This is a genomic window from Pseudomonas sp. CNPSo 3701, from assembly GCF_028674975.1.
Classification (GTDB): Bacteria; Pseudomonadota; Gammaproteobacteria; order Pseudomonadales; family Pseudomonadaceae; genus Aquipseudomonas; species Aquipseudomonas straminea.
Window position 1 is genome coordinate 110959 of sequence record NZ_JAQZSI010000004.1, and the last position, 57491, is coordinate 168449.

The window sequence follows — 57491 nt, forward strand, 5'->3', positions numbered from 1 at the left end:
GTCGTTATGGCGACCCGGATTGACGCGATTGCCGAGAACGCCTGAGAACGGCAGGTCAGGCTGGTAGTTGGCCAGGCCGACGGCCAGGGCGCCGAAGGTCTGGGCCATGGCCGAGCCATCGATCACCCCGAGCACCGGCACACCGAAACGGCGCGCCAGGTCAGCCGCCGACGGCGAGCCGTCGAACAGCCCCATCACGCCTTCGATCAGAATCAGATCGGCCTCGCCAGCGGCTTCCCAGAGCAGGCGGCGGCTCTCGGCTTCGCCGACCATCCACAAGTCCAGCTGATAGACCGGGTTGCCGCTGGCGCGGGAAAGAATCATCGGATCGAGAAAGTCCGGCCCACACTTGAACACCCGCACGCGCTTGCCTTGCCGGGTGTGCAGGCGCGCCAGGGCAGCGGTGACGGTGGTCTTGCCCTGCCCCGAAGCCGGCGCGGCGATCACCAGGGCCGGGCATTGCCGTGGCGCCCCAGGCTCGGCGGAAAGCGCATCTATCGTGCTCAAAACTCCACGCCCTTCTGCGCCTTCACACCGGCCTTGAAGGCATGTTTGACCAAGGTCATTTCGGTCACCGTGTCGGCCGCTTCGAGCAGCGCCGGCGGTGCGCCACGACCGGTCACCACGACGTGCTGCAACTCCGGGCGCGACTCGATATCGCGCAGCACCACGTCCACGTCCAGGTAGCCGTGCTTGAGGGCGATGTTCAGTTCGTCCAGCACCACCAGAGCGATCTGCGGATCGTTCAGCAGCTGCCTGGCTACATCCCAGGCCAGGCGTGCCTTCTCGATATCACGCTGGCGATCCTGGGTATCCCAGGTGTAGCCCTCGCCCATCACGTGGTAGCTGACTTCATCGGGAAAACGACGGAAGAAGTGCTCCTCGCCGGTGGCCATGCCGCCCTTGATGAACTGCACCACGCCCACCTTCAGGCCATGGCCGAGCGCGCGGGCAACCATGCCGAAGGCCGAACTGCTCTTGCCCTTGCCGTTGCCGCTGTGCACCAGCAGCAAGCCGTATTCGTCCTGGGCCTGGGCGATCTTTTCGTCCATCAGCGCTTTCTTGCGCGCCATGCGGGCGTTGTGGCGCGCGTCGCGCTCGGCCGATTCGCGGCTGGGGGATGGGGTCGATTCGCTCATGGGATCTCCTCGGCGCCAGCAAGCTCGCGCGGTTCGAGCACGTATCGGTGCCCGACGATAAAAACGATCACGCAGGAGCAGGCAGGGCTGGCCCTGGGGCCGCGCACCGGCCGCGCCCACCGCGCAACCTAAGGAAAAAGCGACAGGCCGGTCTCCGGGCTCACGAGTGCCGCGTTCAGAGAACACGACGAACCACGCCGCCTTCCCGCATCGAAGATGCAGTGGCCAGAAGCATGGTTGGGCTCGTTTACCGTTGCGGGGGCAGCGTCGGCATTGCTCGCTTGCAGGCAGCGCACCGACTTCCCAGTTTCACCCCTGACCGAGACCAGGGACACCTGAAGCAGGTCGCAAAGGGTAAGGACTGACGGCATAAGCGTCAATCGGAGAGTCGGCCATGGCGCGCTGCTCTGAGCGACGACGCCTCAGGGATGACTGGCGAGCTCCACCGGAAAAACGCGCTTGGCCTCGATATAGGTACGCTGCCAATAACTGTTGCCTAGACTGTCCAGGCGTACGGTGCCGCCCGAGGACGGCGCATGCACGAAGCGGCCCTCACCGACGTAGATACCGGCATGGCTGACCTGCCGGCCACCGTTGGTTGCGAAGAACACCAGATCACCACTGCGCAGAGAATCGCGGCCGATGGTCGGCGCACGCATGCTGATCAGCTCGCGGGTCGAGCGTGGCAGCTTGATGCCTGCTGCATCGCGGTACACATAGCCGATCAGGCCGCTGCAATCGAAACCGCCATCAGGCGTGTTGCCACCGTAGCGGTATGGGGTGCCCACAAGCCCCAGAGCGCGAAACAGCACATCGTCCGCGCCACCCTGGTAGGCACCAGGCGCAGGCATTACGACAACGGGTTGCGGGGTGGGTGCGGGTGCTCGACCGGAACAGGCACTGAGCAGTGCTGCAAGCAGGAGGAAGGCGATGCGGATGGTGGCAGTCATGGACGGACGATCCTGGAGCCTGAATGCGCCCTACTCTGCCGCGTTCGCAACTGCAGTGCAAGCTTTAGCTTTGCACTGCATTCGCTTGAAAACATTCAAATTGTTGCTCGACCGACCTGATCGGGCGACGATCGATCAATGCTGGGAGGCCAGATTCTCGGTCGGCGCCAGCGCCAGAACGCGCTTGGCTTCGATGAACGTACGCTTCCAGTAGCCGTCATCCAGGCTGTCGATGCGCACGCCACCGCTACGGCGGCTGGAGGAATGGATGAACTGATCATCACCCAGGTAGATGCCAGCATGGCTGACGCGGCCACGCCCGGCGGTACTGAAGAACACCAGATCACCCGGCTTGAGCGCCTTGCGGTCGACCAGTGGCGCATCGATTTTGATCATCTCGCGAGTCGAGCGCGGCAGCTCCATACCCAGCTCCTCGCGGAACAGGTAGCCGATGAAACCGCTGCAATCGAAACCGGTTTTCACCGACGTGCCGCCGAAACGGTAACGTGTGCCGATCAGGGATATGCCCTTTTCCAGAACACTGTCCGCCAGTTGCGGCAACTCGTAAGGCGCACCATTGGAGAAATCGGCAACGACATCGTCTTCGCCGGAGTCATTTTGTTCGACGGCCGGCGCAACTACCACTGGCCTGGCAGGCAATGAAGCCTGGGCCTGAGGCGTGTCGATTTGAGATTGCGTTGCATGGTTAGCGCAGGCGGCGAGAACCATTGTGAGTGCGAGAGGCACGAGGGGTGCGAAGCGTTTGCGCATGGGCACGACCGTGGCATGGAAATTGATCAGCCGCGACTATGCCCGCGAACGGGTTCATTTGCAAATTTTATGATCAGCAATGTGACCCAGTAGTTCCGGAAAAACATCTAAGGCCCGTTCTTCCAGCCTGAAGTCAACCAGTGCACTGACTTCCGTGTGCGACAAATTGACCTCGACCGTGACCTTGCCCGAACGGCGCGCCTGTCGCAACGGCTCGGCTATATAAGGAAAGCTGGCGCTGGTTCCGACACTGATCACCAGGTCGAAGCCCTCCTGCAATTGCCCATATAGACGCTCCACGGCCATCGGCGGCAGCCGCTCGCCAAACAGCACCACGGGTGGCCGCAACACCCCGCCGCAGGCCACGCACCGTGGCGGCAGGGGGTGCTGCAGATGCTCGCCCAACCGCTCGTCGGCTTCCCGGCAAACCTGGCAATACAAGGGCGCCAATTCACCGTGAATCTCGATCAGCCGATCCGCGGGGCTGCCGGCCAGGCGATGATAGCCGTCGATGTTCTGGGTCAGCACCCAGCAACCCGGCTTGAGCGTCTGCAGCTCGGCAATCGCCCGGTGGGCGGCATTGGGCTGGGCGCCCAGGCAGGCACTGCCAAGCTGCGCCAGGTACTTCCAGCACAGCGCCGGATCGCGGCGCAGCATGTCGCCAGACATCGCCACTTCGATCGGCACACCGTCATCGGTATGTTCGTTGTAAAGGCCGCCGATGCCGCGGTAGGTCGGCAAGCCGGAATCGGCCGATATTCCCGCCCCGGTGATGATCAGGATGCGCTGCGCGTCGATGAACGCCGTCACCAGGCGCTGCAATTGCGCCGCCATCAATGATTGACCGTGTGCGCCAGCATCACCGAAAGCTGGCACATCGGCCTGCCGCTTTCTGCATGCCACTGATTGAAGGCGGCCTGCACTGCCGCCCGGTCGCGCTGGCTATTGGGCGCCTTGTCGATGATCTTCTGGGCCTTGAGGGCGGCGACCATGTCATCGCTGGGGATGAAGGTATCCTTGCCGACCATGCGCAGGAAACGCGGTGCGGAAAGCCCGCCCAACTGGCTGCCCTGCTTGGCCAGCCAGTGCCAGAGACCGACGACATCGGTCACCGGCCAATCGGCGATAAACCCGCCAAAGGCGAAACCTGGCTGCGGCGTGCTGGCCTTCACGGCAGCAGCAGGCCCGCTCAGCGCACCACGTTCGACGTCGAGGATGAACTGCGCATTGCGCGGCACGCTCTTGAGCTTGCCCAGGTGGCGAATCAGCCGCGCATCCTGCATCAGCCGCTCCAGGCGCTCGCCACCCATCAGCACGACCTTTTCCGGATCGAAGCCGAAGAACACTTCCTCGAAGGCCGGCCATTTGGCGTCGACCAGGCTGTGCTTGAGGCCAGCGCGGAAGATGCGCAGGCTCATGATCGACAGGTAACGATCATTGCCCAGCGCACGCAGCTTTTTGTCCGAAACCGGCTGCGGCAGGCGCGCCTCGAGTGCCTCGAGCGAGCCGAAGCGGTTAACGCAGTACTCATGCATCCATCGGTAGTCTTGCATCGATTGGGGTCAGCTCTCGAAATTACAGGTTCATCACGTTCAGAAAGCGCGGCGTGGCCTGCTCGTCAATCTTCAAACTGGCGAAATCGAACAGGTTGCGGTCGGCCAGCTGCGAAGGCACCACGTTCTGCAAGGCGCGGAACATGATCTCGGTACGCCCCGGCGACTTGCGTTCCCACTCCTGCAACATGTCCTTGACCACCTGGCGCTGCAGGTTCTCCTGGGAGCCGCACAGGTTGCACGGGATGATCGGAAATTCCTTGAGCGTGCTGTAGGCCTCGATGTCGGCCTCGCTGCAGTATGCTAGCGGGCGAATCACCACGTTGCGGCCATCGTCGGCACGCAGCTTGGGTGGCATGGCCTTGAGCGTGCCGCCGTAGAACATGTTCAGAAAGAAGGTCTCGAGGATGTCGTCGCGGTGGTGCCCCAGGGCCATCTTGGTCGCACCGATCTCATCGGCGAAGGTATACAAGGTGCCACGGCGCAGACGCGAGCATAGAGAGCAGGTGGTCTTGCCTTCCGGAATCTTTTCCTTGACCACCGAATAGGTATCCTTCTCGACGATGTGGTACGCCACGCCGATGGATTCCAGGTACGCCGGCAGCACGTGCTCGGGGAAGCCCGGCTGCTTCTGGTCCATGTTCACGGCGACGATCTCGAAGTTGATCGGCGCGACCTTCTGCAGGTAAAGCAGGATGTCGAGCATGGTATAGCTGTCCTTGCCACCGGACAGACAGACCATGACCTTATCACCCTCCTCGATCATGTTGAAGTCGGCGATGGCCTCGCCGGCCTGACGACGCAGGCGTTTTTGCAGCTTGTTCTGATTGACCGAGAGGGTGCCCATGGCGCGCAAGAATCCGCTATAAGTACTGAAGCCGCACATTTTACCCAGAAAACGACGCGCACCCCAGCTACAAAACGGCTAACCGTCGGCCTGCCGGCGAAACCGGCCAGCAACGCACCTTCTCATCGACCAAGGAGAGCCGATGAACCAGGAAACCTTACCCGGCAGCCGGCTGCTCGATTTGCTGGAGGCCGCGCCCGACGGGCTCTCCGAGTACGAACTGATGCTACGCCTGAGCCGCTGGGAGGGTCGTGATGAGCGCCTGCCCAGCGACACCCTGGAACTGTTTCGCAGCCACTTCCTGCTCTTCCACACGCTGTACCGTCTGCGCGACGAACTACACGCCGAGGGCCGCGCGTCGTTGCAGATCAGCCCGCTATGCATCCGCCTGCTGCCTTATCAGGCCGCAGAGAGTGCCTTGAGCGAGCCGGAGCCGCTGCGCGAGTACTACCTCGACCTCACCCATTTGCGCGACACCGGCGCCGAGGATGTCGAGCAGATGCTCGGGGTCTTCTGGGTGCGCCTGCACGGCGCCGAAGATCGGCAGCAGGCCCTGGCGGCGCTGGAGTTCGACGAGCAGGCTGGCGAGCTCGATCTGGGCGTCATCCGCCAGCGCTACCGGCAGTTGGTGAGCCTTCATCACCCGGACCGAGGCGGTTGCACGCAGCGCCTGCAGCGCATCAACAGCGCCATGGAAACGCTGCAGCGCTACTACCGCTGAGCCTTACCGCTCGGCTCATGGCCCTGCAGCGGGCGCCGATCTGCGGCATAATCGGCTCCAGTTACCCGCCCCTGAAGCCGTCATGCCCGATCAGATCCACGCCCGCGTCGAAGCCTGCTACCAGCAGGCGGAAACCTTCTTCAAGCGGCGCTTCGCCCGCCCGCAGGTGAGCTTCAAGCTACGCGGGCAAAAAGCTGGCGTTGCCCATCTCACCGAAAACAAGCTGCGCTTCAACCCGCAGCTGTATCGCGAGAATCAGGAAGACTTCCTGCGCCAGACCGTCGCCCACGAAGTGGCTCACTTGATCGCCCACCAGCTGTTCGGCCTGAGCATCCAGCCCCACGGCGAGGAGTGGCAGTTGATCATGCGCGGCGTCTATGAACTGCCGCCGCACCGCTGCCACACCTATGAAGTGAAGCGCCGCCAGGTCAGCCGCTTCATCTACCGTTGCCAGTGCCCGCAAGGCGAATTTCCTTTCTCCGCCCAGCGCCACGCGCTGGTGTCCAAGGGGCGCCGCTACTTCTGCCGGCGCTGCAAGATCACCCTGCAGTTCACCGGTGAGCAGCGCGTCGAATAACGTCAGCCATTCAGGCGCTGAAAGGCGCGCAGCAGCGCCTGGCTGAGGTCGACACTGGAGAATTTGGTCAGTACGTCGTTGGCGCCTACCGAGCGGGCCTTCTCGGTGTTCATGGTGCTATCCAGTGAGGTGTGCAGTAACACGTAGGTATCGGCCAGCTGGCTGTCCTTACGGATTTGCTGAACCAGGGCGTAACCGTCCATTTCCGGCATTTCGATATCCGAGACCAGTACCTCGACAGGTCGCCCCTCCTCGCGGGCGCTCCTAAGCACGTCGAGGGCACTGGCCGCGCTGCGTACGGCCTCGCAATCGAGATCCAGCTTGCGTAGGGTCATCAGGGTCTGCTGAATGGCCACCTGAGAGTCATCGACGACCAGCACGCGGCGCCCCTGCAAAAGCTGTCGCTCGGCTGGGGTGAGCAATTCCTCACTAACCTCTTCCAGCGGCGCCGGGGCGATTTCATGTAGCACCTTCTCAATGTCGAGAATCTGCACGATTGAGCCGTCAATCTGCGTCACCCCAGTAATAAAGGCGCGAGAACCGGCCCCCGAGGGGGGCGGACGCACATCGCGCGTCGAACACTGCACGATGCGTTCGACGCTGTGCACGTGCAGGCCCTGCCGCGAGCGGCTCAACTCGGTGACGATCAGGCAACCATCACCATCATCGCTGCCACCGCGCTCGCCAATCGCACGAGCCAGGTCGATAACCGTCAGCGCCGAGCCACGCAGTGTAGCGACGCCGCGTACATGGGGATGACGGCTGGGCATCTTAGTCAATGCTGGACAGGGAATGATCTCGTTGACCTTGAGCAGGTTGATGCCCAACAGGCGGCCATTGTGCAGACGAAACAGCAGCAGCGACAGCGCGTCGCCGAGCACCATGTTCATACCCGTGATTCCCCATGCAAAAACTTTAAAAAGTGGCCTGACTCTAAAGCGCCGGGCTCGTTGCTCTAGATGGCAGTTGTCACTGCAGAAACGCGGCGACCTGCGACGCCTCGAACGGCCAATGGAGCTCGGCGCCCGTATCCATGCGGCGCAGAACAGGGATGATCAGCGCATAGCGCTCCATTAACCCAGGCTCGTCGGCGATATCCAGCAATTCGACCAACAGGCCGTTTTCCACGAACGGCATCAAGACCGCCTCTGCGTAATCACACAGATGACAGCCGAGAGTGCCGAGCAGCCGGCATTCGGGAAGCATGATTGAGGCAACCTGCGAAGGTAACTAGAGTCGCAGTTTAGCACTTTGCCATGCCGGATCAGGCTTTCTCGATACCCTCGCCCGATTGCGGTGTCAGCGTCGAACTCAACAAGCCCTGCAGGCCATCAAGCAGACGACCATTGACCTGCTCGGCCTTCTCGAGCCGGCCGGCATCGAAGCGATCGTCCAGCGAGAAGCCGCCCTTGAGCAGGTCCTGCAATAATCCCTTGCCATCACTGACCCAGGCATTGGCCGTACGCAATGCGTCGAGCAGGCCCTGGGCATAATCGGTCAGCGCACCGTTGGTTGCGCTGGCTGGCTGCCCACCTTGATTCGATACGGCGCCGTAAGTATCGGTGGCTTGGCGCACGCTGGTCTGGGTCAGCCGCAGCGACATGGAGGCCAGCTGCGAGCTGTCCATATCCAGCGCCATAGCGCGGTCGAAGGCTCCAGCCATGTCGCCAGAATAGAAAGAATTGGACAGATCCTGCACCTGGCTGAAAAGTTTGCCGAGCGCGGCTTTTTCCTCATCATCCAGCTCACCCTCAACCTCCACCTGCCACCCGCCGATCTGCAGGCTGCCGGATTGGCTGTTCGCGCCCTCGGTACGTGACCAGGCCGCAGATGCTTGAGCCACCGATACGCGTAAGCGGTCGCCATCGCGGGTGGTGATGTTGAGTTCGAAACTTTCCGCTACCGCGGCGAAGCGATCGCTGGAGGTGGGCGTCACGCCGTTGCCCTCGCCTGCACTCGGCACCGAGCCATAAAGCTTGTCGAGGCCGGCGAAGCCTTGCTGAATGCGCTTGAACGTGTCGTCGATATCGCTGGCGATCTTGTCCTTGAGCACACCCATGCCGTCGAGGATCTTGCGCGCCTCGTCGAAGCCTTTCTGCACACCGGAACGCGCCTGGTCGAGCAGCTGCTGCAATTTCTCGGGGCTGGCGCCAGACGCCGCCTCGCTCTTGAGCCGTTGCTCGACGAAGCCCATCACGCGATCGGCGACCTTCTCCGGCGAGAAATCGTCCTGTTTTGCCGTCAGCGAGCCCGGCGGCAGGCCGAGGCGTTCAGCCAGACGGTTCGACAGCGCTGCCTGGGCGTCGGCCGCATTGCGAATGGTGGTGGGCTGACCGCCGAGTTGTGGCGAGCGGCCTGTCGTGTTGGTCGACAGCGGGATTGAGATAGCCATGGCAAGTCACCGAAACGGGAGCATGTCCAAGGTTGACGGCAGCCCTTGGCAAAAGTTTAGGGCTAGCAGTCAACCAATCGACCGGGCGGCTCGCGCATCAATCCTGGCTTACCGAGCCAATCTTGTGAATCGACAGGTCGGCGCCGTAATACTCCTGCTCCTGGCTCAGGCGAATGCCTACCACCTGCTTGAGCAATCCATACACCGCAAAGCCGCCAAGCAGCGCCACGGCGACGCCAGCCAGGCTACCCACCAACTGGCTGGCGATGCTCACGCCGCCCAGACCGCCCCACAGCGGCTGGCCGAAGATGCCGCAGGCGATACCACCCCAGACGCCACACAGGCCGTGCAGCGGCCAGACGCCGAGTACGTCATCTATCTTCCATTTAACCTGTGTCGCGGTGAAGGCCCAGACAAACAGCGCACCGGCGATGGCGCCGGTGGCCAGGGCGCCCACCGGATGCATCAGGTCGGAGCCGGCGCAGATGGCGACCAGCCCGGCCAGCGGGCCGTTGTGTAGGAAGCCCGGGTCATTGCGGCCGACGATCAGCGCGGCCAGGGTGCCGCCCACCATCGCCATCAAGGTGTTGACGGCCACCAGGCCGCTGATGCTGCCCAGGGTCTGTGCGCTCATCACGTTGAAGCCGAACCAGCCGATGATCAGCACCCAGGAACCCAGTGCCAGGAAGGGAATGCTCGACGGCGCCATGGCCACCAGGCGGCCGTCGCGGTAGCGGCCATCGCGGCGCCCCAGCAGCACCACCGCGGCGAAGGCCAGCCAGCCGCCGACGCCATGAACGACCACTGAGCCGGCGAAGTCGTGGAACGGTGCACCGAAGGTCGTCTGCAGCCAGGCCTGGAAACCGAAGTTGCCGTTCCAGATCATGCCTTCGAAGAACGGGTAGACGAACGCAACGATCAGGGCGGTGGCGCACAACTGCGGGCCGAAACGCGCACGCTCGGCGATGCCCCCGGAAATGATCGCGGGAATCGCTGCCGCAAAGGTCAGCAGGAAGAAGAATTTCACCAACGCGTAGCCGTTACCCTCGACCAGAACGCTGGCCGGATGCAGGAAGCTGACCCCATAGGCTATCCAGTAGCCCACGAAGAAATAGGCGACGGCCGAGATCGCGAAATCCGAAAGAATCTTGGATAGCGCATTGACCTGATTCTTCTGCCGTACGGTGCCGACTTCCAGAAAGGCGAAGCCGGCATGCATGGCCAGGACCATGACGGCGCCGATCAGGATGAATAAGGTATTCGAGCCGTGAATCAGGGTTTGCACAGCACTGTCGAGGTTTTCCATCGAAGCACAGACTCCGCAGCGAAAAAGCACCAAAAAGGAACACCAGCCCAGCGAGAAGCACCATTTACAAGCACGCCATCTCGCGTCATTGCGCACCCGTTGGGAGCGGATCGGCATCACGGCGCTCCGTCGCCTCGCCTTTTCAAGACTTATTCTTGGTTTATCAAGTAGTTAACAAGGCACCAGAGAGATGCCAAGAAAGACGCCGAGCACCATAATCATGCATATCGGCCCGCCTCGCCGTTCGCCAATGCAATGCCTGTGCCCTCTGAGGCGGTCTCCGCGTCCATCCCGGCAGATAGAATGAACCTGCCAGGGGCGGGCCACTCGAACCCCTTACACCGCCCCATACCTACAGGAGATTGATCAATGGCCCGCCCACTCCCCTCGCGCCCCGTAGCTCCAGCCAACAAGGAAGAGCTGCTCGAAGAGTTCCAGGCACTGGTACGTGACACCGAAACCCTGCTGCAACATTCGGCCAGCCTGGTCGGCGATCAAGCCGAAGAGCTGCGCGCGCAGATCCGCGACAGCCTGGGCCGTGCTCGCACCACACTGAAGAACACCGAAGAAACCGTGGTTCAGCGCGGCCGCGCGGCCGTGGGTGCAACCGAAGACTATGTGCAGACCCATCCGTGGCAGACCATCGGCATTGCCGCTGGCATTGGTATACTGATCGGCATGCTCATTAGCCGACGTTGATCAGGACAGCACATGGATGACAGCCAGACAGCCGCACCTCCCAGCCGCGCCCCCTCGCCACGGCGCCTGGCCGGTGCACTGCTCGGGCTGGTTCATGGCCATGTCGCGCTGTTCAGCGAAGAGTTCCGGGAGCAGCAGGCGCGCACCGTCACCCTGCTGATCCTGACCGGCCTCTGCGTCCTGTTCGGCCTGCTGCTGATCATCGGTCTGTCGGCTGCGCTGCTGATTGGCTTCTGGGACACCCACCGCATTCTGGTCATCACCCTGCTCTGCCTGTTCTATGCAGCCGGCCTGCTGCTTTGCGGCTGGAGCCTGGTACAACGTATGCGTAATGCCCCGGCACCGTTCAGCGCCAGCCTCGAAGAACTGGCCCGCGACCGCGAGCAACTGCTGCCATGAGCGACAAGAATACGCAGGAACTGCGCAAGACCATGTTGCGGCTGCGCCTGGAAATGCATCGCCAGGAAATCCGCTATGAAACCCAGGTCATGCTGGAGCCGCTGCGCAAGGCCAAGGACCTGGGTAATCACTGGCGCCAGGAACTCAAGGGTAGCCACGCACCAATCTGGATCACCGGAGGCGTGTTCGCTCTGACCGTCTTGGGCATGCGCGGTGGCCAATGGCGACGCTGGCTACGCATGGCGCTCGCCGCGTTCCCTGACCTGCGCAAACGCTCGCCTGGTCATGAAAGCGAAAAGCCAGCAGAGAAATCCGATCAAGCCTGAAATTGGCCACCTTCTTGCTAGGAAAGAGCACAAAAAGCCTGGGTAACGCCTGGCTAACCTGCCCTTTCACTAAGGATGTGCCCGGTGCTCGACGGTCAACCCATCGCCGTCTTCCAACCCTTCATCGATACCGCTACCGGACAGATCGCCGGCATAGAGGCCCTGGCTCGATTGCGCGACGCCGTTGGCCGTCTGCATTCTGCAGGGCCGCTGTTCGCTGATCCGAAAACGCCCGCCGCGGCCTTGCGCAGGCTGGACCGAGCGATCCGTGAGCAGGCGTTCATGCGCTTTCGTCATGCGCCACCCGACTGGTTCCTGAGCGTGAACATTTCGCCACGCTGGATTGGTCGCCTGCGCCCACAGCAGGCGCTGCCGAGCCTCAAGCAGCTGGCGAGCAGTGGCGTCGATCCCACTCGCGTGGTGTTCGAGATCACCGAACTGGGCGGCGCCAGCCAGCGCCTGGCCGCAGTGGCCGCGCGCTACCGTGAGGCCGGCGTGCGTATCGCCATCGACGATTTCGGTGCCGGCTACTCGCAACTCGACCGTGTGCTGGCACTGCGCCCCGACATCCTCAAACTGGACATGCGCCTGTTTCAGGAAGCGGCCCGGGGCGGGCCCAGCGGCGAAGTGGTCAAGGCGCTGGCGATGATGGCGGAAAAGACCGGCTGCTGGATCATCGCCGAGGGCGTAGAGACCGAAGCCGAACTGCATTTCGCCCTGGAATGCGGCGCTCGCTACGTGCAGGGCTATCTGTTCGCCAGGCCGGAGCTGGAATTCTTCGACAGTGGCGCATTCGTCGAGTGCTTCGCCCGCCTGCGTGACGCCTATGTGCACAAGAAACTCGCCGACCGCATGCAGCTGATGACCCTGCGCCGCCAGCTCGCCGAGCTGTTCACCCAGCTCAAGCACAGCCCCGATGGGCTTGCACCGACGGTGACGCCGGGCGCCTACCCCTGGCTGATTCGCCTGTATCAGTGCGACCGCCACGGCACGCAGATCAGCCCCAACCTGGAATGGCGCGACGGCGCCTGGCAGGCCGACGATCGCTACTTGGGCCACAACTGGTCATGGCGCCCCTACTTCTATCAATTGCTTGCCGAAGGCTGGGAAGAGCGCCGCTTGATCCTCTCCAACACCTACCGCGACGCCACCACTAACCAGTACTGCCTGACTGCCGGGCAGTTCATCGACAACGGCAGCCGCCTGCTGCTGGTCGACATCGACGCCAGTGGACTTTAGTGGATGCGGCCTTGCAGTTGCGGGACCGAACAGGGAAGCTAACGGACATTCGCGCATGCGCCGCCTTTGCAAGGCCGCACGCGCCCGACTCGTCGTATCCGGTAAAGGAAGCACGCTTGGACTGGCAAACCCTGCTCACCCGTGAACGTCTTGGCAAACCGGCGCCCAGCGCCGATGAACTGGGCCGCAGCCCCTTCCACAAGGATCACGACCGGATCATCTTCTCCGGCGCCTTTCGCCGGCTGGGCCGCAAGACCCAGGTGCATCCGGTGTCCAGCAACGACCACATCCATACCCGCCTGACTCATTCGCTGGAAGTCAGCTGCGTGGGTCGCTCCCTGGGCATGCGTGTCGGCGAGATGCTGCGCAGCGAACTGCCGACCTGGTGCGAGCCCAGCGATTTGGGCATGGTGGTGCAGTCCTCCTGCCTGGCCCACGACATCGGCAACCCGCCGTTCGGCCACTCCGGCGAGGACGCCATCCGCCACTGGTTCCAGCAGGCCGCGGGGCGCGGCTGGCTGGATGCCATGAGCGATGCCGAGCGCGGCGACTTTCTTAGCTTCGAAGGCAATGCCCAGGGCTTTCGCGTTCTCACCCAGCTGGAGTATCACCAGTTCGATGGTGGCACACGGCTGACCTACGCGACCCTCGGCGCCTACCTCAAATACCCCTGGACGTCGCGGCACGCCGAGGCGCTGGGCTACAAAAAGCACAAGTTCGGCTGCTACCAAAGCGAGTTGCCGCTGCTCGAGCAGATCGCCGGCAAACTCGGCCTGCCGCAGCTCGAAGAGCAGCGCTGGGCGCGGCACCCACTGGTCTACCTGATGGAGGCCGCGGACGACATCTGCTACGGCCTGATCGACCTCGAAGACGGCCTGGAAATGGAGTTGCTCGACTACGCCGAGGTGGAATCGCTGCTGCTCGACCTGGTCGGCGACGACCTGCCGGAAACCTATCGCCAGCTCGGCCCCCAGGATTCGCGGCGGCGCAAGCTGGCGATCCTGCGCGGCAAGGCCATCGAGCACCTGACCAACTCGGCCGCCCAGGCCTTCGTCGAACAGCAGCCTAGCCTGCTTGCCGGCCGCTTGGAGGGCGATCTGGTCGAGCACATGCACGGCCCTGCCAAGCACTGCGTGCAGGCTGCGAAGGCCATGGCCCGCGAAAAGATCTTTCAGGACAAACGCAAGACGCTGCACGAGATCGGCGCCTACACCACGCTGGAAATTCTCCTCAATGCCTTCTGCGGCGCGGCGCTGGAACAGCACGGCGGACGCACGCCGTCGTTCAAGAATCGGCGCATTCTCGACCTGTTGGGCCATAACGCACCCGATCCTCACTGGCCGTTGTACCGCTCGTTCCTGCGCATGATCGATTTCATCGCCGGCATGACCGACAGCTACGCCACCGAGATGGCGCGGGAAATGACCGGTCGCTCGAGTCCGGTCTGAGCATGCGCCAGGTGTTCAGGCAGTTGTTCAGTTGGCACGCCGGGCCACCCGCCTGGGGGCCGGCGGTGGTCGCCGGTCTGGGCTGTGCACTACCTCTGCTGCTCGGTCTGTTCAGCGCCCATCCGGGCTTTCTGTGGGCGTCGGTGGGTGCTTTCCAGGCGGCCCAGGCCAACCCGCTGCACCGCTTCGGCATGCTACGCATGCTGCTGCTCACCGGCCTGGGCGCCTGCAGCGCCGGCCTGGGCTTCTGGTCGGCGACCCACCCGCTGATCAGCCTGTCGCTGTTCGCCGCCTTCGGCCTGTTGCTGGCCTGGCTGCAGCGGTACGGCACCGAGGCCGGCAAGCTGGGTATCGGCCTGACCGTCTGCCTGTGCCTGGGGCAAGGCCAGTACGGCAGCAGCATGCTCAACAACCCCAATGCCATCGCCATGCTGTTCATGCTGGGCGGGCTGTGGGTAATGCTGCTGGCTTTCGGTTTGCGCGGCCTGCATGGCCTGCGCATGTGGCCGCACATGCCGCGCCTGATCAGCCTGCTCAAGGTGCTGCGACGGCATGCACATCGGCAGTCTCGCCAACAATGGGGCCTGTACGCCCTGGGCTGTACGGTGGCGGTTTCCATGGCCGGCTTGATCGTCAATCTGGCCCACCTGCAGCGCGGCTACTGGCTGACCCTGGCAGTGGTCACCACCCTGCAACTGGAATTCAGGGGCAGCCTGGTGCGCGCGTTGCAGGCGAGCATGGCCAGCCTGACCGCCGCCGGACTGCTGATCCTGTTCGGTCATAGCCTGCAGAGCCCGCCGCTGATGGTCGCCATCATGCTGCCGCTGATCATGCTCAGCCGCGCCCTGCAGGCCAACCACTACGGTCTGTTCGTGCTGCAGACGACGGTCTGCTTCGTGCTGCTCGCCGAAAGCCTGGCCAAGGACTGGCACCTGCCGCAGGTGCGCCTGTTCAACGTCACCCTGGGTATCGTGCTGACCCTGTTCATCGCCCTGCTGATGCACGGCTTGCGCCAATGGCTGGATAACCGCAACGCCGCCAGGCTACGAACCGCGGCAGCAGGCGAGCGAGCGCCGGCGCAGCAATCGGAAACAAAGGCAACGAACGACGAGTGACCCAGGGCGGGCACAAAAGAAAAGGGCCTCGAACGAGGCCCTTTGTCGTGGATCAGGAAGCCGAGTTGATCTCTTTTTCCGGGTACCACACGTCCAGGAGCGGGCTGACGCTGAAATCGACCAGCTCGGAGCGGCCTTTCAGCCAGGCTTCCACAGCGGCGCGTTGCTCTTCGCTGACCGAACCACGCTTGGCCAGGCACACCAGGCCGTAGTCGTCGCCGCCAACATAGCCCAGGCCATTGGCGTTCATCGCGTCGCTCAGGAAGGCATCGAGGAAGGCGTCGACCGCTTCATCGCTCAGGTCTTCCTTGAAATTCAGGTTCAGTTCGAAACCCAGCTCCTGAAACTCGTCCACACAGAGTTTCTTGCGCAGACGACGGGAACGATTGGTAGCCATGGGTATAAATCCTTGCAGAGTGATAACGCGCGGCACTCTACCAGTTTCGTGACAGCGATGCCCGCCAACTGGCGAAAAATCGGCCGCTGCCGTCGCCGAAGTAGCCCACGGCCAGCTGCAGCTGATCATTGACCATAAAATCCCGCAATCACGGCCCTTGGCGGCATGGTGATGGGGCATAATGCGCGGCATTGTCCCAAACCGCTGTGGGAGCTCGTAATGCGATTTTCCGTTGTACCTGCCGTTCGGAGGCTGCGCATCCTCCGCCCTCTGGCCCTCGCCTGTCTCGTTCTGCCCACCGCCCTGCCCGCCTACGCGGCGACCAACGCCACACTCCCCGAGGGCGTGGCCAAGAGCCTGAAGGCCAACAAGATCGGCCAGCAGTCGTTATCGGTGGTGACGCTGCCACTCAACGGTCCGGGCAACGGCACCATTTTCAATGCCGATGTGTCGGTGAACCCGGCCTCGACCATGAAACTGGTCACCACCTTCGCCGCTCTGGAACTGCTCGGCCCGACCTACCAGTGGAAGACCGAGTTCTACACCGACGGCCAGCTCAAGAACGGCGTGCTCAACGGCAACCTGTACCTCAAGGGCGGCGGCGATCCCAAGCTGAACATGGAAAAGCTCTGGCTGATGCTACGTGACCTGCGCGCCAATGGCGTACGCCAGGTGACCGGCGATCTGGTGCTGGACCGTGGCTACTTCGTACAACCGGACCTGCCGGCTTTCAACGATGACGGCGGCGATGCCAACAAGCCCTACCTGGTCACCCCGGATTCGCTGCTGGTCAACCTCAAGGCCCTGCGCTTCATCGCCCGCGCCGAGGACGGCAAGGTCAGCGTGGCCGCCGAGCCGCCCCTGGCCGGCCTGAAGCTGGACAACCAGGTCAAGGTACTCAAGGCCGGCAAATGCCCGGCCTGGCCGGACGTGCGCTACAACCCGGTGAAAGAATTCGACGGCACCCGGGTGATCGTTACCGGCCAGCTGACCGATGGCTGCAGCGCCCAGACTTACCTGTCGTTGCTCGACCATCCGTCCTACGCCGCCGGCGCGGTACGGGCGATCTTCAGCGAGCTGGGCGGCAGCATCCTCGGCAAGGACCGTCAGGCCGAAGTGCCGAAGAGCGCCACCCTGCTGGCCCGCGCCTTCTCGCCGGACCTGGTGGAGATCATTCGCGACATCAACAAGTACAGTAACAACACCATGGCCCGGCAGCTGTTCCTCAGCATCGGCGCCCAAAACCGCAACGAGGCGGACATCGACGATGCCCACGCCGCGCAGCGGGTGATTCGCGCCTGGCTGGCACGCAAGGGCATCACCGCGCCGCAGCTGGTCATGGAAAATGGTTCCGGGCTGTCCAGAGCCGAGCGCATCAGCGCCCGGGAAATGGGACGGATTCTGGAAGCGGCCTGGAAGAGCCCTTACGCGCCCGAGTTCCTCAGCTCGATGCCGATCGTCGCGCTGGACGGTACCATGCGCAAACGCCTGCGCAACACGCCGCTGGCCGGCCAGGCGCACATCAAGACCGGCACCCTGAACAACGTGCGCGCCATCGCCGGCTTCAGCCGCGACAACAACGGCAATGCCTGGGCCGTGGTAGCGATCCTCAACGACCCCAAACCCTGGGGCGCGTCGGTGATTCTCGACCAGGTGCTGCTCGACCTTTACAAGCAGCCGAAAAGCGCTGCCCGATAAGCGCCTGAGGCAGCCCGGGTCGAGCTAGGCGAAGCCTGGGAAAGCCTCCTGGGTATCGCTACGCTCAACCCAGGCTAAGGCTGTAACAGACTTACTTCGCCATGATCTTCCAGGCACGGTGGATCTTGGCGTTGCGAGCGAAGTCCGGGTCGATGGTCTCGGCGCTGATTTCCTCGACCCGATAACGGGCCGGCAACTGCTCGTCGAGCAGGAACTTGCGGAAGTTGTTGGAGAAGTACAGCACGCCACCCGGCGCCAGGCGCGCCATGGCCATGTCCAACAACTGGACGTGGTCGCGCTGCACGTCGAACACCCCTTCCATGCGCTTGGAGTTGGAGAAGGTCGGCGGATCGATGAAGATCAGGTCGTACTCGCCACGGTCATCGCCCAGCCAGCTCATCACATCGCCCTGCTCCAGACGGTTCTTGTCCGAGAATCCGTTGAGCGACAGGTTGCGCCGTGCCCAGTCCAGGTAAGTCTTCGACAGGTCGACGCTGGTGGTACTGCGCGCGCCACCCTTGGCCGCATGCACACTGGCCGTGGCGGTGTAGCAGAACAGATTGAGGAAGCGCTTGCCGGCCGCCTCTTTCTGGATACGCAGGCGCAGCGGGCGGTGGTCGAGGAACAGGCCGGTGTCCAGGTAGTCGGTGAGGTTGACCAGCAGCTTGATGCCGCCCTCCTTCACCTCCATGAACTGTCCCTGGGCCGCCTGGCGCTCGTACTGCTTGGTGCCGCTCTGGCGCTCGCGACGTTTGATCACCACCTTGCTCTTGTCGATACCGAGCGCCTGGGGAATCGCCGCCAAGGCATCGAACAGGCGCGCCTGGGCTTTCTCCGGGTCGATCGAGCGCGGTGCGGCATATTCCTGCACATGCACCCAATCGTGGTACAGGTCGACGGCCAGGGCGTATTCGGGCATGTCGGCATCGTACAGGCGGTAGCAGTCGACGCCTTCGCGCCGCGCCCACTTGCCGAGCTGCTTGAGGTTCTTCTGCAGGCGATTGGCGAACATCTGCCCGCCCTCGCTCAGGCGTGCCTGCTCGACCGGCGCCGGCTTGATCGGGTTGCCGTTGCGATTGAGCTTCGGCGCCTCGGCCTGCAGCTCGTTCTGCTCACGTTCGCGCTCGCGCTGCTCGGGCGTGCGGCGCTCGCCGGTGACGAACTGCTCGGGCTGCACCTTGATCAATAGCAATTTGCACGGCAACGCGCCGTTCCAGAACGAATACTGTTTGTGGCTGCGAATGCCCATGCGCTTGCCCAGGTCGGGGGCACCGGTGAACACCGCCGCCTCCCAGCCCATGCACGCCTGGCGCAGGCGCTCGCCGAGGTTCTGGTAGAGATACAGCAAGCTCGCTTCGTCGCCCAGGCGCTCGCCATAGGGCGGGTTGCTGATCACCAGACCTTTCTGATTCTGATCCGGGCGCGGCTCGAAGGTCGCCACTTCGCCCTGATAGACCTTGATCCAGTCGCTGAGCCCTGCACGGTCGATATTGTTGCGCGCCGGCTGAATCAGCCGCGGGTCGGCCTCGTAACCGCGAATCCACAGCGGTGGCTTGGCCAATCCCGCTGCGGCACGCTCCTCGGCCTCGGCACGCAGACGATTCCAGGTGGCCGGCACATGACCGAGCCAGTTGCTGAAGCCCCACTGCTCGCGCGTCAGGTTCGGGGCGATATCGGCGGCGATCATCGCCGCTTCGACCAAAAAGGTGCCCACACCGCACATCGGGTCCGCCAGGGCACCGCCCCCGGCGGCGATACGCGGCCAGCCGGCGCGGATCAGCACGGCCGCGGCCAGGTTTTCCTTCAGCGGCGCTGCACCCTGCTGCAGGCGATAACCACGCTGGTGCAGGCTGTGGCCGGAGAGATCCAGCGACAGGATCGCTTCGCCGCGATCCAGGCGCAGGTGCACGCGTAAGTCCGGGTTGAGCTTGTCCACCGACGGACGCGTGCCATCGGCCTGGCGCAGCTTGTCGACGATGGCATCCTTGACCTTCAGGGCGCCGAAATGGGTGTTATCGATGCCTGAGCCGTGGCCACTGAACTCCACCGCGAGGCTGCCACTGGGTTCCAGGTGCTCGAACCAGTCGACATTGAGCACACCTTCATAAAGGGTCTCGGCATCGCGCACCGGGAAACGTGCCAGCACCAGCAGCACGCGGTTGGCCAGACGCGACCACAGACACAGCCGATAAGCGGTTTCCATACTGGCCGTGCCACGAATGGCCGAAGTGTGCTCGCGAGCCTCATCCAGGCCCAGCGCCTTGGCTTCCTCGAGCAGCAGGCCTTCGAGCCCCTTGGGACACGTGAGGAAGAGTTCGTGTTGGTCCGACATCATAGATCCAGTGCCCGAAGGCGGTAATGGGTTGGCCCAACGGTGGGCGCAACCAAAAATAAGTGACAAGAAGTCGCAATGCGACCCTTCGTCCGAATAAATTGCAGCTGCAATCGATAGCCATTCACGATGGCAAATCACCAGCAGATTTAACGAGACCCAGTAACTGCGCGGGTTTGCACGGCCACTTTGGCTGTCGCCAATTCACCTTATGGCCTCACCCTCAAAAGCGTTACGTCCTTATGACAAATCGATCATTCACAGCGCCCCGTGCATTCGATAGAAATCTACCCAGGCCGTCGTCGCAACGACGATGGCACATGGAGGCTCGCGACGCCGGCAGCGGACTCCAACGGCAGACCTTCTGCCTGACCTCCTGGAGGTCAACGGGACATAAAACAGTCAACAAGTGAGGGCAACACCCTATGAGAAGACTTAAGCGTGATCCGTTAGAAAAAGCATTTTTGCGCGGCTATCAGTACGGTATCAGTGGTAAATCCCGCGAGCTGTGTCCTTTCACTCTTCCGTCCGTGCGTCAAGCCTGGCTCAATGGCTGGCGTGAAGGCCGCGGTGACAACTGGGACGGTTTGACCGGCGCTGCCGGTATTCATCGACTCAACGAACTTCGCGCAGTCGGCTAACGCCAGGGACCTACCGACTTCACCAAGCACGCTCCATCCGAGCGGCGGGCGCAAGCCCAGGGGCTCCCCAAGGGAGCCCTTTTTATTACCTGCGATTCAACGCCGCGCCGCGGCGATGGCGTCCACCGCCTCGCGAATCAGCGCAGGTCCTTTATAGATGAAGCCCGAATAGATCTGCACCAGGCTCGCGCCTGCGGCGATCTTCTCCGCCGCATGCCGGCCCTCCGTGATGCCACCAGCGGCGATGATCGGCAACCGACCGCCCAGCTCGCCGGCCAGCACGCTGACCGTGTGGGTGCTTTTGTCGCGCACCGGCGCGCCGGACAGCCCACCGGCTTCGTTGGCGAATGCCAGGTTCTCGACGCCCTCACGGCTCAGCGTGGTGTTGGTGGCGATCACCGCATCCATACCGCTTTCCAGCAGCGCCGCAGCGACCTGCACGGTTTCTTCATCGGTCATGTCCGGGGCGATCTTGATCGCCAGCGGCACGCGGCGGCCATGGCTGAGGGCCAGTTCGTTCTGGCGCTTGTGCAGGGCATCGAGCAACTGCTTGAGCGAGTCGCCGAACTGCAGGCTGCGCAGGCCCGGGGTATTCGGCGAGCTGACGTTGACGGTCACGTAGCTGGCGTGGGCATAGACCTTGTCCAGGCAGATCAGGTAGTCGTCCACCGCGCGCTCGACCGGCGTGTCGAAATTCTTGCCGATATTGATGCCCAGCACGCCACGGTACTTGGCCGCCTGCACGCGGGCCAGCAGGTGGTCGACACCATGGTTGTTGAAACCCATGCGATTGATGATCGCCTCGGCCTCTGGCAAGCGGAACAAACGCGGCTTGGGGTTACCCGGCTGCGGCCGAGGCGTGACGGTGCCGATCTCGACGAAGCCGAAACCCAGTTGCGCGAAGCCGTCGATGGCGTCGCCGTTCTTGTCCAGGCCGGCTGCCAGCCCCACCGGGTTGGCGAACTGCAGGCCCATGACCGTCACTGGCAGACGGCTTGGCGCCTTGGTCAGGCGACCGGCCAGGCCAAGGCGGCCAGCGGCACCGATTAGATCGATGGACAGCTCGTGAGAAGTTTCCGGGGACAGTTTGAACAGCAGCTCGCGGGCCAGGTTGTACATGGGCAGACTTAGCTCGGCAGTGGCGAAATCGAAAGGCGCGAATTATAGCCGGCCAAGCCACCCGGTAGCGAGGATTAGAGCCTGTTCACGATCTAGCGAGCTAGAGCGATACAAGAGCTAGGCGCCCCCGCAAAAACAGGCGAGGAAGCGGACTGGGCTCGCACACGAGTTTACGAGCTGTAAATGAGCATTACTCGCTTCGCTCGCCCTTCGGGCCGCGCTAAAGCGCGTTAGCCGCAAGCGGCCTTCCGCTGGGCTGGCAATCCAGCTTGTTTTTAACGCTGTAGCGCCGACGCGCAGCAGATCGTGAACAGGCTCTTAGGCTAGGCGCCGCAGGCTGAGCAACTCACCAACATCATTGAACTCCAGCTCGAAGGAACCATGGATACCGGCATGGGTCAGAAACGTCCGGAAATGATGGGCGGGAATACTGACTCGCCGCCCGTCGCGGCTCAGCGCCTGAATGCGGTTGGCCCGCCCCTGATAGATCGCCTGCACACGGTCTGCGGGTAATGCGATATCCAGTACCAGGCTTGCCATGGAGGCTCCTTGCAGATGAATGAACGGATTGTGCCATATTCGAACCTGTCGCACCGATCAGGTCCGGGCATTTCGGCCATGACCTGGACATTGTGCTGCGAGGGTCGTGCAACTCCTGGCAGGCTCTGCCACACTGCGCCTGGCACACTGACGTACGCGAGCTGCCATGAGCCTGCCTGAACAGCCCAGTCCTCTAGCCTCACGCCTGGCCGCCCTGGCTCAGCGCGTCGGCCTGCTTGGCCGCGGCTGCAAGCCCATCTTCGAGCGCGCCAGCCAGCTGCAACTGCCCTTCTCCGAAATCCCCACCTTTGGCGACAACATCTGCTGGCTGGGTGGCCCTCCCCTGCAGCGCCTCAAAGATCTACCGCGCAGCGCGCTGTCCGGTCCGGTGCAGGAAGACAAGGCCGAAGCCCACGCCGCGCTGGTCCAACTGATCGAGGTCGAACACCGCCATCTGGAGCAGTTCGACCTGCGTCTGGTCGACAGCCTGGTGCACTGCGACGGCAGTTACGGCAGCCTCGAGGACTACGCGGCCAGCGAAGCCTGCCGACAGATCCGCATCATCAGTTATCGCGATTTTCTCAAGCACCTTAGCAAGGCGCTGCCCGAGTATCCGCACCAGAGCCTCGAACTGTTCCACGCCCAGTGGCGCGGCGAGCGGTTGTTCTGGGCCGGCGAATCGCACCCTGAAGCCTTTGCCAGTGCCGTGGCCTATGCGCGATTGCGCGGCCTGGAAATCACCCTGCCGGCGCACATCACCTACTACCGCATCAGCCCCGACGGCCTGCGCGATCTGGAGCAACGCTACCATGCTCTGGCGATGCCCTGCGCGGCCTGGAGCGATGCCAGCTTCATGCAGTTGCTGATGGAGCACGAAGTGCCCTACGCACGCCTGAGCCTGTTGCGCACGCCGGGCGCGCCCGAGTTCCTGCTGCTGCCCAAGCACTCACCGCAAGCCTGCGCACTGGGCGAAGGCCTGCTGCAGGCCGGCGCACCGGACATGCTGCAGTACGTGCGCGAGCTGAGCTGATCGACAGGTTTTGTAACTTCTCGCGCGGGATGTGTGCGGCCATGGCAGGTCAGTCTTTGCTCCCTCTCTGTTTGGAGCATTACCATGCGCATTGCCCTCGCGTCTTTGCTCATCGCCGGAAGCCTGCCTGCCCTTGCTGCTGAAACACCGCGCTATGGCGCCGAGTTGCTGGGTTTCGACTACCCCCATGAAGTCAAACGCTTCAAGTTCGAGTCGCAAGGCGTATCGTTGCAGATGGCCTACATGGACGTGCGGCCCGAAAAAGCCAACGGCCGCACCATTGTGCTGATGCACGGCAAGAACTTCTGCGCCGCAACCTGGGAAGGCAGCATCAGGGCGCTGAGCGATGCCGGTTACCGCGTGGTAGCGGCGGATCAGGTCGGTTTCTGTAAATCCAGCAAGCCAGCGCATTACCAGTACAGCTTCCAGCAACTGGCCAGTAATACCCACGCGCTGCTCGAACAGATCGGCGTCGACAAGGTGACCATCATGGGCCACTCCATGGGCGGCATGCTGACCACCCGCTATGCCCTGCTCTACCCCGATCAGGTCGAGCAACTGGTGATGGTCAACCCGATCGGCCTGGAAGATTGGAAAACCCTCGGCGTGCCCTACCTGAGCGTCGATCAGTGGTACCAGCGCGAGCTGAAAACCACCGCCGAGGCCAGCCGCAACTACCAGAAGAACACCTACTACGCCGGCCAGTGGCGGCCCGAGTTCGATCGCTGGGTCGACATGCAGGCAGGTATGTTCAATGGCGACGGCAAGGAAATCGTCGCCTGGAACTCGGCGCTGACCTACGACATGGTCTACACCCAGCCCGTGGTCTACGAATTTTCCGAGCTGAAAATGCCCACACTGCTGCTGATCGGTGAGCAGGACAATACCGCCATCGGCAAGGACGCCGCGCCCGAAGCGGTGCGCAGCAAACTGGGAGATTACAAGGCTCTGGGTCCGGCCACCGCCAAGCGCATTCCAGATGCGACCCTGGTGACCTTCCCGGATCTTGGCCACTCACCGCAAATTCAAGAGCCGGAGCGTTTTCACCAGGCGCTGATCAAAGGCTTGTCCATCTCCAGCAAGTCGAGCTCCTCGAACGGCAACTGAGACCAGCCAACACGTATTCAGTACGGCTGGTACACCTCAGAATGGTCGCCGGGAATATCCGGCGACCTAAAGACTTCACGCAATTTTTATTGTTTTTTGACGCGCGCATGACTTAGCACCCAGCACAGTGGCCCCATGTCCGAATCCCTCGGACCGAGCGAGGCCGCTATGAACAAGCTCCCACAGATCACCCTGGCATTCTGGGTCATGAAGATTTGCGCCACGACCCTTGGCGAGACGGCAGGCGACCTGCTGTCCATGACGCTCAACATCGGCTATGCGCTGAGCTCCCTGCTGCTCATCAGCCTGTTCATCCTCTCCCTGCTCGGCCAGCTGAGCACCCGCCGTTACACACCAGCGCTCTACTGGACCGTCATCCTGATGACCAGCACGGCCGGCACCACCATGTCGGACTTCATGGATCGAAGCCTCGGCCTCGGCTATGCCAGTGGCTCGATGATTCTCATCGCGCTGCTGGCCAGCGTCCTGCTGGCCTGGCGCATTAGCGAAAAATCCCTGTCGGTCGAACACATCGTTTCGCGGCGTGCCGAGCTGTTCTACTGGGCGGCAATCCTAGTTTCCAACACCCTGGGCACGGCGCTGGGCGACTACCTGGCCGATGACTCGGGCCTGGGTTTCGCCGGCGGCGCCCTGCTGATCGGCAGCCTGCTGGCTGTGGTAGCAGCGGCCTACTACCGCACGCAACTGTCGCGGGTGGCGTTGTTCTGGATCGCCTTCGTGCTGACGCGCCCGTTTGGCGCCACACTCGGTGATGTGCTGACCAAAAGCACAGACAAGGGCGGGCTGGACCTCGGCACCGTGGGTTCCTCAACCGTGCTGTTCGCAACCCTGGCCGTGCTCGTGTGCTTTGCCATCTGGGCCCAACAACAGCGCTCTGCCCCCATGGCGATTCGAAACGAGCAGCGGTAAACGCCACGCACAAAAAAACGCCCCGAACCAGTCGGGGCGTTTTCATTTCAGCGCTTACTCAACTCAGCCCGGCAGAACCGGCGGCTGGCTTTGCGCCAGATCACTCAGCTCGCGATTGGCCACGGCGTACATGGCGTAATCGCTGCCCGAGGCCGACCGAAGTTCAGCGAGCATGGCCTTCCAGCGCTCGACCAGGCGGCGGTTCTGCTCCAGCCAGGCCTCGACACGCGCCTCGATCGACTCCGGCCCGTTGGCCAGTTGCAGAACGGAGACGGTGATCGCCCGCTGTTGCGCGTCCAGGTCGTCGCGGAAGGCTTCGCGGGCCAGGGCCTGCCAGTTACTTTCCACGCTCAGGCCGCTGATCTGCTGCAGGTACCACGACAGATCCAAGGCATCGGACACGGCGAAGTAGGCCGACGCCACCTCGGTCGGCTCGTAGCCGGTGAGGTCCGCCGACTCGATGATCGGCAGCAGCGTGTACAGATGACCGGTGCCAGCCACGACGCGCGACAACAGCTCCGGTACGCCGGCTTCGACGTAGGTCTGGTAACGCGCCATCCACTCGTCACGGGCCGGTCCCTCAAGCAGCTCGTCCAGGCGCATGGCCAGGGCTTTGACGCGCGGCGCCAGGTGGGCGACATCACGAGCAGCATCCAGATCGTTACGACGGCTACGCAAATACCAGCGCGTGGCACGGCGGCCCAGGCGCATCAGTTCGTCCATCATGCTCAGTTGCAGATCGGCCGGCACCTGGTTGTCCAGGGCTTCGATCTGGCGCCACCAGAACGGCAGATGGAAGACGTCGCGAACCACCACGTAGGCAGCGGCCACCTGAGCCGAACCCACACCCGTGGATTCCTTCAGGCGCTGCACGAAGGTGATGCCCATGTGGTTGACCAGGTCGTTGGCGATCTGCGTGCTGACGATCTCGCGCTTGAGGCGGTGACGACGCATGGCCTCGCCATATTCCTGGGCCAGACGCGCCGGGAAGGCGGTCTCCATCTCGCGGGACAGGTACTCGTCGTCAGCGATGTCGGACTTGATCAGTGCTTCCTGCAGCTCGATCTTGCTGTAGGAAATCAGCACCGACAGCTCGGGACGGGTCAGCCCCTGGCCCTTGGTGGCGCGCTCGTTGAGTTCTTCCTCGCTGGGCAGGAACTCCAGAGCGCGGTCCAGCTTGCCGGAGGCCTCCAGCGCCGCCATCAGGCGTTTGTACTCACCCTGACGCTCGCGAGCACGGCGCTCGGCCAGCGACAGCGCCTGGGTCTGCTTGTAGTTGTTGCCCAGCACCAGATTGCCCACGTCGTCGGTCATCTCGGCCAGCAGGGTGTTGCGCTGCTTGCCGGTCATGTCGCCGGCGGTGACGATCTCGTTGAGCAGGATCTTGATGTTCACCTCGTGGTCGGAGCAGTCCACACCACCGGCGTTGTCGATGAAGTCGGTGTTGCTGGCGCCACCATTGAGGCCGTACTCGACGCGACCCAGCTGGGTCATGCCCAGGTTGCCGCCCTCGCCCACCACCTTGGCACGCAGCTCGCGACCATCGACGCGCAGCAGGTCGTTGGCCTTGTCGCCGACGTCGGCGTGGCTCTCGCGGCTGGATTTGACGTAGGTGCCGATACCGCCGTTCCAGATCAGGTCCACCGGCGCCTTGAGCAGTGCATGGAGCAGCTCGGTGGGCGCCAGTTTGTCGGCCTGGATGTCGAAGCGTGACTTCATCTCCGGACTGATGGCGATGCTCTTGGCGCTGCGCAGGAAGATGCCGCCGCCCTGGGAAATCAGCGAAGCATCGTAGTCCGCCCAGCTCGAACGCGGCAGGTCGAACAGGCGCTTGCGCTCGGCGAAGCTGCGTGCGGCATCCGGGTTCGGGTCGATGAAGATATGCAGATGGTTGAACGCCGCCACCAGTTGCAGCGACTCGGACAGCAGCAGGCCGTTGCCGAACACGTCACCGGCCATGTCGCCGATGCCGATCACGGTGGTCAGGTCCTTCTGCACGTCGATGCCACGCTCACGGAAGTGACGCTGCACCGACACCCAGCCGCCTTTGGCGGTGATGCCCATGCCCTTGTGGTCATAACCGGCCGAGCCACCGGAGGCGAAGGCATCGCCGAGCCAGAAGCCGTATTCGTTAGCAATGCCATTGGCGATGTCGGAGAAGGTCGCGGTGCCCTTGTCGGCGGCAACGACCAGATAAGGATCATCGCCGTCATGGCGTACCACGTTGGCAGGAGGCGCGACTTCGCCTTCTTTCAGGTTGTCGGTGATGTCCAGCAGGCCGCTGATGAAGATCCGGTAGCAGGCGATGGCTTCGGCCTGGATCTCGTCACGGCCGCCACCCACTGGCAGGCGACGCGGCACGAAGCCGCCCTTTGCACCGACCGGCACGATCACCGCGTTCTTGACCTGCTGAGCCTTGACCAGGCCGAGCACTTCGGTACGGAAGTCCTCTTCGCGGTCCGACCAGCGCAGGCCGCCGCGGGCCACGTTGCCGAAACGCAGGTGCACACCCTCGACCCGCGGGGAATAAACGAAGATCTCGAACTTGGGCACCGGGCGCGGCAGTTCGGTGATCGCGCTCGGGTCGAACTTGAAGCTGAAGTAGCCCTTGTTCTCGCCCGAGGCGTCCGGCTGATAGAAGTTGGTACGCAGCGTGGCCTTGATCAGGTCCAGGTAGCGACGCAGGATGCGGTCTTCATTGAGCACCGCGACGTTGTCCAGCGCGCCGAGAATCGCCTGCTCGAGCTTGTGCTGCTTGTCGTGAAGGTCATCGGCACTGAGCTTGCGCGCCAGGTAGAAGCGGGTGCGGAACAGGCGCACCAGCTCGCGGGCGATGTCCGGGTGGTTGAGTAGCGTGTTGGCGATATACCCCAGATCGAAGCCAAGGCGGATCTGCTTCAGGTAACGCGCATAGGCACGCAGCAGCGCCACGTCGCGCCAGGCCAGGCCGGCGGTCAGCACCAGGCGGTTGAAGGCGTCGTTCTCGGCGTCGCCGTGCACGATGTGCACGAAGGCGTCCTGCAGGGTGTCGTTGAGCTGCTGGATGTCCAGCTTGAGCCCTTCGCTGTAGGTGAAGGCGAAGTCGTGAATCCAGTACTCGCGGCCGTTCTGGTGCTGCAGGCGATAGGGGAACTCGCCCAACACGCGCAGGCCGAAGTTCTCCAGCACCGGCATCACGTCCGACAGCGCCAGGGGGTTGTCGGCCTGGTAGAGCTTGCAGTGCAGCTGGCGCTCACCAGGCACCAGCGGCTGGTAGAAGCTCATCACCAGCGGGCGCTCCTCGGAGAGGCTGCGCAGGTGCTGCATGTCTACAACCGCCGAATGAGCCGGAAAGCGCTCGCGGTAACCGGCCGGGAAATGTTTAGGGTAGTCGGTGAGGATACGCGTGCCCTTGGCCTCGCCGAAATTCTCGACCACCAGCGCGGCGTATTCGTCCGTCCAGGAGCGGCAGGCCTGGACCACTTCACGCTCGAGCTGATGCGTATCGATCTCTAGCTTGTTTTTCGGATCCACCCGCAGAATGAACTGTACACGCGCCAGGACCGACTCTGAGAAGTAGGTCCAGAACTCGCAGTCGCTCGCCTGCAAGCGGTCGACCAACACCTGCTGGATGCGCAGGCGGGTTTCGGTGGAATAGATGTCACGCGGCACGTAGGCCAGCGCATAGACGAAACGGCCGTAGGGGTCGAAGCGCAGGAACAGGCGAACCTTGTTGCGCTCCTGAATCTGCACGATCGACAGCGCCGTGCTGGCCAGCTCGTCGACCGGCGTCTGGAATAGATCGTCGCGCGGCAGCACTTCGAGCACCTTGACCAATTCCTTGCTCAGGTGCCCCTGGGAGATGAAGCCGGAGCGTTTCTCGACATCGGCGACCTTGCGGCGGATGTAGGGAATCTCGCGCACGCTCTCGCTGTAGGCGGTCGAAGTGTAGATGCCGAGGAAGCGGCACTCCTTGACGACCTTGCCAGACGCGTCGATCTGGCGGATGGACACGAAGTCCGGATAGGCCGGGCGATGCACACGGCTGGGCTGCGCGGCTTTGGCGAAGGACAGTAGGGTCGGCTCGCGCAGGTAGGCAAGCGCATAGGGCTCGATGTGCAGTTCTTCCTGGCTCAGGCCGCTGCGCAGGCGCCGGGACAGGCCCAGCAGCGAGCTCTCGTCGTACTGCAGGTAACCGCCATCAGCGGCATCATGCACGGTGAACTCTTCGTAGCCCAGGAAGGTGAAGTGGTTGTCCTGCAGCCAGGCGAGAAACACCTTGATCTCGTCCAACTCGGCCGGATCGGTGGCGCCGTGGCCGAAGCTGCCGTCGCCGAGTTTGCCCAACAGTTCCTGGGCCTTGGCCTTCATCGGCTGGAAGTCGGCCACGCTCAGGCGTACTTCCTCGAGCACCTCGAGCAGGGTCTTCTGCAGGGATTTGATCTCGACGTTGCTGGAGCAACGGTTGATCTCCAGGAACATCAGCGACTCGAGGCTGACATCCGGGCCGGTGCTGCCCTTGGGCAGCAGTTCGATGAGCGCGCCTTGGGCGTCACGGCGCACGCTGAGCACGCTGTTCTGCAGGGTATGAATGCTGTGGCCGCGGCGTTTGAGTTCGATACGTACGGAGTCGACCAGGAACGGGATATCCGGGTGCAGCACCTCGATGCCGGTGTGGGTGCTCTGCCAGCCATGCTTCTCATAATCAGGGTTGAAGACGCGAACCTGCGGCTGAGCGGGATCGAACTGGGCCAGCAGGCGCCAGGCCGAAAGGGTGCAACCAACCAGGTCTGACAGTCGCCGCTGAGTCAGTTCTTCGAGTGCAATGATGCCGAAGAACTGTTCAGCGAACAGGGCCACTTGTGGCAGGTCCTGCTCGCTGACGTGCTGCGCCAGGGCCGCTTGCAGTTGATGCTGGAAGTCGGCTTTGCTGGCCGCGGTGAAGAACGCCATGCTTGTACTCCGTCTGTAGGCTTGGTAGGTGCGATTGTTGTTTCCGTACGTAGTTCAACCTTAGACCGGCTACCTGCAAACGCTACCCGATGCATAAATGACGCGCCGGTCACAGGCGCCGCATGAGCTTAACGAGGCGACAGCGATGCACGCTTGCGGTGCAGCGACATTTTCGTTCAACGACCTCGCCCCTCAACAGATGTCATACAACCGCTTGCACTGTACTGGCACAACGCCTAAAGTCTGACGTCAATAAAAACAATGCCAACGGACTGTCCAATGCGCCTTTCTCTCTCGTGGAAGCAGAAGTTTCGCCTGCTGATCCTCATAACCCTGGTCAGCCTGGCTTTGTTGACCATCGCCTCGTTCTGGGCAAGCCAGCGGCTCAACGCTTCGCTGCAGGCACGTGAGGAAGCGGCCGCCTACGTCAATGCCAGCACCACGGTGATGAACCAGTGGTGGCGTAGTAACGCGCTGCGTCAGCAGCTGACGCCCGATAACCAAACGGCCTTCGCAGCCGGTCTGGATGAACTGCAGTCACTAGCTGACGACCTGCCTGCCCAGGCCCAGGCGCTCGGTGATGCCCACACAGTGGAATACGCCCAGCAGATTCAGGCCGTGCTGCAGCAGGAAGTGGCTCAGCAGCGCCGCCTGCTGAGCCTCAACCAGACCCTTGGCCTGACGCCCTTCGAAGGGCAGCGCAAGGCCATGAGCGAAAAGAGCAAGGCCCTGGAAGCGACCAGCTTCGACATGATCAAGGCAGCTGTCGGCAGCGCCCTGAGCAGCCAGCGCGATTACCTGGCCAGCGGCGACCCGGTGTTCGCGGAAATGACCCACACGGCGATCAAGAAGCTGCAAGCGCAGATCGACGACCTGGAATGGGGTAACACACCGGTCGGCAAAACCGTGACCGCGTTCAGCCAGGCCTTCACCGATACTCAAAAAACCATCGAGCAGCTCGGCGCCACCAACGAGCAACTGAGCCAGCTCGGCGATCAGCTGCAGGCCCGCGTCAAGGCGCAGACCGAGGATCTGCAGAACGGCCTGCTCCTGCAGCGCGCGCAGGACGCCAAGCAGGCCCGTTTGTCCTCGCTCTGGCTGATGGGGCTAAGCTTCGCCGGTGTCGCCGCCCTGCTCTCGCTGACCCTGCTGCAAGCCTCCCGCACCCTGGTCAAGCGCCTGGAGAATGTTACCCGACTGCTCAGCCAGGTGGCCTCGGGCGATCTCACCTGCACCCTGCCGGTCGGCAACAACAGCAAGGATGAATTCAATCAGTTGGCCAACGCCGCCAACAGCATGATCCGTGATATCGGCCGCATCGTTGCCCAGGTGATGCAGGCCAATGGCGAACTCAACCGCCTGCATGCCCATCTGGACGATTCCATGCGCCAGCTCGGCGACAACAGCACCCAGGTGGAAATGCAGACCGAGCAGGCCGCCGCGGCGTCCCAGCAGATCAGCGCCACGCTCAATGACATGGCGCAACGCACCGCCGACGTCGGCAACGCCACGCACAGCGCCTACGACGCGGCGCGCAATGGTGGCAACGTGATCAGCGCCAGCGCCGAGAGCATGAACCAGCTGGCCCAGCTGATTCAGAACACCCACGCCCAGGTCAGCGCCCTCACCCAGTCCAGCGGCAAGGTAACCAGCATCATCGGTGTGATCAACGGCCTGGCCGACCAGACCAACCTGCTGGCCCTAAATGCTGCCATCGAGGCCGCTCGAGCCGGCGAGGCAGGCCGCGGCTTCTCGGTGGTGGCCGACGAAGTTCGCTCCCTGGCGCAGAAGACCATGTCGGCGACCACCGACATTGCAGCCATCGTCAACGAACTGCGCCAGCAGACGCAGCAGATGGATCAGCTGATGACCAGCGGCCTGAGCTTGGCCGAAGCCGGCCAGCGCAGTTCGGGCGAAGTGGCCAGCGCCATCGAGGGCATCACCGACTCCATGGAGCAGCTCAACGAGCAGATGAGCCAGGTGGTGGTCGCCATCGAACAGGTATCCGGCAGCACCGAGGAAATCGCAACCAAGGTCGAGGACATCAACCTGCATACCGGCCAGACCAAGATGCTGCGCATGAGCCTGGACGAGCACACCCAGGGTCTGTCCCGCCAGGTCGAGGCGCTCAACCACAGCGCCAACCAGTTCCGCATCGCCTGACCCCAAGCCAGCCGCGCTTCAGCGTGCTGCGGCTGGCAACATGGTCATAGGCCGTGCAGGCTCGCATGGCTTACGCCCTGGCCTTCGATTATCATGGGCGGCCCTGACGAGCGGGGTTCGTCGCTCGCGATTCGCATCTGGACAGCCCCATGGAACACAGAGACGCGCTGCTCGCTCTTCGCCACTTTCTCGCCAGCCAGATCCTCGGTCAGGAAAAGCTCATCGATCGCCTGCTGATCGCCCTGCTCGCCGACGGCCACATGCTGGTCGAAGGCGCTCCCGGCCTGGCCAAGACCAAGGCGATCAAGGAACTGGCCGAAGGCATCGAAGCCGAATTCCACCGCATCCAGTTCACCCCCGACCTGCTACCCGCCGACATCACCGGCACCGAGATCTATCGCCCGGAAACCGGCAGTTTCGTGTTCCAGCAAGGGCCGATCTTCCATAACCTGGTACTCGCCGACGAGATCAACCGCGCGCCAGCCAAGGTGCAGTCGGCACTGCTCGAAGCCATGGCCGAGCGCCAGGTATCGGTGGGCCGCAGCACCTACGACCTGTCGCCGCTGTTCCTGGTGATGGCCACCCAGAACCCCATCGAGCAGGAAGGCACCTACCCGCTCCCCGAAGCCCAGCTCGACCGTTTCCTGATGCACGTGAAGATCGGTTTCCCCGACGCCAGCGTGGAGCGCAAGATCCTCGCCCAGGCACGCGGCGAAGCGCTGCACGGCGAAACCAAACCCGATCACCGCCTCAGCCAGCAGGCGATCTTCTCCGCCCGCAAGGAAATCCTCGGCCTCTACATGGCCGATGCGGTGGAGGAATACCTGGTGCAACTGGTGATGGCCTCGCGCACCCCCGGCAAGTTCGACGCCGAGCTGGCCGAATGGATCGCCCACGGCTCCAGCCCGCGCGGCTCCATCGCCCTGGACCGCTGTGCGCGGGCCCACGCCTGGCTGGCTGGCCGCGATTTCGTCAGCCCCGAGGACATCCAGGCCGTGCTGTTCGATGTATTGCGCCACCGCATCATCCTGTCGTTCGAAGCCGAGGCCTCGGGCATCGACCAGGACCGCGTGGTCCAGCGCATCCTCGACGTAGTCGCGGTGGCCTGATGCTTTCGCATGCGGATAACCCTGAGCTACAGGCGGGCATCCGTACCGATCTCCAGCAACTGATCGACATGCGCCACCGGGTGCGCGAGGTGCAGCTGTTTTCCACGCCGGGCCGGCGCAGCCCGCTGATCGGCCTGCACCACTCCAAGCTGCGTGGCCGCGGTGTCGACTTCGACCAGGTACGCGTCTACCAGCCGGGTGACGACGTGCGCACCATCGACTGGCGCGTCACCGCACGCACCCAGGAGCCGCACACCAAACTGTTCCACGAAGAGCGCGAGCGGCCCATCTACCTGCTCGTCGAGCAGAGCCGCCAGCTGTTCTTCGGCTCGGGCCTGATGTTCAAGTCGGTGCTCGCCGCCCGCGCGGCCGGGCTGATCGGCTGGGCCGCCCTGGGTCACAACGACCGCATCGGCGGGCTGGTGTTCGGCGGCCAGGACCACCACGAAATCAAACCGCGGCGCAGCAAGCAAAGCCTGCTGCAGTTGCTCAGCCGCCTGGCCCGCGCCAACCAGGCGCTGTCCGCCGACACGCCGCTGGTGCGCGACAGCTTCGGCCAGGCCCTGCGCCGTGCCCGGGAAGTGCTGCGCCCCGGCAGCCTGGTGGTGATCCTCTGCGACGAACGCACCCTGGGCGACAGCAGCGAACAGCAACTGATGCTCTTGGCCCGCCATACCGACCTGCTGCTGCTGCCGGTCTCCGACCCGCTCGATCACGCCCTGCCCGCTTCCGGCCTGCTGCGCTTCGGCGAAGGCGACGCCCAGCTGGATGTGGATACCGAAGACGCCAACCTGCAATACAGCTACCGCGACCAGGCCCAGGCGCGCCGCGCCCGCTGGCAGCGCCTGGCCAACAAGCTCGGCGTGCCGCTGCTGTCGCTGTCCACCGGCCAGGAACTGGTCGAGCAGCTGCACGAGCACCTCAACAACCTGCGCCCGGGCAGGTCCGCATGAACCCGCTGGACCAGCTCGAACCGCTGATGGCCCCGGCCGCCATCAGCTGGTGGCCACCGGCACCCGGCTGGTGGCTGCTCGCCGTGCTGTTGCCCGTGCTGCTGTGGGCCGCCTGGCGTCTGGCGCCGCGGTTGCCGCGGCCACGCCGCAAGCAAGCTGTCGAACAGCCTTTGGATCCGATGCGTGAGGCAGCCCTGCAGGAGCTGCAACGCCTGAGCAAACCCTATGACGGCGCCCCTGCCGGCCCCTGGCTGCAACAGCTCAACGGGCTGCTCAAGCGTTTGTGCCGCGAGCGTTACCCGGACAGCCACAGCCATACCCTGAGCAGCCGCGCTTGGCTGGCGTTTCTCGATAACCGTTGCCCCGCCGCCGGCCTGACGCGCTGGATGATCCTCGTCGAGGGCGCCTACAAGCCGCATTGCACCCTGGATGACAAGGCCATCGAGGGCCTGCACCAGGCGGTCGCCACCTGGATCCGCAAGCATGTTTGAGTTCGCCTGGCCGTGGCTCTTCCTACTCGCGCCGCTGCCCTGGCTGCTGCGCCTGTGGCTGCCGGCCGCCGACAGCGGCGAATCGGCGCTGCAGGTGAGTTTTCTTGGCGAACTGGAAAATCTCTCCGGCCGCCGCGCCCGCCTGCAGCTGCCGCCCTGGAAGAAACAGGTGCACTTCGCCCTGCTCTGGTTGCTCCTGCTGATCGCCGCCGCCCGTCCCGAATGGGTCGGCGAGCCCCTGCCACTGCCGGCCAGTGGCCGCGACCTGCTGATCGCCGTGGACGTGTCCGGCTCCATGGATTACGCCGACATGCGCCTGGGCGAAGAGGACGTCAGCCGCCTGACGCTGGTCAAGCAGCTGATCGGCGAGTTCATCGACGGCCGCACCGGCGACCGTGTCGGACTGATCTTGTTCGGAAGCCAGGCTTACCTGCAGGCGCCGCTGACCTTCGACCGGCAGACCGTGCGCACCTGGCTCGACGAGGCGGTGATCGGCATCGCCGGGCAGAACACCGCCCTCGGCGACGCCATCGGCCTGGCGGTCAAACGCCTGCGTCAGCGCCCCGCCGACAGCCGCGTACTGGTGCTGATCACCGACGGCGCCAACAATGGCGGGCAGATCGAACCGATGACCGCCGCCCGCCTGGCCGCCGAGGAAGGCGTGACCATCTACCCCATCGGCATCGGCTCCGACCCGCAGCAGGGTGGCAACTTCGCTGCCTTCGGCATGAACCCCAGCCTGGATCTGGACGAACCGAGCCTGCGCGCCATCGCCGAGCTGACCGGCGGCGAATACTTCCGCGCCCGTGATCAGCGCGAGCTGCAGCACATCGAAGCGACCCTCGACCGCCTGGAGCCGGTGGCCCAGCAACCGACCCTGGCGCGCCCGGCCCAGGCTCTGTACGCCTGGCCGCTGGCCGCCGCGCTGCTACTGAGCCTGCTGCTGGTGGTCCGCAGCCTGTGGCCGCAGCTACGCCAGCAGGCCCTGAGTGCCGCGCAACGTGTGGGGCGCAAGACGCCATGAGCGACTATCTGCCCCACCTGTTGCGCCCCTGGTGGCTGCTGGCGTTGCCCGTGCTGGCCTGGCTGCTGTGGTTGCTGGCGCACCGGGAAACCCGCAGCGGCCGCTGGCAGGCCCTGCTGCCGCCGGCCTTTCACGCTGCCCTGCTGCGCGGCGGCCGCGGCCGGCGCAGCCGCCTGCCGCTGATCATTCTGGCACTGGCCTGGCTGCTGACCACCCTGGCGCTGGTCGGCCCGAGTTGGCAGCGCATCGAACAGAACGACGCCAAGCCGGCCGACCCGCTGGTGGTGATGCTCGAGCTGACCCCGCAGATGCTCGCCGGCGACGCCTCGCCCAACCGCCTGGCCCAGGCCCGTCGCAAGTTGCTCGACCTGCTGAAGGCGCGCGGTGACGCGCAGACCGCCATCGTGGTATACGCCGGCAGCGCCCACACCCTGGTGCCGCTGTCCGATGACCTAGGCACCAGCCGCAACCTGCTCGAAGCCCTCAAACCGTCGATCATGCCCGAGCCCGGCAAGCGCGCCGACCTGGCAGTGGCAAGGGCGCTAGAGCTGCTCAAGAACGGCGCCCAGGGCCAGGGCCGCCTGCTGCTGATCACCAGCGGCCTGGACGAAGGCGAATTCAGCGCCATCGCCAAACTGCTCGGCAGCCGCGGCAAAAATCTACGCATTCTCGGCGTGGGTAGTAGCGAAGGTGCGCCGATCGTGCAGGAAGACGGCACCTTCATGAAGGACGAGCGAGGCGCCATCCTTATTCCGCGCCTGGATGTCAGCGGGTTGCGGCAGTTCGCGGCGAGCGTCAAAGGCCAGTACCGCAGCATTAGCCTCGATGACCGCGACCTGCGCAGCCTTGGCCTGCTCGACGGCCCCAAGGCGCTGCGTGACAACGGCCACAAGACCCAACTGCGCAGCTGGGCCGACCAGGGTTACTGGCTGCTATTGCCGCTGTTGCTGCTGGCCGCCTGCGCCGGCCGCCGCGGTTGGCTGCTGTGCCTGCCGCTGCTGTTGCTCGGCACTCCGCAAACCGGCATGGCCATGAGCTTCGACGACCTCTGGCTGCGCGCCGACCAGCAAGGCCAGCGCCTGCTCGAAGCGGGCCGCCCGAAGGAAGCTGCCGAGCGCTTCGAGGACTCGCACTGGCGCGGCATGGCGCTCTACCAGGCTGGCGATTACGCAGCGGCCGCCGAACAGTTCGCCAAGGACGACAGCGCGCCATCGCTCTATAACCGCGGCAACGCCCTGGCGCGCAGCAACGAGCTGGAAGCGGCCATCGACGCCTACGACCGCGCCCTGGAAATCGACCCGCAGCTGCAACAGGCCGCGAAGAACAAGGCGCTGGTCGAGGAACTGCTGCGCCAGCGCCAGGCGCAGGCCGAGCAGCTGGACGAAGGCGAAGAGCCGCAACCCGAAGACAAGCCCGACGAGCAGCAGCCCCAGGGCCAATCCTCGGCCGCCAGCGACGATGAACAGCAGCAAGGCCAGGGCCAGCCATCCACCGCCCAGGATCAGCACCCCCCTGAGCAGGAACAGCCACAATCGAATCCGACCGGGGAAAGTGAACCGGCGGACAAGCCCGAAGCAGCGCAAACTGCGCCAGCCGACAAACAGGCGCCCGAAGCCGACGCGCCCCTCGATGGCGAGCGGCGCCAGGCTCTGGAACAATGGCTGCGGCAGATTCCCGATGACCCGGGCGAATTGCTGCGCCGCAAATTCTGGTACGAACAGCAACAGCGTCAGGAACAAGCCCGATGACCCGCCTGCTCTGCACCCTGCTCTTCTGTTTGCTGGCATGGCAGGCCAGCGCGCAGGACTTTACCGCCAGCGTCGACCGCAGCCGGCTGAACCTGGGCGAGAGCCTCGACCTGACCCTCGAATCGACGGACGCCACCGAATTCGGCAAACCCGACCTGACGCCCCTCAACGAGCTGTTCGATGTGCTCGGCACCCGCCAGGTCAATCGCCTGACCAGCCTGGAAGGCCAGGCGCGCGCCAGTACCCGCTGGATCGTCACGCTCAAACCGCGCCACAGCGGCTTCGTGGTGATTCCGCCGCTGCGCCTGGGCGACGCCCAGAGCCAGCCGGTCAGCCTGCATGTGGTAGAGGCCACCAGCCAGAACAGCGACGAGCAGATGGCGCCGATATTCATCGACGCCAGCCTGGATCACGAGAGCGTCTACGTGCAGGCGCAGAGCGTGCTGACCCTGCGCATCTACCACTCGGTGTCGCTGTACGACGACAGCAGCCTGACGCAGCTGGAAATACCCGATGCGCGGGTCGAATCCCTCGGCGAGCCGCGTACCTACGAGCAGGACATCGGCGGCGTGCGCCACGGCGTGATCGAGCTGCGCTACGCCATCTTCCCGCAGAAGAGCGGCCAGCTGACCATCCCCAGCCAGGTGTTCAGCGCTACCCTCGCCGACCGCAGCAGCCGCAACGGCTACGCGCCGTTCGGCCCGCGCCCGGGCAAGGTCACTCGCGTGCGCTCCCCGGAGATCCCGCTGACGGTCAAGGCCAAGCCCGCCGACTACCCGGCCGATGCACCCTGGCTGCCGGCCCGTGCCCTGAGCCTGGCCGAGGCCTGGAGCCCGGAGCCGGGCGAGATCAAGGTCGGTGATTCGTTGACCCGCAACCTGATGCTCAAGGCCGACGGCCTGTCCAGCGCCCAGCTGCCGCCGTTGCCGGCCACCGATGTGGAAGGCCTGCGCCGTTACCCTGATCAGCCGCAGCTAACCAACGAGAGCAGCGAGCGCGGCGTTATCGGCAGCCGCGAAGAGCGCGAGGCGCTGGTCGCCAGCAAAGCCGGCACTCTGGAGCTGCCGGCGGTGGACGTGGTGTGGTGGAACACCCACGAGGATCGCCTGGAGCACAGCAGTTTGCCGGCGCGCACCCTGAAAGTGGCCGCCGACCCGGCACTGAGCGTCGAGCAGCCGGTGGAAACCCGCCCGCGCGAGGGCGCCGCCAGCGACGTATTGCTGTGGCCCTGGCAGCTGAGCACCGTGCTGTTGGCGCTGACCACCCTGCTCGGCTTCGGCCTCTGGTGGCACGCGCGCAGCCAGCCGGCCGTGCAACGCAGCGCCCAAGTCGGCCCCAGCCCGCGCACCCTGCTTGACGACCTCAAGCGCGCCTGCCTGGCCAACGACAGCCAGGCCACCCGCCAGGCCCTCGACGCCTGGGCGCGCCAGCAACCGGAAACCCTGGCCGACATGGCCGCGCGCTTCGCGCCGCTGTCCGAAGCCCTGGACGGCCTTAACGGCGCGCTGTACAGCGAAGCCGGCCAGCATTGGCAAGGCAAACAGCTGTGGCAGGCCATCGGCGAACTGCCGGCGGCGGAGAAAACCCAGGACAACGGCCAGGACGGCGGCCAGCTGCCGCCGCTCTACCCGCGCTGAACGGAGACTGCATGGACGCTCGCCCCGCTTGCCCCCAGTTCTGGCGCGACGCCGCCCTGCCCTTTATCGAGCTGCGCTCCATCGAGGATGGCCGCCAGGTCTGCTACGGGCGGCACAGCCACGCGTTCTTTTCCATCGGCGCGATCACCAGCGGCCAGAGCACCTATAGCAACCGCGAGGTGGATCGCCAGGTCAGCCAGGGCACGGTGGTGCTGATGAACCCGGGCGATGTGCACGCCTGCAACCCCATCGACGGCGAGCCCTGGTCGTACCTGATGTGCTACGTCGATCCGCAGTGGCTGGGCGAGTTGCAGCATGCCCAGGGCTTTACCGACACGCCCACGTTCCAGCGCTTCGCCTCCATCGCCAGCGACGATGCCGAGCTGTATCAGGGCCTGCTGGCATTGCGGAGTGGCCTGCTCGACCCATTGCTCAGCACCGCCAAGAAGCGCGCCGAGGCCGAGGCATTCTTTGGTCTGACGCTGCAGTGGCTGGTACTCGAAGGCGACCGTGACGACAGCCTGAATCCGCGCCTGGAAATCGCCGCCGAACTGATCCAGCAGCACTGCGGCGAGCCACTACGCCTCGATACCCTGTGCGACGCGGCGCAGCTTTCGCCATCGCAATTGATTCGCGGCTTCAAGCAACGCTACGGCATGACGCCCCACGCCTACCTGCTCAACCGCCGCATCCAGTTCGCCCACGCGCGCCTGAAAAGCGGCGCGGCCCTGGCCGAAGTCGCCCAGGAAGCCGGCTTCGCCGACCAGGCGCACTTCCAACGCACCTTCAAACAGCTCCTCGGCGCCACGCCCGGCCAATACCGCGGCTAGCTAGATCCGACGGTGTAGCCTGGCTTGAGCGTAGCGATACCCAGCTCGTAGGGCGGACTCAGGAGCGAAGCGAACAGTCCGCCAATTCACGCCGATCCTGACACCACCGCAACGGCGTACTGCTTCGCGAATGGAACGCCGCCCGGTACGCCCTTGCCCTGGTGTTCGTTGGCTTACCCCAGCACCAGATACCCCGCACTGGCCACCAGCAACCCCGCCAGCACCCGATTGAAAACCCGCACCCGCCGCGGCGCCTGCAAGTACGGCTGCAAACAGGTCCCGGCGATAGCCCAGCAAGCCAGCGACAGATAACAGACCACACAGTAAATCGCCGCGAACTGCCACACCCGCCCCGCATCGCCATCAGCCGCAAAGGCGCCCGTGCCGGCAATCGCTGCCAACCACGCCTTGGGGTTAAGCCACTGCATCAGCGCGCCGCCAGCAAAGGATGCAACTGGCCCGCCTTCAGCGCTGTGCAACGCGCCGTTATCGACCGCCAACCGCCAGGCCAGATAAAGCAGAAAGGCCACGCCAGCCCACTGGATCGCCGTCGTCAGCCACGGCAGCAGCACCAGCAACTGATGCAGGCCCAGACCGATCAACACCAGCAGCAACGTAAAGCCCAGAGTCGCCCCCGCGACATGCCGCATGGCCACCTGCAGGCCATGGCGGGCACCCGCGCTTAGCGACACCAGATTAACCGGCCCGGGCGAAATGGAAGCGGCCAACGCGAACGCCGCCATGGACAGATACAGACTCATCATCACGCCTACCTCACTGCTGATCGAGTGAGGCACGTTACGCAGCGCCCAACCGGGCGTATTGAAGAAAATTCGCATGCTCTGAAACGGAAAAACCGCGGCCAGGTCGCGGTTTTTATTTGCTGATCATCTCGATGGGCGGGCGTGGAGCTTAGAGTGACGCGATGGCTGAATTAATAAATGGCACGTGTATCAGAGAGCGATCTTCAACCAGAGCAGGAAGCAGTTCAGTTATTTTTCCAGCTTCAAAAGTTGGCTCAAGGTGCCAGGCGTCCACTGGCACGCCATGACAGACGCTAGTTTCATATATAAGATCCTCCAGCGTGCAGCACCATATGTCGCGAGCAATCAGACTAAATTCTTTATTCTCGATTTGAATCAATAAGAACTCAACATGACCATCTTCAAATAAAGCCAATTCGACTTCTACTGCCTCTATCTTGTACGCGGGAGTTGGCATCCAGAGTAGCTCTGGATGTGGTTGAGGTATAGATGTAGAGAAAAGCCTAATCATATAAGTCTAACGCTCGGCTCATGCGCCGGCTTGGAGCCGAAAGCGGCGAAAAATCGATCGTAATGCAGCCAACTGTTAGTGCATGCTTTCTAAATCTGCAAGTTACCATATCCATATCTTGTTAAAGGCCGATATAAACATCGCCAAAAGCACAATCAGAAATGAGGCAGTCGCGAATGCAGCCAGTCCAGTGAACCAATCAACCCAGCCAGGATACGTTGTTTGCAGCATCGGCTTAAATACTAGGTCGGCCAGCCCGGCCGCCCCCACTATCCCAAACACCGCCGTCAGCCACCGGTCCATCCGTGACCGTTGTTTTTCGGCCTTGTAACGTCGCTCATCTAAGAACCATCTAGCCTGCTCTTTCCCTGATGCGATGAGTCCTGTTGTGCCGGCAGCAGTCATCAAAAACTCAAGCGCATCAGTAATCTCGCCAGCTTGGCTTGATTTGTGAATTACAGAATCGGCATTGGCCAACGTTTCGTACGCGTATACAAGTTGTTCATCGGATGGAGGTCCTTCTGCTATGGCACATGCCCGCGCAATGCGAATGTTGTGATACTCGAAGTGCTCCGCCCTGGCCTGGTTCTCTAACAAATGAGCCCTTGTGTTTGGGTCATCCCAAACATTGTCAGATGCGCCCAGTGGGCGCAGCCACGTCCAGAGCAAAACTGCTCGATTGCCGTGTAAGCAATAGTCATTAAATGGACTAAGGTCAGGAGGGAGGTGCGGAGGATCAGTCATTTCAGGGGAGCGCATCAGGATACGGGACATCGATTGTCCGTACATCTCAAATAACTGGTCCTTGGATTTAGGCTGGCCGGCGAATCGCATTAAGGAGACTGAGGGCCGGCCTTGCCACAACTGTACTCCTGCTACCCCGTCATTCTTTTTGTAGTTTTTTGATACTACCTGCGATGCTACCGCATTTGCGTAGATGGATCTGCAAAGGTCAGTCGTCCCCTCCCAATCCATTTGGTCCTCCGATCCCGCGATTTGATGTAAGAGCCATGGATCCCCTAACAGAAAAGGGGACAACAGAAAAGGGGACAGATTTATTTTAGATCAGTAGCACAGCGCCATAAATAAATCTGCCTCTTTTACTATATAAGTAAAGTCCTCATATGGTTACCAGGAGCACTAAGCTAGCCTTTTAATCACAATTGTAATGAATGCTCCTGCACATGCCCCTATCCACGCCAAAGCGCCATCAAACCAATACGCAATTAATTGAAATAAATATATAGAGCTGAAGCCTAAAAACGCACCTACTAAGGCTCTTATAAAAAAATTAGGGGGCCTGCCTCTGAAAATGATCCTTATTGTAGCTGCGTAAAATATTCCGCTAAAGAAAGCTGGTACAGCCATTAGCGGATAGGCAATTCCCCATCCGGCCATTGAGAGCGGGATTGAAAATAGAGCCCAGAAAAGCGACGGTCCAGGGCTGGCGGATAACGAGCCTGCACTGACAATTAAAATATATGATCCAACTGCTGGAGCTAGAGCAGTGGTAATTAGGGCCGCCCTAAAATAGTGCCAAATCACATCAAAAAAAGATTCGCTTTCTGTTGTCGCCACTGTTTAACCCCTGACAGTGATTAGATAGAATCTCTTAACTAACACAATAATAAAGTTTTCTGCAGAAGCGCGATCTACCCGTATTTGCACCACCCCAAAACCATACCAATCAAAAAAGTTACCAACCTACAGAGCGATGCCACCTGTACCACTTGACCTCCGCATTCTCCCCGCCATCACTGCCCTATGACACCAGCCCCATCGTGTATTAGCAAAACAACCTCTGCGACATACAAATGCCGTAGAGGTCGCGCCTTTTATAGAGCCAACCCGTCAGTGCGCCAGCAGGACGATAAGGGGACAGATTTATTTTAGACCAACAGCACTGTGCCATAAATAAATCTGTCCCCTTTTCCGTAGCCGGTCCCAGTGAACGAAGTGAGCGATTTGAGCGCATAGTTAGGTATTTACTCATAAATTTTTCCGCAGTAAAGAAAAACAGCAAATTGCTTCCACGGATTTGATAGAGAAAGACCTTGAGCTAGACCGAAGTCACTAGCCTCAGCCCATGCGATTGCACTTTCAAGAAAAGACTCGATGGTGGTGTTTTCCCAGCCATTAGCATCGGAGCCATATGGTGAACTCGGATTTGCCTTTTTCTGTACAACAGATGCAGCACGATCTGCTGCTAATGCGCGTGCAAAGACCAAAAAGCTTTCAATGTCTTTGACATCCTCAAGTAATTTGCTTAGGTCCATTGTTTAGCACCTAACGCACAGGTTCACCCGCGCTGAGCGCGAGCGTTGGAAGTCACGCCGGAGGCGTGGCCGTCGGGTGGAACTGCTGGTTGAGCGGCGAGCAGTAGCACAGCTGCTCCACTGCTTGCGATTTTAGCTATTGAGCCATAAATGCTTTTTAGCCGGCCATGAGCGAGAAGAGCTTCCGGGAGTGGCTGCCTCCCGTGTCCAGGATCGTTGTACGCAAAAAATTCCGTGTCCATTTCACACATGGCGAGAAACGAAGTGGCGACAATGGCGGTGCCGCAATGCGCACAACGTAGAACATAGGAGCCATGTTGCACGATGGCTTCGATCTGTTCGGAACTGCACTCGCTGCACTTCATGAGGATTCTTTCCTTCGACGCTCAACAGGGATTAGGTAAAATTCTTCGTCAACACGATAGTAAAGCGTTCTGTATAAGCGCGCCCTACCCGTATTTGCAAAAATTAAACTCGATGTCAATCAACAACTTACCCAACTATAGAACGGCCTACCTGTATTCGCCTGGCTTCCGCATTTCCACGGCCAGCACTGCCCTATAAAAACCAGCCCTATCCTGCATTAGCAAAACGACCTCTACGGCATACAAATGCCGTAGAGGTCGTGCCTTTTATAGAGCCAACCCGTCAGTGCGCCAGCAGCGAACCACCCTTCTTGCCGGCCAGTTTCTCGGGTTTGATCAGGTAATGGGCCAGGGCCGGCAGCAGCCACAGTGCACCGAACATGTTGACAATGAACATGAAGGTCAGCATCAGGCCCATGTCGGCCTGGAACTTGATGGCCGAGAACATCCAAGTCGCCACGCCGATGGCCAGGCACAGGCCGGTGAACAGCACGGCTTTACCGGTCGAGCGCAGGGTCTGGTAGTAGGCTTCCTGCAGCGGCAGGCCGGCGCGCAGGAAGGTTTCCAGGCGGCTGTATATGTAGATGCCGTAGTCCACGCCGATGCCGACGCCCAAGGCGATCACCGGCAGGGTCGCGACCTTCACGCCGATGCCCAGGAAGGCCATCAGGGCGTTGCCGAGGATCGAGGTGAGAATCAGCGGCAGCACGATGCACACGGTGGCGGCGAAGGAGCGGAAGGTGATCATGCACATCACGCCGACGCACAGGTACACCAGCACCAGAATCAGCAGCTCCGAGGTGCTGATCACCTCGTTGGTGGCCGCTTCGATACCGGCGTTACCAGCGGCCAGCAGGAACTGCACGTTCTCGGACTGATGCTCGGCGACGAAACCTTCGACCGCTTTCACCGCACGCTTGAGGGTTTCCGCCTTGTGGTCTTCGAGGAACACCAGCACCGGCGCCACCGAGCAGTCGCCGTTATACAGGCCGTCGGCACGGGCGATGGAGTTGTTGAGCACGTCTGGGTTGCGCGACAGGGTTTCCCATTTCAGGTTGCCCTCGTTCATGCCCTTGATCACCTGGCGCGACACGCTGACCATGGAGATCGCCGACTGCACGCCCGGGGTGTTGTCCATGGTCCACATCAGCTCGTCCATGGCGGCCATGGCTTCATAGGTCGAGCAGCCTTCCGGCGCGGTCTTGACCATCACCACCAGCACGTCGGAGCTGGTCGAGTAGTTGCGGATCACGAAGTCGTTATCCAGGTTGTAGCGCGAATCCGGGCGCAGCTCCGGCGCGCCCTGATCGAGGTCACCGACCTGCAGGTGCTGGTGCTGGTACCAGAAGCCGCCGACCGCAGCGACCAGCGCCAGAGTCACGGAAATCGGTGCCACGCGGCCGCTGGCGAAGTTGGACAGGCGGCGCCAGAACGGATGTTCGCTAACCGCATCGCGCTTGCTACGCTCCACCGCCTTCTTGCTGATGCCGATATAGGAAATCGCCACCGGCAGCAGGATCAGGTTGGTGAACACGATGACCGCCACACCGATGGAGGCACCGATGGCCAGCTCGCGGATCACGCCGATGTCGATCAGCAGCAGGGTGATGAAGCCCACGGCGTCGGCGAGGATGGCGATCATGCCCGGCAGAAACAGCTGCCGGAAGGTCAGCCGCGCGGCCATCAGCGGCGTATCGGCCGCACTGGACTGCAGGGCGATGCCGTTGATCTTCTGCACGCCGTGGGAGATGCCGATGGCGAAAATCAGGAACGGTACCAGCATCGAGTAGGGATCAATGCCGAAGCCCACCGTGTGCATCAGCCCCAGTTGCCAACCCACCGCCACCAGGGTGGTGATCACCACGGAGATGGTGCTGCGGATGCACCAGGTGAACCAGTACAGCAGCACGAAGGTAATCAGCAACGCCACGCCGAAGAACAGCGCGACCATCATCAGACCGTCGATTAGGTCGCCGACCTTCTTGGCGAAGCCGATGATGTGAACCTGTATGTCCGGGTTCTGCGCCTGGTACTTGTTGCGGATCTTCTCTTCGAGCTGGTGGGAGAACTGCTGGTAGTCGAGCTTGATCAGCCGGCCCTGGTCCTCAGGATCCGGGTAGGACTCGAGCAGCGGCACGTCGATGATGCTGGACTTGAAGTTGTTGGCCACCAGGCGGCCGATCTGCCCGGACTTGAGCACGTTGCCGCGCAGCTCCTCGAGGCTCTGCGCGCTGCCGTCGTAGGTCTGCGGAATCACCTCGCCGCCGGCGAAGCCTTCTTCGGTCACTTCGGTCCAGCGCACGCTGGGGCTCCACAGCGATTTGAGCCCCGAGCGGTCGACGCCGGGGATGTAGAACACCTCGTCGTGAATCTGGCGCAGGGTTTCCATGTAGGACTTGCTGAAGATGTCGCCGTCCTTGGCCTCCACGGAAATACGCACGGTATTGCCGAGGTTCGCCAGGTCGTTGCGGTGCTCCATCATGTTCTGGATGAACGGATGGCTCAGCGGGATCATCTTCTCGAAGCTGGTCGAGGGGCGCACCTGGGTGGCCTGGAAGAACAGGAAGACGCTGACCAGCAGGCAGATCAGGATCACTGCCGGTCGGTTGTTGAAGATCAAACGCTCCAGCAGGCTGGCCTTGTCTTGATCAAGGTTACTCATCGAACACTACCCCAGCTTGTTATTGTTGGCCTGGATTGGCACCGGTCTCGGTGGTCAGGCGCACACCGCCCTGCCCGACCAGCACCAATTTGCCGTCTGCACCCGCAGTGACGCCCGCCACGGACAAACGATCAGGGCGGTTGAACACGCTGAAGCTGTTGCCGTGGTCGGTACTGCGCAGCACGCTGCCGCCATGGCCGACCACCACGATGCTGCCGTCGTCCAGGGTCGCCGCACTGGCCAGCCCGAACTCCAGGTCGCCGCCACCGGCTGTGGTCAGCGCAACCTGCTGCCAGGTTTCACCGGCGTCCTTGGAATGGAACAGGTGGCCGCGCAGGCCGAACATCAACAGGCCATTGGCCTCGCCGCTGGCGATCACGCCGAACAGCGAGCCCTGGTAGGGGCTTTCCAGGGTTTCCCAGCTCTGCCCGCCATCGGTGGAGCGAAATACGCTGCCCGCTTCGCCAACGATGAACAGGCCGGCGCCCGGTACATCGGCGATGGCGTTGAGGTGATAGGTGTCTTCATTGTCGAGACGGTCGCTGACGTCATCCCAGGTGGCGCCGCCGTCGCTGGTTTCCAGCAGCGCACCGTAGGCGCCGATGGCGAAACCGTGCTGGGCGTCCTTGAACCACACGTCGAGCAGCGGCGCTTCGCGCTGCAGGTCCTCGAACTGCTTGGTCCAGGTGGCACCGCCGTCGCTGCTGGCCAGGATCAGTGCATCGTGGCCGACCGCCCAACCGTGCTGGTCGTCGACGAAATACACGGCGGTGAGCAGCTGTCGGGTCGGCACCTTGGCCTGGGTCCAGTTGACGCCGCCATCGTCGGAGAACAGCACATGGCCGCGCTCGCCGACCGCCACCAGGCGCTTGCCGGCATGGGCGACATCGAGCAGGAGACTGGAGACGGCTCGCGTCGACGGCACCGAGAAGGTCGCTGCGTCGGCAGCCTGAGCCTGCATCACCGGCAGGCCCGCCACCAGCAGCGAGCACAGTGCCAGGACCTGCAGCACGGGCCGCGGTTTCTTACCGCTTCGGGTGCGCCGCACCATGGGCTCACTCATACACAACTCCCCCTTGTTCTTGTTATATCCAGCGCCTTGAAAGCGCCGCCTATGCTATCGGCCTTTGCGGAACATGGTAGCCACCACGATCTGCTGTTTTGTAAGAAAAAGCCCGCGTTATCGACCGCGCGAATGCCTGTCGCACAACAGGCAGGCTTTGCCTTCTATCGGGTGCCGCGACGACGCAATGCTGCCGGTGTGAAGTAACTGTCTTCGGCCATCGGCTGGCTGAAGTCGATGGTGTTGGCTTCCTCGTTGTCCAGGTTCTGCACGTGGTAGCGACGCGCCTGCAGATCATGGAACACATCCAGCGCAGACCAGGTGGTCGGCAGCTCGTAGTAGTTCTTCAGGTAGGCCATGGACACGCGCCACAGCTCGCCGCGACCATCGTACTGGTCGACCACGGCGGCCTGCCAGCTGTCTTCATCGAGATAAAGGGTGCGCTTGGAATAGATGTGTCGCTGGCCCGGCTTGAGCGTGCCCTCCACCACCCACACGCGGTGCAGCTCGTAGCGCGTGTAGGTCGGGTTGAGGTGGCCGACCTGCAACAGGTCCTTGTACTTCACCTCAGGGCTGGTGAGCTTGTAGCTGTTGTAGGGGATGTAGATCTCGCGCTTGCCGAGCAGCTTCCAGTCGTAGCGATCCGGCGCGCCGTTGAACATGTCGGTGTCATCGGCGGTGCGCAGGCCATCGGCCGTGGAGATCGGCGTGTCGTAGGCGAGGTTCGGCGCGCGGCGCACCCGGCGCTGGCCGGCGTTGTAACCCCAGGCCTGGCGCGGCTCCTTGACCTGATCGAGGGTCTCGTGGACCAGCACCGCACCGCCAGCCAAACGCGCCGGGCTGCGGGTGAACGACAGGTAGTAGAACAGGATGTTGTTCAGGTTGGCGTAGCTGCCCTTGGGGTCATAGAACTTGAACAGCGCTTCCTGCTGCGAGGTGACCAGCGAGAAGGAGCCGTTGCGCTGCACTGCCACTTCCGAGGCACGGCGTACCACGTAGGTGCCGCGGTAGCGGGCGATGTGGTTCCACAGGGCTTCCACGCCGTTCTGTGGAATCGGGAACGGAATGCCGCCGTAGGCATCGGCGAAACCATTGCCGCCGTCGAGCAGCTTGGCGCTGACCGCGTTCTTGGCAGTGTTGGCATATACCCACTGCGGCGCCGAGCCCGAACGACGGCTGGGGTAGACCGGCATCTGGAAGCTATCCGGATAGGTCTCGAACAACGCCACCTGCCCAGGCGTCAGCTGATCACGGTACTGAGCCAAGTTGGCACGAGTGATGGTGAACAGCGGCTTATCGGCGGCGAACGGGTCGACATGGTGGGTGCCCGAGCCCTTGTAACCGGCTGGTGCCTGGGTGATGCCACCGGTCCAGGCCGCAATGGTGCCGGCAGCGTTGCCAGCCTTTTCGGCACCCAGCGGCGTCAGGCTACTGCCGAGCTTGGCGGAGTCCTGCGGCGATACCGCGGCCATGCTGTTGCCAGCCAGCAGCACCAGCGCGACGGCGACACCCTTGATGTTCAGCATGCTCTATCCCCGTGATCAGAAGGAGTATTTGACGTTGACGCCGATGTTGTCGCGGTCGCGCACGGCGTTGTTGTTGCCACCGCCGGAAAACTCGGTGTATTGCAGTTCGGCTTCCAGGCTGTTCATGTACGCCGCCTTCATACCGAGGGTGTAAGCCTTGCGGCCCTCGACGAAACGCCCGGTCTGGTAGGAGTTGCCTTCGAAATCGTCACGATAGACGACGTAGGGCGACAGGTTCACCCCGGCGAACACGTCGTTCCAGGTGCCCGACAGCACCAGGGTGTAGCCGTAAGCATTGCGGTTGACCTGGTAGCTGCGCCCGTAGCCGAAGGTATAGGACGAGTCGCCGCGGCCCGAGTAATAGCGGGTCGAGCCATCGAAGGCGGTGTACTTCAGGTCGCTGCCACGCAGGTGCTCGGAGGCCAGCTCGGCCACCCCGGTCAGCGTATCGAAACCCAAGGACGGCCCGAAGTTGTAAATGGTGCCAAGCGACGCGTCATAGGCCTCGACGCGCTCGTAGTTACGGATCTGCTCACCCAGCTGCAGCGCCTGGCCGCCGATGTTGCCCTGTTGCCCCTGCACCAAAAGCGGCGCCTGACGAAGCAGATCACCGAGCAAGTCGTTGGTGGCGGCAATGGCGATTGGCAAGTTGGGCCGGTAGGTCAGCTCACCGAACAGCGAGGCATCGCCCACGGTGGTGTTGAAGCTGAAGCCGTACATGCGGATGTTTTCGACATACTCGCGCTGGGCATTGATCTGATTGGCGGCATCGACGGTGGCGGCGCCGTTGACCAGACCGAGCAGTTGCTGAGCAGTGGTATTGCCTAAACCGGCCAATGTCTGCAGCGTCGAATAACTGCTGATCGCGTTGCTGCTGGCGGCTGCGGTAAGCGCATCCAGGTCAAGCCCCGAGAAGCCATTCAGATCGGCATGGAGCGTCGGCTCCTTGGAGTGGTAATTGACGAAGTAGAAGCCAAATTCGGTCGAGTTCAGCTGTTCGGCGATGTAACGGAAGGCAACGCCGAACTGGCCGTCGTCCTTGGCCTTCAGATCCGAGCCGATGGAGGCGGCCTTGAAGTAACCGTTGCTGTCCAGATACTCGGTGCCCTGCAGCCCGCCAGCCCTGAGCGCACTCAAAGCGCTGTAGTTGCTACGAAAATCGGTGCCGCCTAGCGCGGTGTTTCGCGCATACGCCGTACTGCCACCCTCGGCGAACAGATCGGTCTCCGAGAAATAGCTGCCCACCGGGTCGATGGCGCTTTCCTTCCATTTGAACTGGTAGAAGGTCTCCATCGACAGGTTGTCGGTCAGGCCGATATTGAAGCTGACCGCCTCGACGGGAATCAGCACTTCCTTGAGTTCGGCGCCGGGCAGGCGGAAGCGCGCGCCGTCTACCGGGTTGCTGGTGTTCACCCCGCCGCGATAGAACAGGCCTTCGCCCCAGTTGAACACCTGGCGACCCAGGCGCGCACTGAGCGGGTGCTCGGCGACGTCCCAGTTGCTGTAGATGTAGGCGTCGAGAATCTGCGCATCGCGACCTGCAGCATGCCGCGTGTCGCGGGTGAAACGGTCATCGTTGGGCGTGTTCTGGCTGGGCTGTGCGATCCGGTTGCCGTTGTAGTAGTCGTTGCGCTTGTCCATGATCTGCGTGTCATAGAACGCCGTGCCGCGCACGAACAGCCCGTAGTTCTGGTAGTTCATCTCCAGATCGGAGGTGACCTTGAACACCTCGGAGACCAGCCCGGTGTCGAAATTGCGGTTGCCGTCGTTGACGTTGACGTCGTCGTTGTCCCTGCTTTGCCCCTGCACGCGCCACAGCTGCCCGTAGGACAGGGTGGTGTCCAGCGAGCCGCTGATCTCGTTATCGGCGAAGCTGAACTCCGCGGCCTGGGCAGGCGGCGCCGCCAGCAACGGCAGCATGCCGGCCAGGGCGAAGCCGGCTCTTGCCCGCGGGGCCTGCTCGAGGGACTTGATACGCATTGAATACTTACTCCGCAGACAGACAGTCATTGTTCGTGCGGCCCGTTTTTCTGGCGGGCCTACGGGTACCTGACTTGGCACCCGGCGATGACCTTGGACTGGCTGGCGTCACTGCAAACTGCAGTGCAACCTTGGTGCCAATTCAAACGATCGTATTAGCTGAAAGCGCTTTTCTAGAGCAGCTCCGTAGCGTCCTTTTGTGACTGGTCGGCCACTGACCAGCAACAGCCGATTAGCGACCCAGAATGGCTCACAAACACTTTCAGCAGGCTGTCGAAACGCATCAGTGACGGAAAAAAATCACGGCTAAATGCCAGCATCAGGGCAGCGGCGGCGATAGTAAGGGCGTCGCCAAGCGCGGCGTTAGCTTTTCATTCCTCGAAGTAACAAAAAATTGTTACCACCAAGGCCACTGGTAACAGCGAGCAGGTGATTGGCGGGAAGAAAAACGGCGTCCAGAACGGACGCCGGGGGGAGATCAAAAAGCCTTGCTACCCAGGACGGCGATTGCCGCCCCGGGCACGGGCTCAGGCCAGGCTCTTGCTGACCACCTCGTAGACGTCGGGCGACAGCTTGCCGGAGGCGAGAACGCGCTCAAGCTCGGCCTTCATCAGCGCCTGACGTTCAGCGCCGTATTTTCGCCAGCGGGTCAGCGGCGCCAGCAGGCGCGAGGCGATTTGCGGGTTCAGCGCGTTGAGCATGATCACCTGATCGGCCAGGAAGCGGTAGCCGCTGCCGTCGATGGCATGGAAGTTCACCAGGTTCTGCCCGGCGAAGGCGCCGATCAGCGCGCGCACCTTGTTGGGGTTCTTCAGGGTGAACGCCGGGTGCTCCATCAACGCCTGCACACGGGCCAAACCGCCCGGCAAGGTGCTGGCGGCCTGCACGCTGAACCACTGATCCATGACCAGCGCATTGTCCTTGAAGTGCTCGGCAAAGGCGTCGAGGGCCTTGCTGCGCTCGGCCTCGAATGGCGAATTGACCAGCACCGCCAGGGCAGTCAGGCGCTCGGTCATGTTGTCGCTGTTCTCGAACTGATCGAGCGCCGCGGCCAGCACCTCCGGCTTGTCACCCAGCATCAGATAGGACAGCGCGATGTTCTGCAGCGCACGGCGGGCGAAGTGCTCGGCCTCAGCCACGTAAGGCGTGTTGCGCGACACCTCGCGGTTGGCCTGGTAGAGCTGCCACAGCGGCTCAAACAGCGCGTCGGCCAGTTGCTGGCGGGCGAACTCGCGGGCGCCGTGAATGGCGTCGACATCGGCCACGTCGCTGATTTCGGTGAGGTAGGCCTCGCCCGGCAGCGACAGCATTTCGGCGACCATGGCCTGATCCAGTGCGTCGTCCTGCAGCAAGTTGCGCAGTGCACTGACCAGGCGCCCGTCGAGCACCAGCGCTTCACCGCGCTGGTACTGGCTGATTAGCTCCTGCAGCACCTGTACGCTAAGCTGCTGGCCGGCTTCCCAGCGGTTGAAGCCGTCGCTGTCGTGCTGCATCAGGAACATCAGCTGGTCGCGGTCGTAGGCAAAGCTCAGTTTCACCGGCGCGCTGAATCCGCGCAGCAGCGACGGCAAAGGCTTTTCGGCAACATCGACGAACGTGAACGACTGCTGCGCCTCGGTCACCGACAGCACGCGATTGCCGCCCACCGCGGCGGCTTCGCCCTGCAGGCGCAGCGGCAGGTCATTGCCCTGCCCGTCCAGCAGGCCCAGCTCCACCGGAATCACGAACGGCAGCTTGCTGCTCTCGCTCTGCCCTGGCGTGGCCGGGCAGCTCTGGGTGAAGGTCAGGGTGTATGTCTTGGCGGCGGCATCGTATTGCTCGGTCACCGCCAGGCGCGGCGTACCGGCCTGGGTGTACCAGCGCTTGAACTGGGTCAGGTCGACGCCGCTGGCATCTTCCATGGCCTTGACGAAATCGTCGCAGGTCACGGCCTGGCCATCGTGGCGCTCGAAGTACAGGTCCGAGCCCTTGCGGAACGCCTCGGCGCCCAACAGGGTGTGGATCATGCGCAGTACTTCGGCGCCCTTCTCGTAGATGGTCAGGGTGTAGAAGTTGGAGATTTCCATATACGCGTCCGGGCGCACCGGGTGGGCCATGGGGCCGGCGTCCTCGGCGAACTGGTGGGTGCGCAGGTAGGCGACGTCCTGGATGCGCTTGACCGTCGGCGAGTTCATGTCCGCCGAGAAGGCCGCGTCACGGAATACCGTGAAGCCTTCCTTGAGCGACAACTGGAACCAGTCGCGGCAGGTCACGCGGTTGCCCGACCAGTTGTGGAAGTACTCGTGGGCGACGATCGCCTCGACGCGCTGGTGCGCGGCATCGGTGGCGGTCTCGGCGCGGGCCAGCACGGCGCTGGAGTTGAAGATGTTGAGGCCCTTGTTCTCCATGGCGCCCATGTTGAAGTCATTGACCGCGACGATCATGAAGATGTCCAGGTCGTACTCGCGGCCATACACCTCTTCGTCCCACTTCATGGACTTCTTCAGGCTGTCCATGGCGTGCTGCACCTTGTCGATGTTCTCCGGCTCGACGTAGATGCGCAGCGTCACTTCGCGGCTGCTCATGGTGGTGAATTTGTCTTCGACGCACCAGAGGTCACCGGCGACCAGAGCGAACAGGTAAGCCGGCTTCTTGAACGGGTCTTCCCAGGTCGCCCAGTGGCGGCCGTCGTCTTCCTCGCCACTGGCGATCGGATTGCCGTTGGACAGCAGGATCGGGTACTTCTGCTTGTCGCCGCTGAGCGTGGTGGTGAAGCTGCTCATCACGTCCGGGCGGTCGAGGTAATAGGTGATCTTGCGAAAGCCCTCGGCCTCGCACTGGGTGCAGAACATGCCGCTGGACTTGTACAGGCCTTCCAGCGCGGTGTTGCTCTCCGGGTGGATGCGCACGGTGCTGTCGATGACGAAACTGGCCTGGGTGGGCTGTACGGTGAGCGTGCTGTCGGTGAGCTGATAGTCGCCGGCACCCAGTTCGCGGTCATCGAGCTTGAGGTGCAACAGCTCGAGCTGCTGGCCGTCCAGCACCAGCGCTGGCAGTTCGGCGGACAGCTGCGGGTTGCGGCGCATCACCAGTTGAGCGTGTACCAGGGTGTGATCCTCGAACAGCTCGAAGGTCAGGTGGGTTTCGTCGATCAGGTAATCCGGCGCCTGATAGTCCTTGAGGTAGATGGTCTTCGATTGCTCGGTGCGCATGGGAACCTCTTCGATGCCACGCCAGCGGGCGCGGCAAACAGGTGAATGGTGTGGGCCGCGCCTGCCGGTCAGGCGGCGCAGCTGGCGGCGATCTGGTACGCGGTGTACTTGCGAATGTTGATGACGCCCGTGTCGAACATCAGGTACTGGCCCTTGATGCCGAGCAACGTGCCTTCAGCGATGGGGTTCTTGTCCAGGTTGAAGCTGGTGATCTTCGCCGGATAGGCCTCTATCGGGTAGCGGATTTCCACCACGCTCTGCTCATTGAGCGGCTGCACGGCCTGCAGGCCGAAGCGCTGTTGCAGCTCGGTGATGCCACCGGCGCAGGCATCGAAGATCTGCTCGCGCACGTGCAGCAGTTCGACCGGCGCCGCGTCGCCCTTGAGCAGCGCGCGCCAATTGGTCTTGTCCACCACCTGGCTGCGCAGCAGGTCTTCGACGAAGCCCGACTGCTGGCGCGTGGCGACCCGCATGATCGGCAGCGCCTGGGTGGCGCCCTGGTCGATCCAGCGGGTGGGAATCTGCGTGGCGCGGGTGATGCCGACCTTGATGCCCGACGAGTTGGCCAGGTAGACCACGTGGTCGGTCATGCAGAACTGCTCGCCCCAACTCGGCTCGCGGCACGTGCCGGCGTCGTAGTGGCAGCGCTCGGGGCTCATGATGCACAGGTCGCACTGGGCCAGCTTCTGCATGCAGGGATAGCAATAGCCCTGGCTGTAGCTGGACTTGGTCTTGCGGCCACAATGGCTGCAATGAATGGCGCCGAGAAACTCCAGGCGCACGGTCTTGCCGATCATCGGGTTGACGGCGACCTGCTCGTCACCCAGGCGAAACGCGTATTGCACCGGCGCATCGAGCTGGGTTGCCATCTTGCTCAGGGCGCCGCGGGCTACTTCTAACATCAGTGCAGGGTTTCCGAGGATTTGAAGAGAATGTTGGGAATGGGCGCGGATTTCGACGCGCATTCGGAAGTGCCCATGTAGCCGGTGCGTTGATCCTCGGGCAGGTTCTCGATTTCCCAGGCGATCATCGCCTGCAGGCTCAGCTCCTTCTGCTCCTGGGTGAGCTTGCGGCCGTCCGGCCACTTGCCGATCTCCACGGCCAGCTTGAGGCTTTCATACACGTCCGGGGTGATGTTGCGGATCAGTTCGACGAAGGAGGACATGGCTGACTCCGGGGCTGGAAAAGCGCTGATTCTACCCTATCTGACCCGCCAAGCCGAGGCGCCGGCGATGCTCAGCGCCGCGCGAACTGGCGAGCCAGCAGCCCGCCGATGGCGCCGGTGAGGCAGCCGGCGACCAGCCCGCCGACGTGGGCGGCGTTGGCGATGGCGCCGAACTGCAACAGCTCGAAAACGCCGGTCATGCAGACCAATAGCCAGATCAACATGCTCACCAGCACGCCACGCGGCAGCCGGTACGCCGCATTCGGTGCCAGCCACTGGAAAAGCCAGCAGTGCCCGAGCAGCCCGTAGAGCACGCCGGACAAACCGCCGAACAGCGCCGGCCCGCCGTAGACGTACTGCGCCACGTTGGCGGCCAGGCCGAACCACAGCGTCAGCAGCAACAGCATCAGCGCGCCCTGCCGCGCCTCGATGCGCCGCCCCAGTTCCCAGTACCACAGGCTGTTCATCGCCAGGTGGAGAATGCCGAAGTGCAGCAGCATGGGCGTCAGCAGGCGCCACCACTGGCCGCTGTCCATGGCCTGGGCGAAGTTCGCGAAATAGATGTACTGCCCGTCGATATGGAAGTCGACGAAACTCAGCCAGCGCACCACATCGTAATCTTCACCTCCCCAGGTCAACACCGCGACCAGCAGGGTCAGCGCCAGCACGACCAGGGTCAGCGGGCTGCGCCTGGCCTGGGCGGCGATGCCGGGCCGCGAGCTGGCGACCGGTGCTGCCACGGGCTGCAGGTTCGGGTCGCCCTGGGGCGCCCGTGCATACAGCTCGCGCACCTGGGCGGCGATTTCTTCGCTCGGCACCCAGAGCACTTGCTCATTGCCCTGCTCGGCCACGCGGTGCGGTACGCCAAGCCGGGCCAGCAAGGTGATGAAGGCCGCCAGATCCTGCTCCAGTGGCGCGCGCAAGGCGATCACCGGGCTCATTGCGACAGCTCCGGCCGCTCGACTTCGACCCAGACGAATTTGGCCGGGTCCAGACGTTTTTCCTGATCCAGCCGGTAGGCCACCAGCTTGCCGTACATCACCGCGCTGTAATCCAGGCAGGCGATGTTCGGGCAGATCGGCGCCGGCGTGCCGCTGCGCCAGTAGTGGCCGACGAACAGCGGCGGCTGCTCGGGGCCGTAGGTCAGCAGCTGCGCCTTGTCCTCTTCGCTGAGCGGCAGGCAGGCCACCTGCTCGGGCAACGGGTCGGGCTGGAACTGCACGTCGCCGTATGTCAGCGGGTTGCCGGCCCAGAACTTGGTGCGGAAGAACGAGCGGGTAAACCCGTCGCTGCTGGTCATGGTCAGCCCGCCCGGCAGGCGCATGTCGGTGCCGCGCAGCAGGCGGTCGAGCACCGTGCAGGCGAAGCTGCCGGGAATGGCCGACGCCTGCAGGAAGTGTTCGTCGATGCAGCCGCTGGGAAATTGCCCGCGCAGCGAGGCGATCATGGCCTCGTCCCAGCAGGCGTGCACCACGCGGAAATGGCCGGCATCGAGAAACAGCGGCATCTCGTAGAACCACGCCAGCATGTCGCGCCATTCATCCGGGTAGGCCTCGAACTGCCGCAAGGTTTCGCCGATCAGCCGTTCGTGCCGCGCCGTGTGCTCACGCACGAAGACGCGCCCGCTGCCCGGTGGCGCCGGGGTCATCCAGCCCAGGGCGTTGAACTCATGATTGCCCATGATGCACAGCGCCTCACCGGCGCGCACCATGTCGTGTACCAGGTGCACGGCCTCGCGGATGCGCGGGCCCCGATCGATCAGGTCGCCGAGGAAGATCGCCATGCGCTGCGGGTGCCGCCACACGCCGTCCTGAAGGCGATAGCC

At 63.0% G+C, this 57491-nt stretch carries 50 protein-coding genes and 1 riboswitch (2 of these 51 only partly in view); of the genes, 21 read left to right on the top strand and 29 right to left on the bottom strand.

What is annotated here, in order from left to right; all coding sequences use genetic code 11:
• The 7 genes from PVA39_RS12860 to ttcA all read right to left on the bottom strand — a co-directional run.
• Positions 1 to 498, bottom strand: the 5' portion of a protein-coding gene (locus tag PVA39_RS12860) for a cobyrinate a,c-diamide synthase (protein ID WP_274124984.1). The gene continues 819 nt to the left of window position 1, outside the view; the window shows 498 of its 1317 coding nt (coding positions 1-498); its start codon is at positions 496 to 498; the stop codon falls past the left edge of the window.
• Positions 499 to 503: 5 nt separating this feature from the next.
• Positions 504 to 1139 carry a cob(I)yrinic acid a,c-diamide adenosyltransferase gene (cobO, locus tag PVA39_RS12865; protein WP_274124384.1) on the bottom strand — a complete coding sequence of 212 codons (636 nt, stop codon included), beginning with the start codon at positions 1137 to 1139 and terminating at the stop codon, positions 504 to 506.
• A 128-nt stretch (positions 1140 to 1267) separates the two neighbouring features.
• Positions 1268 to 1493: riboswitch (cobalamin riboswitch) on the bottom strand.
• A gap of 68 nt (positions 1494 to 1561) precedes the next feature.
• Entirely contained in the window at positions 1562 to 2089 is a 528-nt protein-coding gene (locus tag PVA39_RS12870; RefSeq protein WP_274124385.1) for a C40 family peptidase, read from the bottom strand.
• A gap of 135 nt (positions 2090 to 2224) precedes the next feature.
• Positions 2225 to 2860, bottom strand: a complete 636-nt coding sequence (locus PVA39_RS12875; protein WP_093503340.1) for a C40 family peptidase — start codon at positions 2858 to 2860, stop codon at positions 2225 to 2227.
• A gap of 54 nt (positions 2861 to 2914) precedes the next feature.
• On the bottom strand, positions 2915 to 3694 hold the full coding sequence (locus PVA39_RS12880) for an NAD-dependent deacylase (protein ID WP_274124386.1): 780 nt from the start codon (positions 3692 to 3694) through the stop codon (positions 2915 to 2917).
• Positions 3694 to 4413 carry a DNA-3-methyladenine glycosylase I gene (locus PVA39_RS12885; RefSeq protein WP_274124387.1) on the bottom strand — a complete coding sequence of 240 codons (720 nt, stop codon included), beginning with the start codon at positions 4411 to 4413 and terminating at the stop codon, positions 3694 to 3696. Before PVA39_RS12885 ends, PVA39_RS12880 begins: the two co-directional genes overlap by 1 nt.
• 22 nt (positions 4414 to 4435) lie before the next feature.
• On the bottom strand, positions 4436 to 5260 hold the full coding sequence (gene ttcA / locus PVA39_RS12890) for a tRNA 2-thiocytidine(32) synthetase TtcA (protein WP_274124388.1): 825 nt from the start codon (positions 5258 to 5260) through the stop codon (positions 4436 to 4438).
• 142 nt (positions 5261 to 5402) lie between these two features.
• Here ttcA and PVA39_RS12895 point away from each other — a divergent pair, with 142 nt between their 5' ends.
• Positions 5403 to 5981, top strand: a complete 579-nt coding sequence (locus tag PVA39_RS12895; protein WP_274124389.1) for a DNA-J related domain-containing protein — start codon at positions 5403 to 5405, stop codon at positions 5979 to 5981.
• A gap of 82 nt (positions 5982 to 6063) precedes the next feature.
• Entirely contained in the window at positions 6064 to 6558 is a 495-nt protein-coding gene (locus PVA39_RS12900) for a SprT family zinc-dependent metalloprotease (RefSeq protein WP_274124390.1), read from the top strand.
• 2 nt (positions 6559 to 6560) lie between these two features.
• Here the strand turns inward: PVA39_RS12900 and PVA39_RS12905 are convergent, their stop codons facing one another.
• The 4 genes from PVA39_RS12905 to PVA39_RS12920 form a co-directional block, all read right to left on the bottom strand.
• A complete protein-coding gene (locus PVA39_RS12905) occupies positions 6561 to 7448 on the bottom strand; it encodes a chemotaxis protein CheV (RefSeq protein ID WP_093503328.1) in 888 nt (295 codons plus the stop codon).
• Between the two features lie 79 nt (positions 7449 to 7527).
• The gene (locus PVA39_RS12910; protein WP_093503326.1) at positions 7528 to 7764 is read right to left on the bottom strand and encodes a glutaredoxin family protein; all 237 of its coding nucleotides are present in this window, start codon (positions 7762 to 7764) and stop codon (positions 7528 to 7530) included.
• 58 nt (positions 7765 to 7822) lie between these two features.
• A complete protein-coding gene (locus PVA39_RS12915) occupies positions 7823 to 8950 on the bottom strand; it encodes a DUF5610 domain-containing protein (protein ID WP_274124391.1) in 1128 nt (375 codons plus the stop codon).
• Between the two features lie 97 nt (positions 8951 to 9047).
• On the bottom strand, positions 9048 to 10256 hold the full coding sequence (locus PVA39_RS12920; RefSeq protein WP_274124392.1) for an ammonium transporter: 1209 nt from the start codon (positions 10254 to 10256) through the stop codon (positions 9048 to 9050).
• A gap of 369 nt (positions 10257 to 10625) precedes the next feature.
• Here PVA39_RS12920 and PVA39_RS12925 point away from each other — a divergent pair, with 369 nt between their 5' ends.
• The 6 genes from PVA39_RS12925 (at position 10626) to PVA39_RS12950 (ending at position 15482) form a co-directional block, all read left to right on the top strand.
• Complete coding sequence (locus PVA39_RS12925; protein ID WP_075930724.1) at positions 10626 to 10955, top strand: DUF883 family protein; 330 nt, start codon at positions 10626 to 10628, stop codon at positions 10953 to 10955.
• A 12-nt stretch (positions 10956 to 10967) separates the two neighbouring features.
• Positions 10968 to 11354 (top strand): phage holin family protein, encoded by a 387-nt coding sequence (locus PVA39_RS12930; RefSeq protein ID WP_274124393.1) that lies wholly within the window; start codon positions 10968 to 10970, stop codon positions 11352 to 11354.
• Positions 11351 to 11680, top strand: a complete 330-nt coding sequence (locus tag PVA39_RS12935; RefSeq protein ID WP_274124394.1) for a hypothetical protein — start codon at positions 11351 to 11353, stop codon at positions 11678 to 11680. The genes PVA39_RS12930 and PVA39_RS12935 overlap by 4 nt, the downstream gene beginning before the upstream one ends.
• Before the next feature lie 84 nt (positions 11681 to 11764).
• The gene (locus PVA39_RS12940; protein WP_274124395.1) at positions 11765 to 12919 is read left to right on the top strand and encodes an EAL domain-containing protein; all 1155 of its coding nucleotides are present in this window, start codon (positions 11765 to 11767) and stop codon (positions 12917 to 12919) included.
• A gap of 116 nt (positions 12920 to 13035) precedes the next feature.
• The gene (locus PVA39_RS12945) at positions 13036 to 14367 is read left to right on the top strand and encodes a deoxyguanosinetriphosphate triphosphohydrolase (protein WP_274124396.1); all 1332 of its coding nucleotides are present in this window, start codon (positions 13036 to 13038) and stop codon (positions 14365 to 14367) included.
• Positions 14368 to 14369: 2 nt separating this feature from the next.
• Entirely contained in the window at positions 14370 to 15482 is a 1113-nt protein-coding gene (locus PVA39_RS12950) for an FUSC family protein (RefSeq protein WP_274124397.1), read from the top strand.
• A 52-nt stretch (positions 15483 to 15534) separates the two neighbouring features.
• Here the strand turns inward: PVA39_RS12950 and PVA39_RS12955 are convergent, their stop codons facing one another.
• Positions 15535 to 15879 (bottom strand): YggL family protein, encoded by a 345-nt coding sequence (locus PVA39_RS12955; protein WP_013790960.1) that lies wholly within the window; start codon positions 15877 to 15879, stop codon positions 15535 to 15537.
• 219 nt (positions 15880 to 16098) lie between these two features.
• Between PVA39_RS12955 and dacB the strand changes: the two genes are divergently transcribed.
• Positions 16099 to 17577 (top strand): D-alanyl-D-alanine carboxypeptidase/D-alanyl-D-alanine endopeptidase, encoded by a 1479-nt coding sequence (gene dacB, locus PVA39_RS12960; protein WP_274124398.1) that lies wholly within the window; start codon positions 16099 to 16101, stop codon positions 17575 to 17577.
• A 91-nt stretch (positions 17578 to 17668) separates the two neighbouring features.
• On the opposite strand, the gene rlmKL is transcribed toward dacB, so the two are convergent.
• Positions 17669 to 19909: a bifunctional 23S rRNA (guanine(2069)-N(7))-methyltransferase RlmK/23S rRNA (guanine(2445)-N(2))-methyltransferase RlmL gene (gene rlmKL / locus PVA39_RS12965; RefSeq protein WP_274124399.1), complete on the bottom strand. Its 2241-nt coding sequence runs from the start codon at positions 19907 to 19909 to the stop codon at positions 17669 to 17671.
• 425 nt (positions 19910 to 20334) lie between these two features.
• Here rlmKL and rmf point away from each other — a divergent pair, with 425 nt between their 5' ends.
• Positions 20335 to 20550: a ribosome modulation factor gene (gene rmf / locus PVA39_RS12970; protein WP_013790957.1), complete on the top strand. Its 216-nt coding sequence runs from the start codon at positions 20335 to 20337 to the stop codon at positions 20548 to 20550.
• Positions 20551 to 20646: 96 nt separating this feature from the next.
• Here rmf and PVA39_RS12975 read toward each other — a convergent pair whose 3' ends face one another.
• Together PVA39_RS12975 and PVA39_RS12980 are read right to left on the bottom strand one after the other, a co-directional pair.
• Positions 20647 to 21669: a quinone-dependent dihydroorotate dehydrogenase gene (locus PVA39_RS12975; RefSeq protein ID WP_274124400.1), complete on the bottom strand. Its 1023-nt coding sequence runs from the start codon at positions 21667 to 21669 to the stop codon at positions 20647 to 20649.
• A gap of 318 nt (positions 21670 to 21987) precedes the next feature.
• Positions 21988 to 22209 (bottom strand): DUF2835 domain-containing protein, encoded by a 222-nt coding sequence (locus PVA39_RS12980; protein ID WP_274124401.1) that lies wholly within the window; start codon positions 22207 to 22209, stop codon positions 21988 to 21990.
• Positions 22210 to 22375: 166 nt separating this feature from the next.
• Here PVA39_RS12980 and PVA39_RS12985 point away from each other — a divergent pair, with 166 nt between their 5' ends.
• From PVA39_RS12985 to PVA39_RS12995, 3 genes are all read left to right on the top strand, one after another.
• On the top strand, positions 22376 to 23239 hold the full coding sequence (locus PVA39_RS12985) for a DUF6685 family protein (RefSeq protein WP_093503304.1): 864 nt from the start codon (positions 22376 to 22378) through the stop codon (positions 23237 to 23239).
• A gap of 84 nt (positions 23240 to 23323) precedes the next feature.
• Positions 23324 to 24346, top strand: coding sequence for an alpha/beta fold hydrolase (locus tag PVA39_RS12990; RefSeq protein ID WP_274124402.1), 1023 nt, complete (start codon positions 23324 to 23326; stop codon positions 24344 to 24346).
• 168 nt (positions 24347 to 24514) lie between these two features.
• Positions 24515 to 25276 carry a COG4705 family protein gene (locus PVA39_RS12995; protein WP_274124403.1) on the top strand — a complete coding sequence of 254 codons (762 nt, stop codon included), beginning with the start codon at positions 24515 to 24517 and terminating at the stop codon, positions 25274 to 25276.
• A gap of 63 nt (positions 25277 to 25339) precedes the next feature.
• Here PVA39_RS12995 and PVA39_RS13000 read toward each other — a convergent pair whose 3' ends face one another.
• Positions 25340 to 30208: an NAD-glutamate dehydrogenase gene (locus PVA39_RS13000; RefSeq protein WP_274124404.1), complete on the bottom strand. Its 4869-nt coding sequence runs from the start codon at positions 30206 to 30208 to the stop codon at positions 25340 to 25342.
• A gap of 279 nt (positions 30209 to 30487) precedes the next feature.
• Between PVA39_RS13000 and PVA39_RS13005 the strand changes: the two genes are divergently transcribed.
• The 8 genes from PVA39_RS13005 to PVA39_RS13040 all read left to right on the top strand — a co-directional run bounded on the left by PVA39_RS13005 (position 30488) and on the right by PVA39_RS13040 (position 40163).
• The gene (locus PVA39_RS13005) at positions 30488 to 32371 is read left to right on the top strand and encodes a methyl-accepting chemotaxis protein (RefSeq protein WP_274124405.1); all 1884 of its coding nucleotides are present in this window, start codon (positions 30488 to 30490) and stop codon (positions 32369 to 32371) included.
• A gap of 149 nt (positions 32372 to 32520) precedes the next feature.
• Entirely contained in the window at positions 32521 to 33480 is a 960-nt protein-coding gene (locus tag PVA39_RS13010) for an AAA family ATPase (RefSeq protein ID WP_013790950.1), read from the top strand.
• Positions 33480 to 34433, top strand: a complete 954-nt coding sequence (locus tag PVA39_RS13015; RefSeq protein ID WP_274124406.1) for a DUF58 domain-containing protein — start codon at positions 33480 to 33482, stop codon at positions 34431 to 34433. Before PVA39_RS13010 ends, PVA39_RS13015 begins: the two co-directional genes overlap by 1 nt.
• The gene (locus tag PVA39_RS13020; protein ID WP_274124407.1) at positions 34430 to 34924 is read left to right on the top strand and encodes a DUF4381 domain-containing protein; all 495 of its coding nucleotides are present in this window, start codon (positions 34430 to 34432) and stop codon (positions 34922 to 34924) included. Before PVA39_RS13015 ends, PVA39_RS13020 begins: the two co-directional genes overlap by 4 nt.
• Positions 34917 to 35948 (top strand): vWA domain-containing protein, encoded by a 1032-nt coding sequence (locus tag PVA39_RS13025; RefSeq protein ID WP_274124408.1) that lies wholly within the window; start codon positions 34917 to 34919, stop codon positions 35946 to 35948. The genes PVA39_RS13020 and PVA39_RS13025 overlap by 8 nt, the downstream gene beginning before the upstream one ends.
• Entirely contained in the window at positions 35945 to 37696 is a 1752-nt protein-coding gene (locus PVA39_RS13030) for a VWA domain-containing protein (RefSeq protein ID WP_274124409.1), read from the top strand. The genes PVA39_RS13025 and PVA39_RS13030 overlap by 4 nt, the downstream gene beginning before the upstream one ends.
• Positions 37693 to 39333, top strand: a complete 1641-nt coding sequence (locus PVA39_RS13035; RefSeq protein WP_274124410.1) for a BatD family protein — start codon at positions 37693 to 37695, stop codon at positions 39331 to 39333. Before PVA39_RS13030 ends, PVA39_RS13035 begins: the two co-directional genes overlap by 4 nt.
• A gap of 11 nt (positions 39334 to 39344) precedes the next feature.
• Entirely contained in the window at positions 39345 to 40163 is an 819-nt protein-coding gene (locus tag PVA39_RS13040; RefSeq protein ID WP_274124411.1) for an AraC family transcriptional regulator, read from the top strand.
• 173 nt (positions 40164 to 40336) lie between these two features.
• Here PVA39_RS13040 and PVA39_RS13045 read toward each other — a convergent pair whose 3' ends face one another.
• From PVA39_RS13045 to PVA39_RS13105, 13 genes are all read right to left on the bottom strand, one after another.
• Positions 40337 to 40924: a LysE family translocator gene (locus tag PVA39_RS13045; RefSeq protein ID WP_274124985.1), complete on the bottom strand. Its 588-nt coding sequence runs from the start codon at positions 40922 to 40924 to the stop codon at positions 40337 to 40339.
• A gap of 151 nt (positions 40925 to 41075) precedes the next feature.
• The gene (locus PVA39_RS13050; protein ID WP_274124412.1) at positions 41076 to 41384 is read right to left on the bottom strand and encodes a hypothetical protein; all 309 of its coding nucleotides are present in this window, start codon (positions 41382 to 41384) and stop codon (positions 41076 to 41078) included.
• A 156-nt stretch (positions 41385 to 41540) separates the two neighbouring features.
• Positions 41541 to 42212, bottom strand: coding sequence for a hypothetical protein (locus PVA39_RS13055; protein ID WP_274124413.1), 672 nt, complete (start codon positions 42210 to 42212; stop codon positions 41541 to 41543).
• Between the two features lie 1211 nt (positions 42213 to 43423).
• Positions 43424 to 43714, bottom strand: coding sequence for a DUF7660 family protein (locus PVA39_RS13060; protein WP_274124414.1), 291 nt, complete (start codon positions 43712 to 43714; stop codon positions 43424 to 43426).
• A gap of 648 nt (positions 43715 to 44362) precedes the next feature.
• Positions 44363 to 46741: an efflux RND transporter permease subunit gene (locus PVA39_RS13065; protein WP_274124415.1), complete on the bottom strand. Its 2379-nt coding sequence runs from the start codon at positions 46739 to 46741 to the stop codon at positions 44363 to 44365.
• A 19-nt stretch (positions 46742 to 46760) separates the two neighbouring features.
• Positions 46761 to 47804, bottom strand: a complete 1044-nt coding sequence (locus PVA39_RS13070; protein WP_274124416.1) for a YCF48-related protein — start codon at positions 47802 to 47804, stop codon at positions 46761 to 46763.
• A gap of 164 nt (positions 47805 to 47968) precedes the next feature.
• Positions 47969 to 49330: a DUF1329 domain-containing protein gene (locus tag PVA39_RS13075; RefSeq protein WP_274124417.1), complete on the bottom strand. Its 1362-nt coding sequence runs from the start codon at positions 49328 to 49330 to the stop codon at positions 47969 to 47971.
• 15 nt (positions 49331 to 49345) lie between these two features.
• Complete coding sequence (locus PVA39_RS13080; RefSeq protein WP_274124418.1) at positions 49346 to 51310, bottom strand: DUF1302 domain-containing protein; 1965 nt, start codon at positions 51308 to 51310, stop codon at positions 49346 to 49348.
• A 527-nt stretch (positions 51311 to 51837) separates the two neighbouring features.
• Positions 51838 to 54501 carry an aminopeptidase N gene (gene pepN, locus PVA39_RS13085; RefSeq protein ID WP_274124419.1) on the bottom strand — a complete coding sequence of 888 codons (2664 nt, stop codon included), beginning with the start codon at positions 54499 to 54501 and terminating at the stop codon, positions 51838 to 51840.
• 68 nt (positions 54502 to 54569) lie between these two features.
• Positions 54570 to 55403 (bottom strand): DUF2797 domain-containing protein, encoded by an 834-nt coding sequence (locus PVA39_RS13090; RefSeq protein ID WP_274124420.1) that lies wholly within the window; start codon positions 55401 to 55403, stop codon positions 54570 to 54572.
• Complete coding sequence (locus tag PVA39_RS13095) at positions 55403 to 55666, bottom strand: YeaC family protein (RefSeq protein WP_013790930.1); 264 nt, start codon at positions 55664 to 55666, stop codon at positions 55403 to 55405. Before PVA39_RS13095 ends, PVA39_RS13090 begins: the two co-directional genes overlap by 1 nt.
• Before the next feature lie 71 nt (positions 55667 to 55737).
• The gene (locus tag PVA39_RS13100) at positions 55738 to 56607 is read right to left on the bottom strand and encodes a rhomboid family intramembrane serine protease (protein WP_274124421.1); all 870 of its coding nucleotides are present in this window, start codon (positions 56605 to 56607) and stop codon (positions 55738 to 55740) included.
• On the bottom strand, positions 56604 to 57491 hold the 3' portion of the coding sequence (locus PVA39_RS13105) for a metallophosphoesterase (protein ID WP_274124422.1). It continues 87 nt past the right edge of the window; only the last 888 of its 975 coding nucleotides appear in the window; the start codon falls outside the window, past its right edge; its stop codon occupies positions 56604 to 56606. Before PVA39_RS13105 ends, PVA39_RS13100 begins: the two co-directional genes overlap by 4 nt.

Coding starts and splice junctions, on each gene's coding strand:
- PVA39_RS12930 (WP_274124393.1), top strand. CDS start 10,968: ATGGATGACAGCCAGACAGCCGCACCTCCCAGCCGCGCCCCCTCGCCA.
- dacB (WP_274124398.1), top strand. CDS start 16,099: ATGCGATTTTCCGTTGTACCTGCCGTTCGGAGGCTGCGCATCCTCCGC.
- PVA39_RS12880 (WP_274124386.1), bottom strand. CDS start 3,694: ATGGCGGCGCAATTGCAGCGCCTGGTGACGGCGTTCATCGACGCGCAG.
- rmf (WP_013790957.1), top strand. CDS start 20,335: ATGAGAAGACTTAAGCGTGATCCGTTAGAAAAAGCATTTTTGCGCGGC.
- PVA39_RS13070 (WP_274124416.1), bottom strand. CDS start 47,804: ATGAGTGAGCCCATGGTGCGGCGCACCCGAAGCGGTAAGAAACCGCGG.
- PVA39_RS12900 (WP_274124390.1), top strand. CDS start 6,064: ATGCCCGATCAGATCCACGCCCGCGTCGAAGCCTGCTACCAGCAGGCG.
- PVA39_RS13020 (WP_274124407.1), top strand. CDS start 34,430: ATGAACCCGCTGGACCAGCTCGAACCGCTGATGGCCCCGGCCGCCATC.
- PVA39_RS12920 (WP_274124392.1), bottom strand. CDS start 10,256: ATGGAAAACCTCGACAGTGCTGTGCAAACCCTGATTCACGGCTCGAAT.
- PVA39_RS12975 (WP_274124400.1), bottom strand. CDS start 21,669: ATGTACAACCTGGCCCGCGAGCTGCTGTTCAAACTGTCCCCGGAAACT.
- PVA39_RS13095 (WP_013790930.1), bottom strand. CDS start 55,666: ATGTCCTCCTTCGTCGAACTGATCCGCAACATCACCCCGGACGTGTAT.
- PVA39_RS12950 (WP_274124397.1), top strand. CDS start 14,370: ATGCGCCAGGTGTTCAGGCAGTTGTTCAGTTGGCACGCCGGGCCACCC.
- PVA39_RS12915 (WP_274124391.1), bottom strand. CDS start 8,950: ATGGCTATCTCAATCCCGCTGTCGACCAACACGACAGGCCGCTCGCCA.
- ttcA (WP_274124388.1), bottom strand. CDS start 5,260: ATGGGCACCCTCTCGGTCAATCAGAACAAGCTGCAAAAACGCCTGCGT.
- PVA39_RS13080 (WP_274124418.1), bottom strand. CDS start 51,310: ATGCGTATCAAGTCCCTCGAGCAGGCCCCGCGGGCAAGAGCCGGCTTC.
- PVA39_RS13090 (WP_274124420.1), bottom strand. CDS start 55,403: ATGTTAGAAGTAGCCCGCGGCGCCCTGAGCAAGATGGCAACCCAGCTC.
- rlmKL (WP_274124399.1), bottom strand. CDS start 19,909: ATGTCGGACCAACACGAACTCTTCCTCACGTGTCCCAAGGGGCTCGAA.
- PVA39_RS12995 (WP_274124403.1), top strand. CDS start 24,515: ATGAACAAGCTCCCACAGATCACCCTGGCATTCTGGGTCATGAAGATT.
- PVA39_RS12980 (WP_274124401.1), bottom strand. CDS start 22,209: ATGGCAAGCCTGGTACTGGATATCGCATTACCCGCAGACCGTGTGCAG.
- PVA39_RS13055 (WP_274124413.1), bottom strand. CDS start 42,212: ATGTCCCGTATCCTGATGCGCTCCCCTGAAATGACTGATCCTCCGCAC.
- PVA39_RS13040 (WP_274124411.1), top strand. CDS start 39,345: ATGGACGCTCGCCCCGCTTGCCCCCAGTTCTGGCGCGACGCCGCCCTG.
- PVA39_RS13015 (WP_274124406.1), top strand. CDS start 33,480: ATGCTTTCGCATGCGGATAACCCTGAGCTACAGGCGGGCATCCGTACC.
- PVA39_RS13050 (WP_274124412.1), bottom strand. CDS start 41,384: ATGCCAACTCCCGCGTACAAGATAGAGGCAGTAGAAGTCGAATTGGCT.
- PVA39_RS12990 (WP_274124402.1), top strand. CDS start 23,324: ATGCGCATTGCCCTCGCGTCTTTGCTCATCGCCGGAAGCCTGCCTGCC.
- PVA39_RS13000 (WP_274124404.1), bottom strand. CDS start 30,208: ATGGCGTTCTTCACCGCGGCCAGCAAAGCCGACTTCCAGCATCAACTG.
- PVA39_RS12885 (WP_274124387.1), bottom strand. CDS start 4,413: ATGCAAGACTACCGATGGATGCATGAGTACTGCGTTAACCGCTTCGGC.
- PVA39_RS12905 (WP_093503328.1), bottom strand. CDS start 7,448: ATGAACATGGTGCTCGGCGACGCGCTGTCGCTGCTGCTGTTTCGTCTG.
- PVA39_RS13030 (WP_274124409.1), top strand. CDS start 35,945: ATGAGCGACTATCTGCCCCACCTGTTGCGCCCCTGGTGGCTGCTGGCG.
- PVA39_RS13010 (WP_013790950.1), top strand. CDS start 32,521: ATGGAACACAGAGACGCGCTGCTCGCTCTTCGCCACTTTCTCGCCAGC.
- PVA39_RS12895 (WP_274124389.1), top strand. CDS start 5,403: ATGAACCAGGAAACCTTACCCGGCAGCCGGCTGCTCGATTTGCTGGAG.
- PVA39_RS13035 (WP_274124410.1), top strand. CDS start 37,693: ATGACCCGCCTGCTCTGCACCCTGCTCTTCTGTTTGCTGGCATGGCAG.
- PVA39_RS13045 (WP_274124985.1), bottom strand. CDS start 40,924: ATGAGTCTGTATCTGTCCATGGCGGCGTTCGCGTTGGCCGCTTCCATT.
- cobO (WP_274124384.1), bottom strand. CDS start 1,139: ATGAGCGAATCGACCCCATCCCCCAGCCGCGAATCGGCCGAGCGCGAC.
- PVA39_RS12875 (WP_093503340.1), bottom strand. CDS start 2,860: ATGCGCAAACGCTTCGCACCCCTCGTGCCTCTCGCACTCACAATGGTT.
- PVA39_RS13065 (WP_274124415.1), bottom strand. CDS start 46,741: ATGAGTAACCTTGATCAAGACAAGGCCAGCCTGCTGGAGCGTTTGATC.
- PVA39_RS12935 (WP_274124394.1), top strand. CDS start 11,351: ATGAGCGACAAGAATACGCAGGAACTGCGCAAGACCATGTTGCGGCTG.
- PVA39_RS13100 (WP_274124421.1), bottom strand. CDS start 56,607: ATGAGCCCGGTGATCGCCTTGCGCGCGCCACTGGAGCAGGATCTGGCG.
- pepN (WP_274124419.1), bottom strand. CDS start 54,501: ATGCGCACCGAGCAATCGAAGACCATCTACCTCAAGGACTATCAGGCG.
- PVA39_RS12870 (WP_274124385.1), bottom strand. CDS start 2,089: ATGACTGCCACCATCCGCATCGCCTTCCTCCTGCTTGCAGCACTGCTC.
- PVA39_RS13005 (WP_274124405.1), top strand. CDS start 30,488: ATGCGCCTTTCTCTCTCGTGGAAGCAGAAGTTTCGCCTGCTGATCCTC.
- PVA39_RS13025 (WP_274124408.1), top strand. CDS start 34,917: ATGTTTGAGTTCGCCTGGCCGTGGCTCTTCCTACTCGCGCCGCTGCCC.
- PVA39_RS12910 (WP_093503326.1), bottom strand. CDS start 7,764: ATGCTTCCCGAATGCCGGCTGCTCGGCACTCTCGGCTGTCATCTGTGT.
- PVA39_RS12925 (WP_075930724.1), top strand. CDS start 10,626: ATGGCCCGCCCACTCCCCTCGCGCCCCGTAGCTCCAGCCAACAAGGAA.
- PVA39_RS12955 (WP_013790960.1), bottom strand. CDS start 15,879: ATGGCTACCAATCGTTCCCGTCGTCTGCGCAAGAAACTCTGTGTGGAC.
- PVA39_RS12985 (WP_093503304.1), top strand. CDS start 22,376: ATGAGCCTGCCTGAACAGCCCAGTCCTCTAGCCTCACGCCTGGCCGCC.
- PVA39_RS13060 (WP_274124414.1), bottom strand. CDS start 43,714: ATGGACCTAAGCAAATTACTTGAGGATGTCAAAGACATTGAAAGCTTT.
- PVA39_RS13075 (WP_274124417.1), bottom strand. CDS start 49,330: ATGCTGAACATCAAGGGTGTCGCCGTCGCGCTGGTGCTGCTGGCTGGC.